50 protein-coding genes and 1 pseudogene (1 of these 51 only partly in view) are annotated in these 57,212 nt (G+C 66.1%); 27 read left to right on the top strand and 24 right to left on the bottom strand.

Annotation, left to right across the window (positions count from 1 at the left end; translation table 11 throughout):
• Window positions 1-95: 95 nt before the first annotated feature.
• A complete protein-coding gene (metG, locus tag EAW56_RS02415) occupies window positions 96-1,949 on the top strand; it encodes a methionine--tRNA ligase (RefSeq protein ID WP_244213324.1) in 1,854 nt (617 codons plus the stop codon).
• 4 nt (window positions 1,950-1,953) lie between these two features.
• Window positions 1,954-2,751, top strand: a complete 798-nt coding sequence (locus EAW56_RS02410) for a CE1 family esterase (protein WP_122084878.1) — start codon at window positions 1,954-1,956, stop codon at window positions 2,749-2,751.
• On the opposite strand, the gene EAW56_RS02405 is transcribed toward EAW56_RS02410, so the two are convergent.
• Both EAW56_RS02405 and EAW56_RS02400 read right to left on the bottom strand, forming a co-directional pair.
• Window positions 2,748-3,206, bottom strand: a complete 459-nt coding sequence (locus tag EAW56_RS02405) for a GyrI-like domain-containing protein (protein ID WP_095276978.1) — start codon at window positions 3,204-3,206, stop codon at window positions 2,748-2,750. The genes EAW56_RS02410 and EAW56_RS02405 overlap by 4 nt on opposite strands.
• A gap of 22 nt (window positions 3,207-3,228) precedes the next feature.
• Window positions 3,229-3,624 (bottom strand): DUF3806 domain-containing protein, encoded by a 396-nt coding sequence (locus EAW56_RS02400; RefSeq protein ID WP_122084876.1) that lies wholly within the window; start codon window positions 3,622-3,624, stop codon window positions 3,229-3,231.
• Between the two features lie 12 nt (window positions 3,625-3,636).
• Here EAW56_RS02400 and EAW56_RS02395 point away from each other — a divergent pair, with 12 nt between their 5' ends.
• The 7 genes from EAW56_RS02395 (at window position 3,637) to EAW56_RS02365 (ending at window position 11,555) form a co-directional block, all read left to right on the top strand.
• Window positions 3,637-4,473 carry a TatD family hydrolase gene (locus tag EAW56_RS02395; RefSeq protein ID WP_095276974.1) on the top strand — a complete coding sequence of 279 codons (837 nt, stop codon included), beginning with the start codon at window positions 3,637-3,639 and terminating at the stop codon, window positions 4,471-4,473.
• 164 nt (window positions 4,474-4,637) lie between these two features.
• The gene (locus EAW56_RS02390) at window positions 4,638-5,780 is read left to right on the top strand and encodes a resuscitation-promoting factor (RefSeq protein WP_122084875.1); all 1,143 of its coding nucleotides are present in this window, start codon (window positions 4,638-4,640) and stop codon (window positions 5,778-5,780) included.
• A gap of 39 nt (window positions 5,781-5,819) precedes the next feature.
• Window positions 5,820-6,668: a 16S rRNA (adenine(1518)-N(6)/adenine(1519)-N(6))-dimethyltransferase RsmA gene (rsmA, locus tag EAW56_RS02385; protein ID WP_095553222.1), complete on the top strand. Its 849-nt coding sequence runs from the start codon at window positions 5,820-5,822 to the stop codon at window positions 6,666-6,668.
• A complete protein-coding gene (locus EAW56_RS02380) occupies window positions 6,665-7,651 on the top strand; it encodes a 4-(cytidine 5'-diphospho)-2-C-methyl-D-erythritol kinase (protein ID WP_122084873.1) in 987 nt (328 codons plus the stop codon). Before rsmA ends, EAW56_RS02380 begins: the two co-directional genes overlap by 4 nt.
• 13 nt (window positions 7,652-7,664) lie before the next feature.
• A complete protein-coding gene (locus tag EAW56_RS02375) occupies window positions 7,665-9,467 on the top strand; it encodes an ABC-F family ATP-binding cassette domain-containing protein (protein ID WP_122084871.1) in 1,803 nt (600 codons plus the stop codon).
• A 145-nt stretch (window positions 9,468-9,612) separates the two neighbouring features.
• Window positions 9,613-10,776: an NRAMP family divalent metal transporter gene (locus EAW56_RS02370; RefSeq protein WP_198947128.1), complete on the top strand. Its 1,164-nt coding sequence runs from the start codon at window positions 9,613-9,615 to the stop codon at window positions 10,774-10,776.
• A complete protein-coding gene (locus EAW56_RS02365; protein WP_415528278.1) occupies window positions 10,767-11,555 on the top strand; it encodes a putative hydro-lyase in 789 nt (262 codons plus the stop codon). The genes EAW56_RS02370 and EAW56_RS02365 overlap by 10 nt, the downstream gene beginning before the upstream one ends.
• A gap of 6 nt (window positions 11,556-11,561) precedes the next feature.
• On the opposite strand, the gene EAW56_RS02360 is transcribed toward EAW56_RS02365, so the two are convergent.
• The 4 genes from EAW56_RS02360 to EAW56_RS02345 form a co-directional block, all read right to left on the bottom strand.
• Entirely contained in the window at window positions 11,562-13,310 is a 1,749-nt protein-coding gene (locus EAW56_RS02360; protein ID WP_095535724.1) for an acetyl/propionyl/methylcrotonyl-CoA carboxylase subunit alpha, read from the bottom strand.
• On the bottom strand, window positions 13,303-14,859 hold the full coding sequence (locus EAW56_RS02355) for a 5-oxoprolinase subunit B/C family protein (protein WP_095535723.1): 1,557 nt from the start codon (window positions 14,857-14,859) through the stop codon (window positions 13,303-13,305). Before EAW56_RS02355 ends, EAW56_RS02360 begins: the two co-directional genes overlap by 8 nt.
• Window positions 14,856-15,626, bottom strand: a complete 771-nt coding sequence (locus tag EAW56_RS02350) for a LamB/YcsF family protein (RefSeq protein ID WP_095535722.1) — start codon at window positions 15,624-15,626, stop codon at window positions 14,856-14,858. Before EAW56_RS02350 ends, EAW56_RS02355 begins: the two co-directional genes overlap by 4 nt.
• 128 nt (window positions 15,627-15,754) lie before the next feature.
• Window positions 15,755-16,396, bottom strand: a complete 642-nt coding sequence (locus tag EAW56_RS02345; RefSeq protein ID WP_095535721.1) for a GntR family transcriptional regulator — start codon at window positions 16,394-16,396, stop codon at window positions 15,755-15,757.
• Window positions 16,397-16,587: 191 nt separating this feature from the next.
• On the opposite strand from EAW56_RS02345, the gene EAW56_RS02340 reads away from it, so the two are divergent.
• Together EAW56_RS02340 and ppk2 are read left to right on the top strand one after the other, a co-directional pair.
• Window positions 16,588-16,914 carry a putative quinol monooxygenase gene (locus tag EAW56_RS02340; RefSeq protein WP_095276950.1) on the top strand — a complete coding sequence of 109 codons (327 nt, stop codon included), beginning with the start codon at window positions 16,588-16,590 and terminating at the stop codon, window positions 16,912-16,914.
• A 47-nt stretch (window positions 16,915-16,961) separates the two neighbouring features.
• Complete coding sequence (gene ppk2, locus EAW56_RS02335; protein WP_095537708.1) at window positions 16,962-17,843, top strand: polyphosphate kinase 2; 882 nt, start codon at window positions 16,962-16,964, stop codon at window positions 17,841-17,843.
• Between the two features lie 2 nt (window positions 17,844-17,845).
• Here the strand turns inward: ppk2 and EAW56_RS02330 are convergent, their stop codons facing one another.
• Together EAW56_RS02330 and EAW56_RS02325 are read right to left on the bottom strand one after the other, a co-directional pair.
• Window positions 17,846-18,409: a DNA-3-methyladenine glycosylase gene (locus tag EAW56_RS02330; RefSeq protein WP_095535719.1), complete on the bottom strand. Its 564-nt coding sequence runs from the start codon at window positions 18,407-18,409 to the stop codon at window positions 17,846-17,848.
• Entirely contained in the window at window positions 18,406-19,200 is a 795-nt protein-coding gene (locus tag EAW56_RS02325) for an HAD family hydrolase (RefSeq protein WP_095535718.1), read from the bottom strand. Before EAW56_RS02325 ends, EAW56_RS02330 begins: the two co-directional genes overlap by 4 nt.
• Before the next feature lie 62 nt (window positions 19,201-19,262).
• Here EAW56_RS02325 and EAW56_RS02320 point away from each other — a divergent pair, with 62 nt between their 5' ends.
• Window positions 19,263-20,264, top strand: coding sequence for a 3-hydroxyisobutyryl-CoA hydrolase (locus EAW56_RS02320; RefSeq protein ID WP_095535717.1), 1,002 nt, complete (start codon window positions 19,263-19,265; stop codon window positions 20,262-20,264).
• A 15-nt stretch (window positions 20,265-20,279) separates the two neighbouring features.
• Here the strand turns inward: EAW56_RS02320 and EAW56_RS02315 are convergent, their stop codons facing one another.
• On the bottom strand, window positions 20,280-20,465 hold the full coding sequence (locus tag EAW56_RS02315; protein ID WP_122084866.1) for a hypothetical protein: 186 nt from the start codon (window positions 20,463-20,465) through the stop codon (window positions 20,280-20,282).
• Window positions 20,466-20,741: 276 nt separating this feature from the next.
• Here EAW56_RS02315 and EAW56_RS02310 point away from each other — a divergent pair, with 276 nt between their 5' ends.
• Both EAW56_RS02310 and EAW56_RS02305 read left to right on the top strand, forming a co-directional pair.
• Window positions 20,742-22,193, top strand: a complete 1,452-nt coding sequence (locus EAW56_RS02310) for a glyceraldehyde-3-phosphate dehydrogenase (RefSeq protein WP_095535715.1) — start codon at window positions 20,742-20,744, stop codon at window positions 22,191-22,193.
• An 8-nt stretch (window positions 22,194-22,201) separates the two neighbouring features.
• Window positions 22,202-22,642, top strand: a complete 441-nt coding sequence (locus EAW56_RS02305) for a hypothetical protein (protein WP_122084864.1) — start codon at window positions 22,202-22,204, stop codon at window positions 22,640-22,642.
• Here EAW56_RS02305 and EAW56_RS02300 read toward each other — a convergent pair.
• Entirely contained in the window at window positions 22,620-23,738 is a 1,119-nt protein-coding gene (locus EAW56_RS02300; protein ID WP_122084863.1) for a glycosyltransferase family 4 protein, read from the bottom strand. The genes EAW56_RS02305 and EAW56_RS02300 overlap by 23 nt on opposite strands.
• 4 nt (window positions 23,739-23,742) lie before the next feature.
• A complete protein-coding gene (locus tag EAW56_RS02295) occupies window positions 23,743-24,939 on the bottom strand; it encodes an NAD-dependent epimerase/dehydratase family protein (RefSeq protein WP_122084861.1) in 1,197 nt (398 codons plus the stop codon).
• A gap of 295 nt (window positions 24,940-25,234) precedes the next feature.
• Between EAW56_RS02295 and EAW56_RS02290 the strand changes: the two genes are divergently transcribed.
• The 6 genes from EAW56_RS02290 (at window position 25,235) to EAW56_RS02265 (ending at window position 38,992) form a co-directional block, all read left to right on the top strand.
• Window positions 25,235-28,543 carry a Rib/alpha-like domain-containing protein gene (locus EAW56_RS02290; protein ID WP_167457378.1) on the top strand — a complete coding sequence of 1,103 codons (3,309 nt, stop codon included), beginning with the start codon at window positions 25,235-25,237 and terminating at the stop codon, window positions 28,541-28,543.
• Window positions 28,544-28,555: 12 nt separating this feature from the next.
• Window positions 28,556-30,874 (top strand): hypothetical protein, encoded by a 2,319-nt coding sequence (locus EAW56_RS02285; protein WP_095276923.1) that lies wholly within the window; start codon window positions 28,556-28,558, stop codon window positions 30,872-30,874.
• A gap of 516 nt (window positions 30,875-31,390) precedes the next feature.
• The gene (locus EAW56_RS02280; protein ID WP_122084858.1) at window positions 31,391-33,538 is read left to right on the top strand and encodes a hypothetical protein; all 2,148 of its coding nucleotides are present in this window, start codon (window positions 31,391-31,393) and stop codon (window positions 33,536-33,538) included.
• A gap of 36 nt (window positions 33,539-33,574) precedes the next feature.
• Window positions 33,575-35,089, top strand: coding sequence for a YPDG domain-containing protein (locus tag EAW56_RS02275; RefSeq protein WP_095553208.1), 1,515 nt, complete (start codon window positions 33,575-33,577; stop codon window positions 35,087-35,089).
• A complete protein-coding gene (locus tag EAW56_RS02270; RefSeq protein WP_147453241.1) occupies window positions 35,086-37,350 on the top strand; it encodes a zinc metalloprotease in 2,265 nt (754 codons plus the stop codon). The genes EAW56_RS02275 and EAW56_RS02270 overlap by 4 nt, the downstream gene beginning before the upstream one ends.
• Before the next feature lie 190 nt (window positions 37,351-37,540).
• Complete coding sequence (locus tag EAW56_RS02265) at window positions 37,541-38,992, top strand: SLC13 family permease (protein WP_122084855.1); 1,452 nt, start codon at window positions 37,541-37,543, stop codon at window positions 38,990-38,992.
• A 4-nt stretch (window positions 38,993-38,996) separates the two neighbouring features.
• Here EAW56_RS02265 and EAW56_RS02260 read toward each other — a convergent pair whose 3' ends face one another.
• Both EAW56_RS02260 and EAW56_RS02255 read right to left on the bottom strand, forming a co-directional pair.
• Window positions 38,997-39,401, bottom strand: a complete 405-nt coding sequence (locus EAW56_RS02260; RefSeq protein WP_095537694.1) for a hypothetical protein — start codon at window positions 39,399-39,401, stop codon at window positions 38,997-38,999.
• A 9-nt stretch (window positions 39,402-39,410) separates the two neighbouring features.
• The gene (locus EAW56_RS02255) at window positions 39,411-40,895 is read right to left on the bottom strand and encodes an HNH endonuclease signature motif containing protein (protein ID WP_147453240.1); all 1,485 of its coding nucleotides are present in this window, start codon (window positions 40,893-40,895) and stop codon (window positions 39,411-39,413) included.
• Between the two features lie 214 nt (window positions 40,896-41,109).
• Between EAW56_RS02255 and EAW56_RS02250 the strand changes: the two genes are divergently transcribed.
• Complete coding sequence (locus EAW56_RS02250) at window positions 41,110-42,246, top strand: YihY/virulence factor BrkB family protein (protein WP_122084852.1); 1,137 nt, start codon at window positions 41,110-41,112, stop codon at window positions 42,244-42,246.
• Here EAW56_RS02250 and EAW56_RS02245 read toward each other — a convergent pair.
• Window positions 42,243-42,818, bottom strand: coding sequence for a TetR family transcriptional regulator (locus EAW56_RS02245; RefSeq protein ID WP_158221598.1), 576 nt, complete (start codon window positions 42,816-42,818; stop codon window positions 42,243-42,245). The two genes, EAW56_RS02250 and EAW56_RS02245, sit on opposite strands and share 4 nt — an antisense overlap.
• Window positions 42,799-45,153 carry an MMPL family transporter gene (locus tag EAW56_RS02240; protein WP_122084927.1) on the bottom strand — a complete coding sequence of 785 codons (2,355 nt, stop codon included), beginning with the start codon at window positions 45,151-45,153 and terminating at the stop codon, window positions 42,799-42,801. The genes EAW56_RS02245 and EAW56_RS02240 overlap by 20 nt, the downstream gene beginning before the upstream one ends.
• Before the next feature lie 83 nt (window positions 45,154-45,236).
• Between EAW56_RS02240 and EAW56_RS02235 the strand changes: the two genes are divergently transcribed.
• Window positions 45,237-46,127, top strand: a complete 891-nt coding sequence (locus EAW56_RS02235) for a patatin-like phospholipase family protein (protein ID WP_095537759.1) — start codon at window positions 45,237-45,239, stop codon at window positions 46,125-46,127.
• 21 nt (window positions 46,128-46,148) lie between these two features.
• Complete coding sequence (locus EAW56_RS02230; protein WP_095535700.1) at window positions 46,149-47,033, top strand: patatin-like phospholipase family protein; 885 nt, start codon at window positions 46,149-46,151, stop codon at window positions 47,031-47,033.
• Here EAW56_RS02230 and EAW56_RS02225 read toward each other — a convergent pair.
• Window positions 47,020-48,609 (bottom strand): peptide chain release factor 3, encoded by a 1,590-nt coding sequence (locus tag EAW56_RS02225; protein ID WP_095276900.1) that lies wholly within the window; start codon window positions 48,607-48,609, stop codon window positions 47,020-47,022. The two genes, EAW56_RS02230 and EAW56_RS02225, sit on opposite strands and share 14 nt — an antisense overlap.
• Before the next feature lie 63 nt (window positions 48,610-48,672).
• Between EAW56_RS02225 and EAW56_RS02220 the strand changes: the two genes are divergently transcribed.
• The 3 genes from EAW56_RS02220 (at window position 48,673) to EAW56_RS02210 (ending at window position 51,307) form a co-directional block, all read left to right on the top strand.
• Entirely contained in the window at window positions 48,673-50,025 is a 1,353-nt protein-coding gene (locus tag EAW56_RS02220; protein ID WP_095546395.1) for a TrkH family potassium uptake protein, read from the top strand.
• Window positions 50,018-50,692 carry a potassium channel family protein gene (locus EAW56_RS02215; protein ID WP_095545946.1) on the top strand — a complete coding sequence of 225 codons (675 nt, stop codon included), beginning with the start codon at window positions 50,018-50,020 and terminating at the stop codon, window positions 50,690-50,692. The genes EAW56_RS02220 and EAW56_RS02215 overlap by 8 nt, the downstream gene beginning before the upstream one ends.
• 78 nt (window positions 50,693-50,770) lie before the next feature.
• A complete protein-coding gene (locus EAW56_RS02210) occupies window positions 50,771-51,307 on the top strand; it encodes an NADPH-dependent FMN reductase (protein ID WP_095545945.1) in 537 nt (178 codons plus the stop codon).
• Window position 51,308: 1 nt separating this feature from the next.
• Here the strand turns inward: EAW56_RS02210 and pth (EAW56_RS02205) are convergent, their stop codons facing one another.
• A complete protein-coding gene (gene pth, locus EAW56_RS02205; RefSeq protein ID WP_095546394.1) occupies window positions 51,309-51,887 on the bottom strand; it encodes an aminoacyl-tRNA hydrolase in 579 nt (192 codons plus the stop codon).
• 4 nt (window positions 51,888-51,891) lie between these two features.
• Between pth (EAW56_RS02205) and EAW56_RS02200 the strand changes: the two genes are divergently transcribed.
• The gene (locus EAW56_RS02200; protein WP_095535696.1) at window positions 51,892-52,803 is read left to right on the top strand and encodes a nitronate monooxygenase; all 912 of its coding nucleotides are present in this window, start codon (window positions 51,892-51,894) and stop codon (window positions 52,801-52,803) included.
• Here the strand turns inward: EAW56_RS02200 and EAW56_RS13215 are convergent.
• The 7 genes and pseudogenes from EAW56_RS13215 to EAW56_RS02175 all read right to left on the bottom strand — a co-directional run.
• The gene (locus EAW56_RS13215; RefSeq protein WP_415528316.1) at window positions 52,800-53,288 is read right to left on the bottom strand and encodes a DUF6891 domain-containing protein; all 489 of its coding nucleotides are present in this window, start codon (window positions 53,286-53,288) and stop codon (window positions 52,800-52,802) included. The genes EAW56_RS02200 and EAW56_RS13215 overlap by 4 nt on opposite strands.
• 96 nt (window positions 53,289-53,384) lie before the next feature.
• Window positions 53,385-54,182 (bottom strand): annotated as a pseudogene (locus tag EAW56_RS12970) (fumarylacetoacetate hydrolase family protein); the annotation flags it as partial.
• A gap of 9 nt (window positions 54,183-54,191) precedes the next feature.
• Window positions 54,192-54,755, bottom strand: coding sequence for an aminoacyl-tRNA hydrolase (pth, locus tag EAW56_RS02190; protein ID WP_095535694.1), 564 nt, complete (start codon window positions 54,753-54,755; stop codon window positions 54,192-54,194).
• Between the two features lie 20 nt (window positions 54,756-54,775).
• Window positions 54,776-55,429 (bottom strand): 50S ribosomal protein L25/general stress protein Ctc, encoded by a 654-nt coding sequence (locus EAW56_RS02185; RefSeq protein ID WP_122084850.1) that lies wholly within the window; start codon window positions 55,427-55,429, stop codon window positions 54,776-54,778.
• A 192-nt stretch (window positions 55,430-55,621) separates the two neighbouring features.
• A complete protein-coding gene (locus EAW56_RS12650) occupies window positions 55,622-55,774 on the bottom strand; it encodes a hypothetical protein (protein ID WP_167457377.1) in 153 nt (50 codons plus the stop codon).
• 98 nt (window positions 55,775-55,872) lie between these two features.
• The gene (hisC, locus tag EAW56_RS02180) at window positions 55,873-56,907 is read right to left on the bottom strand and encodes a histidinol-phosphate transaminase (RefSeq protein WP_122084848.1); all 1,035 of its coding nucleotides are present in this window, start codon (window positions 56,905-56,907) and stop codon (window positions 55,873-55,875) included.
• 6 nt (window positions 56,908-56,913) lie between these two features.
• Window positions 56,914-57,212, bottom strand: partial view of an amino acid permease gene (locus EAW56_RS02175; protein ID WP_244213322.1) — the 3' end only. It continues 1,063 nt past the right edge of the window; the window shows 299 of its 1,362 coding nt (coding positions 1,064-1,362); its start codon lies off the right edge, out of view; the stop codon is at window positions 56,914-56,916.

Genomic DNA, 57,212 nt, shown 5'->3' with positions numbered 1-57,212 from the left:
ACCGCGTCACCGTCCCCAGCACCCCACCAGCCGGGTGCTGGGGATTTTTCATGCCCTGATTCGACCGGGCACGCGCGTTGATTATGCTAAACACCATGACTTCACCTGAGACCCCTACGGCCCCTGAGAACGTTCTTGTGTGCGTGGCCTGGCCCTACGCCAATGGCCCGCGCCACATCGGCCACGTCGCCGGCTTCGGCGTGCCCTCCGACGTGTTTGCCCGCTACCAGCGAATGCGCGGCAAGAATGTGCTCATGGTCTCCGGTACTGATGAGCACGGCACCCCGCTCCTGGTCCAGGCGGACAAAGAGGGCGTGACTGTGAAGGAGCTGGCGGACCGCTACAACGAGCAGATCGTCCACGACCTTGCTGGTCTGGGCCTGTCCTACGACCTGTTCACCCGTACCACCACGCGCAACCACTACGCGGTGGTCCAGGAGCTGTTCAAAGGCCTCTACGCCAACGGCTACATGGTCAAGGAGACCACCAAGGGCGCGATCTCCCCGTCGACAGGCCGTACCTTGCCGGACCGCTACATCGAGGGCACCTGCCCGATCTGCGGCGCCGACGACGCCCGTGGCGACCAGTGCGACACCTGCGGCAACCAGCTCGACCCGGCCGACCTGATCAACCCGGTCTCCAAGATCAACGGGGAAACTCCGGAGTTCATCGAGACCGAGCACTTCATGCTGGACCTGCCGGCCATGCACGATGCGCTCGCGTCGTGGCTGGAGACGCGCCAGGACTGGCGCCCGAACGTGCTCAAGTTCTCGCTCAACCTGCTCGAGGACATGCGCCCGCGCGCGATGACGCGCGACATCGACTGGGGGATCCCGATCCCGGTGGAGGACTGGCAGGACAACCCGTCGAAGAAGCTCTACGTCTGGTTCGACGCGGTCATCGGCTACCTGTCTGCCTCCATCGAGTGGGCCGCGCGCACCGGTGACCCGGAGGCGTGGAAAACCTTCTGGCAGGACCCGGCCACCGAGGGCTACTACTTCATGGGCAAGGACAACATCACCTTCCACTCCCAGATTTGGCCCGCCGAGCTGCTCGGCTACGCCGGTAAGGGGGCGAAGGGCGGCGAGTCCCACGCGCTCGGCGAGCTCAACCTGCCCACTGAGGTCGTCTCCTCCGAGTTCCTCACCATGTCCGGCTCCAAGTTCTCGTCCTCCAAGGGCGTGGTCATCTACGTCAAGGACTTCCTCAAGGAGTTCGGCCCGGACCCGCTGCGCTACTTCATCGCGGTGGCCGGCCCCGAGAACAATGACACGGACTTCACCTGGGACGAGTTTGTCCGCCGCGTGAACAACGAGCTCGCGAACGGCTGGGGCAACCTGGTCAACCGCACCGTGTCCATGGCGCACAAGAACTTCGGTGCCGTGCCCACCCCGGGACACCTCGACGACGCGGACCGAGCCATCCTGGACCTGGCCGAGCAGACCTTCGCCACCGCCGGCGAGGACCTGTCCAAGGCGCACTTCAAGGCGGCGATTACGAAGGTCATGCACGTCGTCGGCGAGGCGAACGCCTACATCGCGGACCAGGAGCCGTGGAAGCTGGCAAAGGATGACACGCAGCGTGAGCGCCTGGCCACCGTCCTGTGGACCGCCCTGCAGGTGGTCTCGGACTGCAACGCAATGCTCACCCCGTTCCTGCCGCACACCGCGCAGAAGGTCCACGAGACCCTCGGCCGCTCCGGCGTGTGGGCCGCGGAGCCGCGCATCGAGGAGATCACCGACGACGCTGACTACGACCTCGTCGGCGTCGGTCTGCCGGAGAAGGGGCAGACGTACCTGACCATCACCGGCGATTACACCAGCCAGCAGGCGGTGTGGCAGCGCGTGGACATCGAGGCCGGCACTGAGCTTGCCAAGCCGAAGCCGCTGGTGGCCAAGCTGGATCCGGAGCTGGGGCAGACGGGCCCCGAGTGGGCGCCCGTCCAGTAGCAGGGTGACCGAGCAACGACCGCGGAAGCGCTCGCTGGAATTCGGCGGGCGCACGCGCACCTGGGTCGAGGTCCCCGGCGGGGACACCGGCACGCTGATCCTGTTTTTGCACGGCTCGCGCCAGTCGGGCAACGTCGCGCGCAACTTCACGGACCGCATTTTCGAGTCGCTCGGACACACCGTCATCTACCCGGACGGGGTGGGCCGTCACTTCAACGACCTGCGCCGCGGCTTCCGCGAGTCGGCCCGCACGCTTGGCGTCGACGACGTCGGCTTCCTCACCGCGCTCCTCGCGCGTTACCCTCACGAGCGCGTCATCGGCTGCGGATTCTCCAACGGGGGCCAGATGCTCATCCGCATGCTTATCGACGCCCCCGCCACCCTCCACGCAGCCGCCCTATTCGGGGCATCCATGCCCACCGAGGAGAACACGCTTCCCCCGCGTGACCCGTCGCGAGCATGGCACCCGACCCCGATCCTGTGCGTGCAGGGGACCGCAGACCCGCTCGTCCCGTACGAAGGAGGCATGGCCGGCATCGGCGGCAACAACCGCGGCGTGACCCGCTCGGCGGTCGATTCCGCCGCGTACTTCGCGGCACGCAACGGAGCATCGTTTCGGGGCCGGACGCAGCTGAGCGAGCACATTCACCTCGATACCTGGGACGGGGATGCCCCGGTGCACCTGGCCACCATCGAGGGCTTCGGCCACATGGTGCCGTGCGCGAAGGACCTTGACCCGCGCCTGGGGCCGGGGACGCGCGAGGTGACGGGGGCGGGGCTCGTCGACAAGCTGCTTTGCTAGCGCAGGTGCAGGTAGAGGTCCGTCACGGTATCGGACACGAGCTCCTCGAAGCTGCCCGCACCGAGCGGCTCGCCGGCGGCCTCGGCCTCGGCGGCGAACTCGCGCCACGCCCCAGAGAGTTCAGTGCGCGGGCCGGTGTGGCGGTGGACAAGCGCCGTCATCGCATCGAAGTGCGCCAGCTCGACGCGGTCATCGCCAGTATCCCCAGCGAACGGCTCCACCAGTGGCAGATCCTGCTCGTCCACCACAAAGCCGACGCCGACGTCGAAGGTGCCGTGAGGTTCGGACAAGATGTAGGCGCGCGCGGCCCCTGGCTCGGCGCCGGTGGAGATGAGGAACTCGCGCAGGTTGGGCAGAGCCTGGCCGGTCAGCGCGGCCATCTCGGTGGGGCTGACGGTGTCGCGCACAAGGATTGCGGTGTGCGCGGGGACGGTGACGCGATCAAAGGAAGCCATGGGCTTGAACCTAGCAAAGAGCTCACAGGAACTGCTGCACGAAGGCGGTGAGCTTGCCGGGCTCGGCGTCCTCGAAGCGGGCGTCCACGATCACCATGGGGGCGGCGTACTTCGGCTCGGCGGTATCGATGTCGCGGGCGACGACGAGGTCGGTGCCGTAGTCGTCGAAAAGCAATTGCCACGCAAAGCTGTGGTCGCGCACGAGCGCGGCCCCAAGCGCTGCGCCGAAGATGCGGGCGGTCTCGCCGCGCGGGTAGCCGCGGCGCACGTCCTCGGGGAGCCGGTGGTAATACCCGAGCGTGTGCTCGAAGCTCTTCACTACCGCGTCGACATCGCCGTTGATGCCACGGCCCGCGGCCTCGGCCAGGTCGCGGTCGAGCTGGGTGCGGGTCTGCGGGTCCAAATCTTGGAATGCCATAGGCTCTACTGTATGAGCAAAAAGAAGCCACGCCCCACACCAGTGCCCGCCGAGCGCGTCGCCAAGCTTATCGACGCCCACACCCACCTCGCCTCCGCCGGCGCCCGCACCCGCGACGAGGTCGATGCGATCGTGGCCCGCGCCGTGGACGCGGGCGTCGAGCGGATGTGCACCGTCGGCGACGGGCTGGACGAGGCCGAGCTCGCGCTGGCCACGGCCCACGCGAACGAGCGCGTGTTCGCCGCCTGCGCGATCCACCCGACCCGCGCGCACGAGCTCGACGCGCCCACGAGAGACCGCCTGCGCGAAATGGTCCAGGACGAGCGCTGCGTGGCGGTGGGGGAGACCGGCATCGATACGTACTGGCTCAAGCACGACGCGGACGGCACCGCCCCGCTGGACGTGCAGGAGGAGGCGCTGCGTTTCCACATCGACCTGGCGGTGGAGAGCGGGAAGGCGCTCATGATCCACAACCGCGAGGGCGACGCCGAGCTCATGCGCATCCTGGCGGACGCGCCAGCCCCGCGCGAGGTGATGCTGCACTGCTTCTCCTCGCCGGTGGAGGTGGCGCGCGAGGCAATCGAGCGCGGCTACGTGCTGAGCTTCGCGGGCAACGTGACGTTCAAGCGCAACGAGGGCATGCGGGAGGCGGCGGCGCTCGCGCCGGCCGGCCAGCTGCTCATTGAGACGGATGCTCCCTACATGACACCGGAGCCGTTCCGGGGCGCGCGCAACGAGCCGTCGCTCATCGGGCACACGGCAAAGGTGGTCGCCGAGGCGCGGGGAATGGCGGTCGAGGCGCTCGCCGAGGAGGTCTCGGCAACGTTTGATCGCGTGTTCAACGTGTGACAAAAGTGGTGCCTGAGGAGGGAGAAGCGCCGAGTGGCGGCACTTTTGCGATAGGGCTGTGGAGTGCGACACGCGCGGAGGTCACAATCTTGTAAACCCCGCGCCGTTACCGTATTGTTACCGCAGTAGTACACGGTCGTATCACAGAAGGAACCATCCCCGCTATGTCCCGCACCACCTCCCGCACCCCCGCTGCACGGCGCGTTGTGGCCAGCACTGTGGCTGGCGCCGCGATCGTCGGCAGCGCCACCGCTGCCGTCGCCGCGCAGAAGGACATCACCGTCGACGTGAACGGTGAGACCACCAACGTCTCCACCTTCTCCGGCGACGTGAACAAGGCCCTCGAGGCCGCCGGCGTGCAGGTGAACGACAAGGACGTGGTCTACCCGGCGCCGGGCGAGAAGCTGGCCAACGGCGACACCGTCACTGTGCGCACCGCCAAGCCGGTCGCCGTGGTGGTTGACGGCGTGGCGCAGGAGCTGACCTCCACCGCCGCCACCGTGGGCGATCTTATGGACGAGGCGGGCCTGGCGGCCAACGCCGCGACCGACGTGGACCGCGACCAGCCTGTGACCGAGGGGCTGAACGTGGATGTGACCACCCCGAAGATCGTGGCCATCAATGACGGCGGCAACGTCACCTACACCTCCGCCGCCGCGAAGACCGTCGGCGACCTGCTCGCCGAGCGCGGCGTGACCTTCGACTCCAACGACCGCCTCAACGTTGCCCTGGATGCGCCGGTGACCCCGAACATGCAGATCACGCTGGACCGCGTCGAGCTGCTCAAGGACCGCGAGATCATGGACGTGAAGGCACCGGCCGAGTACGTCGACGACCCGGAGCTCGAGGAGGGCACCGAGGAGGTCCGCAAGGAAGAGGTGCTGGGCGAGAAGCAGGTCGTGCGCCACACCGTCGTGGTCAACGGCGTGCCGGAGGAGACCTTCATCGCGTCCGCGCACGAGACCAAGGAAGCGCGCCCGGCCGTGATCCACCGCGGCACCAAGAAGGCCGCCAAGTCCGAGCAGGGAAACACCGGCGCCGCCGCCCCGTCCGTCGCGGGCGGCTCCGTGTGGGACACCATCGCGCAGTGCGAGTCCGGCGGAAACTGGGCCATCGACACCGGCAACGGTTTCCAAGGCGGCCTGCAGTTCACCCCGAGCACCTGGGCTGGCTTCGGCGGCACCGCCTACGCCCCGAGCGCCAACCAGGCGACCCGCGAGCAGCAGATCGCCGTGGCCGAGAAGGTCCAGGCGGCGCAGGGCTGGGGCGCATGGCCCGCCTGCACCGCCAAGCTGGGCATTGGCTAGTCGCTCCGCGCCCCACCCGGCTGGGTAAGCTGGGTCCCCATGAGCCAATCCCACCTGCTGGGCCCCGTCGAGATCCGCGAGCTCGCCGCTGAGCTGGGCGTCACCCCGACGAAGAAGCTCGGCCAGAACTTCGTGCACGACCCGAACACGGTGCGCCGCATCGTCGCCGCCGCGGAGCTGACCCCGGACGACGTTGTCGTGGAGGTCGGCCCCGGGCTCGGCTCGCTCACCCTCGGCCTGGTGGACACCGCCGCCCACGTCACCGCGTTGGAGATTGATCCGCGGTTGGCGGGCCGGCTGCAGCAGACCGTCGAGAAGCGTGCCCCCGACCACGCCGCGAAGCTGACGGTGACCAACATCGACGCGCTCGCGGTGACCCGCGCCGACCTGGACGTCGCGCCGACCGCGCTGGTGGCAAACCTGCCCTACAACGTTTCCGTGCCGGTCCTGCTGCACCTGCTGGAAGAGTTCCCCACCATCCGCCGCGTGCTGGTGATGGTGCAAAAAGAGGTGGCGGATCGCCTCGCGGCCGCGCCGGGCTCGAAGATCTACGGCGTGCCGAGCGTCAAGGCCGCGTTCTACGGCGACGTTTCGCTCGCCGGCACCATTGGTAAGCACGTCTTCTGGCCCGCGCCGAACATCTCCTCGGGCCTCGTGCGCATCGACGTCACCGCTGATGCCGCGCGCCGCGCCGTGCGCCCCAAGGTCTTCCCGCTTATCGACGCCGCGTTTTCCCAACGCCGCAAAACCCTGCGCTCGACCCTCGCCCAGGTCTACGGCGCCCCCGCGGCCGCCGAGGAGGCGCTCACGGCGGCCGGGATCGACCCCGGACTGCGCGGCGAAAAGCTGGGGGTCGAGGACTTCATCCGGCTCGGGGAGGCGCGATGAGCAACGGTGCGCAACGCTTCTCCGCATCTGCCCCCGGCAAGGTCAACCTGCATCTGGGCGTTGGCGAGGCCCGCTCGGACGGCTACCACGACCTGGTCAGCGTCTTCCAGGCGGTGGATCGCCGCGAGACGGTGACGTTGGTCGTGCAGGACGCGCCCCCGGTGTCCACCGGCAGCGTGGTCACCGGTATGACCACCACGTTCGGGGTGCGGCGCCCGGAGGAACACATCGACGCCCCCTTCAACCTGGCCTGGCGCGCCGTGGACGCGGTGGTGGACGAGTACCGCCGCAGCGGCGCAGAGGTGGTCACCGCGCTGCCGCCGGTGCACATCGAGGTGGACAAGCAGGTCTTCGTCGCCGGCGGGATGGCCGGCGGCTCCGCCGACGCGGCGGCCGCGCTCGTGGCGGCGGACGCCTACCTCGCCGAATTTGCCGGCAGCGAGCTCGGCCGAGACACGCTTCACCGGCTCGCCGCACAACTGGGCGCGGACGTCCCATTCTCGCTCATGGGCGGCACCGCGCTCGGCACCGGTCGCGGCGACGAGCTCGTGGAGATGCTCACCCGCGGCAGCACCCACTGGGTGTTCCTCAACCCCAAGGTCGGCATCCCGACCGGGCAGGCGTTCGGCCTGCTCGATGACTTGCGGCACAATGACCCCGCACTCGTCCCGCGCCTGGGCACCACCACGGTAGCGCGGGCCCTGACGCGGGGCGACGCCCACGAGCTCGGCCGCGCGATGCACAACGACCTCGAGGCGGCCGCCACGACCATGCGCCCGATCCTCGTGGAGATCCTCGCCTTTGCCGGCGCGCTGCCCGGCGTCGCGCGCTCGATGGTGTCAGGCTCCGGGCCGACGATCGCGCTGCTGTGCCGCGACGCCGCCGCGGCCGAGCAGGTGCTGGGACAGGTGCGCGAGCGCTACCCGGACTACGAGTCCTTCGGCGCCACGGGACCTTCGCCTGGGGCACAGGCGGCACAGTAAACTCAGGTTCGTTATGGCGAATCTGATCAATCTGGAAAACGTGTCCAAGACGTGGGGGCTGAAGACCCTGCTGGACGGGGTCTCGCTCGGCGTGCAGACCGGCGACCGCATCGGCATCGTCGGCGTCAACGGCGGCGGCAAGACCACGCTGCTCGAGGTGCTCACCGGCATCGAGCCGCCGGACGCGGGCCGCGTGTCGCACAATTCGGACCTGCGCATGGCGGTGGTGACGCAGCGCTTCGACCTGGACGAGCAGCTCACCGTGGGCCAGGCGGTGGTGGAGCCGCTGGGGTTGCAGACGTTCGAATGGGCGTCGAATAGCAAGGTGCGCGAGGTCCTCCAGGGCACCGGCGTCGCGGAGCTCGGCCTGGACACCCAGGTGGGCAACCTCTCGGGCGGCGAGCGTCGCCGCGTGAACATCGCCGCCGCGCTCGTGCAGGACCTGGACCTGATCGTGCTCGACGAGCCGACCAACCACCTGGACGTGGAGGGGGTGCAGTGGTTGGCCGAGCACCTGCTCTCGCGCAAGCTCGCCGTGGTGGTGGTCACCCACGACCGCTGGTTCCTCGACACCGTAGCCACCCTGACCTGGGAGGTCCACGACGGCACGGTCGACGTGTACGAGGGCGGCTACAACGACTGGACGTTCGCCCGCGCCGAGCGCGCCCGCCAAGCCGATGCGATTGAGCAACGCCGGCAAAACCTGGCGCGCAAGGAGCTCGCGTGGCTGCGCCGCGGCGCCCCGGCCCGCACCTCCAAGCCCCGCTACCGCATCGAGGCCGCCGAGGCGCTCATCGCGGACGTGCCCGCCCCGCGCGACTCGATCGAGCTCATGGCCTTTTCCAAGCAGCGCCAGGGCAAGGTGGTCATCGAGCTGGAGGACGCGCGCATCGACGCCCCCGACGGCCGGACCCTCGTGGACCACCTCACCTGGCGCCTCGCCCCGGGCGAGCGGATCGGCCTCGTCGGCGTCAACGGCTCCGGCAAGACCACGCTGCTGCGCACCCTCGCCGGCGAGCACGCGCTTCACGACGGCAAACGCGTCGAAGGCCAGACCACCCGCATCGGGTGGCTGCGCCAGGAGCTCGACGACCTGGATCCCTCCCGCACCGTCATCGACGCGGTGGAGGACGTGGCCAACTACGTCCACGTGGGCAACAAGGAGATCTCCGCCTCCCAGCTCGCCGAGCGGCTCGGGTTCTCGCCGAAGCGGCAGCGCACCCCGGTGCGCGACCTCTCGGGCGGCGAGCGGCGGCGCCTGCAGCTGACCCGCGTGCTCATGAGCGAGCCGAACGTGCTGCTCCTGGACGAGCCAACCAACGACTTGGACATCGACACCCTCCAGGAGCTGGAAAATCTGCTCGACTCCTGGCCGGGCACGCTCGTGGTGATCTCGCACGACCGCTACCTCATCGAGCGCATCGCGGACGTCACCTACGCCCTGTTCGGCGACGGGAAGCTGACCAACCTGCCGGGCGGGATCCAGCAGTACCTGGACCGGCGCGCGGCCACGTCCACGTCGTCGGGTCCCCTGGATTTGGGGGAGAAGGAGCACGGGGGCGTCGAGAAGCAACAGGCCCTGAGCTCGCAGGAGGCACGCGAGCTGCAGAAGAAGATGAAGGCGCTGGACCGCAAGATCGCGAAGGCGGACGAGCAGATCGCCGCCGTGGAGGGCGAGATTGCTGCGATGTCCGCGCAGGACGCGCCCGACTTCGAGGCGATCGGGGCGAAGACGAGGCAGGTCGGCGAGCTGAAAGACCAGCGCGACGAGCTGGAGATAGAGTGGCTGGAGCTGGGTGAGCAGCTCGAGGGGTAGGCCGCAGTGGCGCGTAAGTCACATGATCGCCTAACATTACGTGGGTCACTTTCCCGCGTATAACGAAATGGGGGTCACCGCAATGGCCACTCAAGAGCAGCAGACCAGAGAAACCGCGCAAGGCTCTGGCAAGGGGATCGGCGCGATGGTCGGCGCCGTCTTCCTCATGGCGACCTCGTCCATCGGCCCCGGGTTCCTCACCCAAACCTCGGTCTTTACCGTCCAGATGGGCGCAGCACTCGGCTTTGCCATCCTGTTGTCCATCATCGTGGACATTGCGATCCAGCTCAACGTGTGGCGCGTCCTGGGCATCTCCGGGCTGCGCGCCAACGAGCTGGGCAACATCGTGCTGCCTGGCCTGGGCTGGTTCATGGCGGCGCTGGTGTTCATCGGCGGGCTGGTCTTCAACATCGGCAACATCGCGGGCACCGGCCTGGGCGTGAACGCCATGCTGGGGCTGGACCCGAAGATCGGCGGCGGCATCTCCGCGGCGATCGCCGTCCTCGTCTTCCTGTCCAAGCGCGCCGGCGTGGCGCTGGATCGCATCGTGGTGGTGCTCGGCGCCATCATGATCCTGCTCATGCTCTACGTGGCGATCGTCTCGCAGCCGCCGGTGGGGGAGGCGCTGAAGCAGACTGTTCTGCCCGAGCGCGTCGACTTCCTCACCATCACCACCCTGATCGGCGGCACCGTCGGCGGCTACATCACCTTCGCCGGCGTCCACCGCCTCATTGACTCCGGTAACTCGGGCTTGGAAAACATCAAGCAAATCACGAGCTCTTCGGTGCTGGGCATCATCGTCATTGGCATCATGCGCGTGCTGCTCTTCCTCGCCGTGCTCGGCGTGGTGGCCACCGGCGTGGCGCTGTCCGAGGACAACACCGCGGCGGACGCCTTCTACCAGGCGGCCGGCGAGTTCGGCCTGCGCGCGTTCGGCCTCGTCCTCTTCGCGGCCGGGCTGTCCTCGGTGATCGGCTGCTCCTACACCTCGGTCTCCTTCGTCACCACGCAAGCGACCTCGGAGCGCACCCGCAACCTGCTTACCGTCTCCTTCATCGTGGTGTGCGCGGTGGCGTACCTGCTCATGGGCGCCGCGCCGCAGATGCTGCTCATCTTCGCGGGCGCGTTCAACGGCATCATCCTGCCCATCGGTTTCGCCGTGGTCATGTGGGCCGCGTGGCGCCGCCCGGACCTGCTCAAGGGGTACCGGTACCCGAAGTCGCTGCTCATCATCGGCTTCGTTGTGCTGCTCGGCTCCGTCGTCCTGGGCGTGATGTCCCTGACGAAGCTGGGCGCGCTGTGGGCATAAACCCGGCAGCCATGACTCCGGCGGAGGCGCGCGCCTACTTCCGCGAGCACAACGTCACCACGACCGCAGGCTTCGCGCCGGGCAACGTGCAGGCCAACCTGATCGCGGTGGACAAGCAGCACGCCTTCGATTTCCTGTTGTTCGCGCAGCGCAACCCGAAGCCGTGCCCCGTCATTGGCGTCCTCGAGCCCGGCCAGGTCAGCTCACACCTCATGGAGGGCGGCGACATCCGCACGGACATCCCCGCCTACCGCATCTACCGTCACGGCGAGCTCGCCGAGGAAACCACCGACGCCACCGAGTATTGGACGAAAGACATGGTCGGCTTCCTCATCGGTTGTTCATTCACGTTTGAGCGGGCGCTTCTCGACGCCCACGTCCCCGTCGCCCACATCGCCCAGGGCCGCAACGTGCCCATGTACCGCACGAACCTGCAGTGCGAGCCCGCCGGCGTACTCGCGGGCCCCATGGTGGTGTCCATGCGCCCGATCCCGGCCGGCCAGGTCGCAGACGCGGTGCGCATCACCTCGCGCTACCCGGCGGTGCACGGCGCGCCCGTGCACGTGGGCGACCCCTTACTGATCGGCATCGAGGACCTCGGGCAGCCCGACTTCGGCGACGCCATCGACATCCCGGCGGGCGCCGTCCCCGTGTTCTGGGCGTGCGGGGTGACCCCGCAGTCCATCGTCATGCACTCGAGGCCGGACCTGGCCATCTGCCACTCGCCGGGCAAGATGCTCATCACGGACGTGCACGACGCCGAGTACCAGGTGCCCTAGCGTCCCCTAGGAAATCGTGGCGATCGTCGCGTTCGCCTTCACGCGCTCGCCCGCGGCCGCCGCCAGGGAGATCTGGCCGTCGCGGGTGGCCTTCACGCTGGACTCCATCTTCATTGCCTCGATGGTGGCCACGGCGTCGCCCTTGGACACCACGTCGCCGTCGGCAACGAGCCACTCAACGATGGTGGCCTCGTACTTCACCGTGACTGCGCCAGCGGCATCAGCCGCACCAGGAGCCGGCTCGGCACTACCGCCCGCAGCTCCGCCGCCGGAGAGCAGCGCGACCGGCACGCCGACGGTGTGAAGTTTGCCGTCGATTTCGATGACCAGGGACGTGCGATCGTCGTAAATGTGCTCAATGTCCTCCACCTCGTGTTGCGCCGAGGGCGAGTAGTTGTGGTCGACCCAGTCGGTGTAGACGTCGAGCGAGTCGCCCGTGAGCTCCGGCGCGGTGATCATGTCGCGGTGGAACGGCAGGACGGTGCGCACGCCGCCGATGGAGAACTCCTTGAGCGCCTGCTCGGCGCGGCGCATCGCGGTCTCGCGGTCCGGGCCCCAGACGACGAGCTTGCCCATCAGCGAGTCGTAGTAGGCGGGGATGGTCCACCCGGTCATCACGCCGGAATCGACGCGGATGCCGGGGCCGGTGGGCAGGTCGAAGCGGGTGATCGTGCCGGGGGAGGGGGCGAAGCCGTTGGTGATGTCCTCGGCGTTGATGCGGAACTCGAAGGCGTGGCCGTTGACCTCGGGGTCCTTCCCGGCGAAGGAAAGGGGCAGGCCCGCGGCGACGCGGAACTGCTCGGCGATGATGTCCACGCCGGTGACCTGCTCGGTAATCGGGTGCTCCACCTGCACGCGGGTGTTGACCTCCAGGAAGGAGACCGTGCCGTCCTCGGAGACGATGTATTCCACCGTGCCCGCGGACTGGTAGCCGGCCTGCTGGCAGATGGCGCGCGCGCCCTCCTCGATGGCGGTGCGCTGCTCGTCGGTGAGGAACGGCGCCGGCGCCTCCTCGATGAGCTTCTGGAAGCGGCGCTGGGTGGAGCAGTCGCGGGTGCTCAAGACGGCGACGTTGCCGTGGGCGTCGGCAAGCACCTGCGCCTCGACGTGGCGCGGGTGGACGAGGAACTTCTCCACGTAGCACTCGCCGCGCCCGAACGCCTCTTTCGCCTCGCGGCCCGCGGAGGCAAAGCCCTCCTCGATGTCGGCCTCGTCGAAGACGACCTTCAGGCCGCGCCCGCCGCCGCCGAACGCCGCCTTGATGGCGATGGGCATGCCGTGCTCGGCGGCAAAGTCGCGCGCCTCTTCCCAGGTCTCCAGCGGCTCCCCGGTGCCGGGCGCGAGCGGCGCGCCGACCTTGACGGCGAGCGCGCGGGCGGACAGCTTGTCGCCCAGCAGCTCGATAGCCTCCGGCGGCGGGCCCACCCAGCGCAGGCCCGCTTCCTCGACGGTGCGGGCGAAGTCGGCGTTTTCGGACAGGAAGCCGTACCCGGGATGCAGGCAGTCCGCGCCGGCGCGGTAGGCGATGTCGATCAGCGCCGGGATGTTCATGTACGTCTCCGCCGAGGTCTTGCCCGGCAGGAGGTAGGCCTCGTCCGCCACCTGGGTGTGCAGCGCGCCGGTGTCCGGCTCGGAGTAGACGGCGATGGAGCGGATGCCTAGGTCGCGGGCGGTGCGCGCGATGCGCACGGCGATCTCTCCGCGGTTGGCAATCAGGACGGCGGTAAGCGGCTGGTGCGGGGTGGCGTTAGTCATTCTTTTCCTCAAACAGTTCGAAGCGGATGGTGCCCCCGGGCGGGAGCTGGGTGGCAATGTCGACGTCCTCGTTGATCACCGTGGCGATGACCGGGTAGCCGCCGGTGACGGCGTGGTCGCGCAGGAACACGACGGGCTGGCCCGACGGCGGGATCTGCACGGAACCGGCGACCATGCCCTCGGAGGGCAGCTCCTCGGTGCGCGCCCGCTCGAGGCCTTGCTCGGAGTCCAGCCTCAGGCCGACGCGGTTGGATTCCGCGGTGACGGTGTAGGTGGTGGAGAGGAACTGCTCGATCGCCGCGGGGCTGAACCAGTCGTCGCGCGGCCCGAGCACTACGCGGACGGTGCCCGTGGTGGTCGCGCCCTCCTTGCGCACGCGTAGCGGGTTGGACAGCAGCGCGTTCGCGGACTGGGGCCGCGTGAGCGACATGGCGATGGTGTCACCCGCGCGGATCGGATCGGGGCCGAGCCCGGAGAGCATGTCTGTCGCGGCGGAGTCCAGCTCCGTGTCGGCGATGAGCCCGCCGCGCACCGCAATGTAGGTGCGCATCCCCAGGCGGGCGGGCGCCACGACGACCTCCGCGCCGGCGGGCACGATCGTCGGCGTGGCCAGCAGGGCGGGGCGGCCGCCTACCGTCACGTCCGCGTCGGCGCCGGTGACGCAGATGACCGTCTCAGCCAGCGCCGTCAGCGTCAGCCCGCCGATGTTCTCCAGCAGGGTGGCGTTGCGCTTGTTGCCCACCGCGGCGTTGGCGGTACGCGCGCTCGCCCGGTCCGCCGACCCGGACGTGGTCACGCCGAGGTTGCCGTTGCCCTGCCGGCCCAGGTCCTGGTAGAGGGTCTGCATGCCCGGGTCGTCCACGGAAAAGATGGGGCGGCGCGGCGGAGTGGCCAGGTGGTAGTGGCTCGTCTCGGTCGCGTCCTCGAGCGCGTCAACGGCACGGTAGTGAACCCGGTCGCCGGGTGCGACGAGCGCTGGCGGGGTCGCGGCGGAGTCCCACATCGGGGTGTGCGTGGTGCCGATGAGCTGCCAGCCGCCCGGCGAGGTGCGTGGGTAGACCGCGGAGAACTCGCCCGCCACGGCCACGGCGCCGGCGGGAACCTCGGTCCGCGGGGAAGTCAGCCGCGGCACGCTCAGCGCCCGCGCCGGGTCCTCCGGCACGCAGTAGGTAAAACCGGGGGCAAACCCGCCGAAGGCCGCGACCCACGTCGTGGAGGTGTGCCACGCAATCAGCTCGTCCACGCTCATGTGCAGGGATTCGGCCAGGGAGGCGGTGTCGGCGCCGTCGTAAAGCACTGCGATCTCCACGTCGCGGGGTGCGCGCTGCTCGGCGGAGCTCGGGCTTATCGACGCCAACCTGTCCGCCGCCTCACGCGTCGCCGTCGGGGAGTCGAACGTGAGGAGCACGGTGCGGGCCGCGGCGATGACGTCGGTCTGGCGCGGCAGCGGGTTCGCCTTGAGGAAGGCGTGCCAGTTCATCACGGTGGCCAGGTCGGGCAGGTCCACCATGAGCCCGCGGGTGCCTACTGGGGTGATGCGTACGCTCATAGGAAGCTCGCGATCGTGATTCCGGACTGGCCGAGCCGCTCGACCACGCTGCGGGTGAGCTCGACGGAGCCGGGCGAGTCGCCGTGGACGCAAACGGACTCGGCCTGCACCTGCACCTCGGTGCCGTCGATGGCGGTCACGGAGCCGGTTGCGGCGACCTGCAGGACGCGCTGGGCGACCTGCTCTGGGTCATGCATCACCGCGTTCGGCTCGCGGCGCGACACCAGCGTGCCGTCCGGGTTGTAGCCGCGGTCGGCGAAGGCCTCGCGGATCACGCGCAGCCCAGCGCGCTCAGCAATGTCGCAGGCCACGCCACCCGGGAGCAACATGACGGGCAGGTCGCGGTCGAATGCCTTGATGCCGTCAATGACCGCCTTGGCCTGCGCCTCGTGGTGCACGATCGCGTTGTAGAGGGCGCCATGGGGCTTGACGTAGCGCACCTGCAGGCCTTGGGCGCGGGCGAGCGCGTCGAGGGCGCCGATTTGGTAGAGCGTTTCGCTGGCAAGCATGCCCGGCTCGTAGTCCACGAAGCGGCGGCCAAACGCGGCCGGGTCGTGGTAGGCGATGTGGGCGCCGACCGAGACGCCGTGTTCCGCGGCGGCAGCCAGCGTGGCCGCGATGGTGTGGGGGTCGCCGGCGTGGAAGCCGGTGGCGACGTTGGCGCTCGACACCATGCCGAGCATGGCTGCGTCGTCGGCGACGGGGTTGCCGGCCGTGGTTTCTCCCAGGTCGGCGTTGAGGTCAATGGTGGTGCTCACAGGCGGCATCCCTTCTCACAGCTGAAGCATTGAACGTGGGCGACGGAATGCATGGTGCGGCTCACACGAGGCGGGTGCTGGCTCGTGGGCCACAGGCAGATCCTGACACAGTTATACTCCGCCACGCATGCGGTGGGCTAAATCGGTTCGCCGTTGTTGATCTTGGCAATCAGCTCGTTGACCATCCGCCCCTGATCCTCCAGCGATTCCTGCAGGTAATCGGACGCTTCCTGCCGGCGTTCCTCGAGCAGGAGCTCGACGAGATGCTCGTTGACGTCAATGAACTGGCGGTGAAACGTGGGCTGGTGCTGCACGATCGGCAGCGTGGCCAGGCGCAAGAAGGCGTCGAGCTGGTCCATCGTGTCGCCCAACGTCTTGGACCCCATCGCGGAGAGGACGACGTGGTGGAACGCCTGATTGATCGCGGAGACGAGGTCATCATCGTTCTGTGCGATCGCCTCCCGTGCTTCCTCGTTGAGCAGGGTGAGCCGCTCGATGTCGAGGTGCTCGCCCCACAGCAACGCCGCGGGCTCGATGGCGGCGCGGGCGCGGTAGGTGTCCGTGACAAACTCGGGGGAGGGGGTGGCCAAAAATACGCCGCGGTTGGGAAGTCGCTCGCACAGCCCCTCCGATGTCAGCATGGCAAACGCCTCGCGCAGCGTGTTGCGCGAGACGCCGAAACGTTCGGCCAGCGCTACCTCGTTGAGCTTCTGGCCAGGCGAAAACTCGCCACGCGAGATGGCGCGGCGAACTTCGGCGGCAACATTTTGGGCAAGCATGGCATCCGGCTCGAGGTGGGGAAGAAGACAACATATTTACGGTACTCGCTACAGCCGGGTGGAGGAGGGGAAACTCCCCCTTTTATGCACCGGGCCGAGCGCGAGCGCGTACATTGCAGACAAGCGTAGCGCAGAGTTGTTGAACAATTGGCGCGCAACCCCATCCGCTAAGTCCGGGTACGGTGGTCCACATGATTTTGATTAACGTACGATTCAAGCCGCTTGATGAGCACGTAGAGAACTTCCGCGAGGTCGTGTCGGAGTTCACCAACGCCAGCCGCGCCGAGGACGGCTGCCTCTTCTTCAACTGGTACCGCTCCGAGGATGACCCGAAGGAGTACCTGCTCGTTGAGGCGTTCAAGGACGACGCCGCTGAGGCGCACGTCAACTCGCAGCACTTCAAGGACGCCCAGGAGCTGTTCCCGAAGGTCCTGAAGGAGACCCCGACCATCATCAACACGCTCATCGAGGGCAAGACCGAGTGGGACGAGATGGCGGAGTTCAAGGTCAACCGCTAGGTTGAGCATTTTGCTCGGCAGCTTTCATCCTGGGTACGGTGAAAGACATGAGCGAAGAACATGCGGCGAAGAAGCCGCCGAAGCTTTCCAAAAAGGCGTACGAGCAGGAGCTCGTGCGACTCCAGGCGGAGCTTGTGCAGATGCAGCAATGGGTCGTGCGCACCGGCGCGCGCCTCGTCATCGTGATGGAGGGGCGCGACGCTGCCGGAAAGGGGTCCGCGATCAAGCGAATCACCCAGTATCTCAACCCGCGCACGTGCCGTATCGAGGCGCTGCCAAAGCCGACCGAGCGCGAGCAGGGGCAGTGGTACTTCCAGCGCTACGTCGAGCGGCTCCCAGCAGCGGGCGAGATCGTGATTTTTGATCGCTCCTGGTACAACCGCGCCGGCGTCGAGCGCGTGATGGGCTTCTGCTCCTCGCAGGAGTACCGCCGCTTCCTCCACCAGGCCCCGATTTTCGAGCGTCTCCTGGTAGAAGACGGGATCATGCTGCGCAAGTACTGGTTCTCGGTGTCCGACGAGGAGCAATACAAGCGCTTCCAGTCCCGCAAGGAGGACCCGCTGCGCCAGTGGAAGCTCTCGCCAATGGACTTGGAGTCCATCACGCGCTGGGAGGATTACTCCCGCGCCAAGGACGAGATGTTTATCCACACCGACATCCCGTCCGCGCCCTGGTACACGGTGGAGAGCGAGGACAAGAAGCGCTCGCGCATCAACGTCATCTCGCACCTCCTTTCCACGGTGCCCTACGAGCACGTCGAGGTGGACCTGCCGGAGATTCCGGAGCGCCCGGAGATCACCGACTACGAGCGCCCCCCGCGCGAGGAGTTCCGCTACGTGCCGGACGCCGCCGCGAAGCTGGAGCAGCGCCGCGTTGAGTCGGAAAAGCCCGGCAAGAAGCACAAGAAGGGCAAAAAGAAGAAGAAGTAGCGTTACTGCTTCGGGTACCCGCGCGGCGTGGACACGGTCGGGTCGCGCGGGATCCAGAACCTGAGTGGGGCGTCTGCGTTTTTGCTAATGCCAATGCGCGGCCCGGCCACCCATTCCGGCTCCGTCTCTCGCGGCGTGAGCTCAACTGGCGTCCCGTTGTCCGCGAGCTCGAGCCCCAGCGCCTGCCCTAAATTCCCTGGACCGCGCGCCAGATTTGCAAAGGGAATCCGGTTGCGATCAGGCCGCTGCCGTCGCTTCCGCGCCAGCGGCTCGCCCGCGATGACTTCGCCGCCGCGCATGAGACAGCCCTGCCCGTCGCCCTCCGGCGCGCAGACAATGTTGCCGTTGAGATGGATCCCGTACGACAGGTAGACGTACAGCCGCCCGCCCGGCCCGAACATGGCGGCGTTGCGGGCGGTCTTCCCCCGGTGCGTGTGCGCGGCCGGGTCGCTCGCGCCCGTGTAGGCCTCCACCTCGGTCAGCCGCACCGTCACGCCGCGGTGCGTGATCAGGCACCCGAGCAACTGCGGGGCGACGAGGTCAGCGGGTTGTGCGAAGTCGATCATTTGGCCCATTGGGCAAGCTTATCGACGGCCGCGTGCTCCCCATTCGTCCCAATGACCTCATGCGCAATCGCCTTGAGGTCCGGGTGCGCGTTCCCCATCGCGACGGCGGTGCCGGCGGCCTGCAGCATGGAGAAGTCGTTGAGGTAATCGCCGATCGCGGCGGTGTCCTCCTGCGCGATGCCGAGGGTTGCCGCCAGCGCGGTGAGCGCCGCGCCCTTGGACGCGGCCGGCGGCATGATGTCCAGCCAGTGCTTGGAGCTCACGAGCGCCTCGAGCTCCGGCACCGTCTCCCGGACCCAGGGCAGGCCGTCCAACTCGGCGTCGCCGTCGACGAAGAGGGCGATTTTGACGATGCGGTGCGCGGGGGCGTCGGCAAGCGTGCTGACCCGCTCGTTGGCCAAGTAGTACTTGTCCACCTCGCGCTGCACCTCGGCGGGGGTGTCGGCGAGCGTGAAGGAGGCCTCGGGCGTGCACATGACGGGGTGGGCGGTGAAGGGGGCGTGCGGGAAGGCGTCGACAAAGCGGCGCACGGTGTCCTCCGGCATGGTGATGGCGGACACGATCTCGCCCAGGTGTTGGACCACGGCTCCGTTTTCCGCAATAAAGGTGTCGGGCTCGTTGCGCGTGAACATGGCGCGCAGCGTGGCCAGCTGGCGGCCGGAGGCGGGGGCGACGGTGATGCCGGCGGCGCGCGCCCGGTCGAGCGTGTGCCAAAAGTGCTCGGGGATCGCCCCGCTGGGGGCGAGCAGCGTTCCGTCCATATCCAGGGCTACTAAGCGCGGGGCATTCATTCTTCACACCATACCCGCTGTCTCTACACCCGCACTCGCTGTGATGTGCAACACTAGGGAGTATGACTGAATCCTTGAACACCGAATTGCTCAACGTCGAAGTCCGCGGCACCACGGGCATCATCACGCTCAACCGGCCGAAGGCGCTGAACTCGCTCAACGGCGAGATGATCCACGGCATCTACACGGCGCTGCGCGCGTGGGAGGCAAACGACGCGATCACGCAGGTGATCGTCCGCTCGAGTTCCAAGCACTTCTGCTCGGGCGGCGACGTGAAGTACGCGCGCGAGGGCGTCCTCGCCGGAAAGGCCGAGGAGATCAGCGCGTTCTTCGCCGAGGAATACGAGATGAACAACTACATTGCCAACTACCCCAAGCCGTATATCGCGCTGGTCTCCGGCGTGGACATGGGCGGCGGCATGGGGATCTCGGCGCTCGGCTCGCACCTGGTGGTGCACAAGGACGCGTTCGCCTCCATGCCGGAGATGAACATCGGTTACATCACGGACGTGGGCCAATCCTGGAAGCTGCAGCACCTGCCGGCCCGCCCGTCGCTCGCACTCGGGAAGTTCCTTGGGCTCACCGGCTACCGCATGACTGCGGACGACATGCTCGCGCTCGGCCTGGCCTCGCACAAGGTGGAATCTTTTGAAGGGCTTGTAGAAAAGCTTATCGACGAAGGCGTCACCGCCCTCGACGCCCTCGCCCTCCCCGCCGACGAGAGCGGGCTTGCCCGTTGGTACGAGCAGATCGAGGAGGTCTTCGCCGGATCGTGGGCCGAGATTGAGGGGCGCCTCGACGCCGCCGGCGAGTTCGGCGCCAAGGTCCGCGAACTTACCGCGCAGGCCTCGCCCTCCGCGCTCGTCGCCGCGGCCGAGCTTTTTCACGCTAACGCCACCCAAGATCTCGCCGGCTCCCTGGACAACGAGCGCGTGCTCGGCGAGCTGATGCGCGGAGAGCCGGACTTTGCGGAGGGTGTGCGCGCGGTGCTGGTGGACAAGGATCAGGCGCCGTCGTTCGCGCCCCAGCCGTCGCCGGAGAAGTACAGGGAGGTGCTGAAGTAGGGGAGGGCTGACGCGTTAAATCAGAAACGTCTCCACTGCGCGGACGATCGAGTCCCACAGGCCGATGACTGAGTAGCTCAGGTCGTTGAGGGAGGCCTGCCACGATCCGGGCAGAATCTCCGTCGTCGGGGTGAAAAGTGCGTCGCGAAGGTCCTGCGCGCCGGAGTGCATGTTGTAGTTCAGCTGCGAGCTCAAATCCATGGCAGACATGCTACGCCGAAGTAGCGGTGTTGGCACCGCAGGAACTCCCTCTCTGAGCGAAAGTACGAACCGGGGTGTGCGCGGAAACTGGCACCGAACCAATCAAAGGTGTGATGTGTGCGCCGGGGAATGTCTAGGTGACACGCGGTTTTCTTTAGGGCGAACTCTCGTCATCGCGCGCGGCCGGGCGCGCTAATATAGGGGTGCATGTGGGTCTTCGGAATGCCCCCGAACCGAACATGATTCGTACACCAACGACCGTATTTGAGGACTACAGTGACACAATCAACTACCCCCGCCGCTGACTGGAACCACAAGCTCACCCTCGCGCAGGAGATGCTCCCGCTGATCAGCCAGCTGCACCGCGAGCACAACGCGGTCACGTCTATCTACGGCCGCCTGCTCCTGGGGGCCACGGACATCGACATCATCAAGGCGCACCGCTACGCGCGCCGCATCGTCGAGCGCGAACTGCCACTTGATGACACGCTGCCCATCCTGAAGGAACTGGTCAAGATGGACCTGGGTACCGCGTCGATCGACCTGGGCCGCCTGGCAAAAAACTACTCCCGCACGGATGGCAAGGATCTGCGCGAGTTCCTGGAAGAGGAGCTCGCCGAGGTCGTCGGGACCTCCTCTGAGCTGCAGGCTCGCGACGTTGTCCTGTACGGCTTCGGGCGCATCGGTCGCCTGCTCGCCCGCATCCTCATTTCCCGCGAGGCTGCCTACGGCGGCGTGCGTCTGCGAGCCGTAGTGGTGCGCAAGAAGGGCGAGGACGACATTGTGAAGCGCGCGTCCTTGCTGCGCCGCGACTCTGTCCACGGCGCGTTCGACGGCACGATCACCGTGGATAAGGAAAAGGAAATCATCTGGGCGAACGGCACCCCGATCCAGATGATCTACGCCAACGATCCGGCTGAGGTGGACTACACCGCCTACGGCATCAACGACGCGATTGTGGTGGACAACACCGGCGCGTGGCGCAACCGCGAGGGGCTGTCCAAGCACCTCGAGTCCAAGGGCGTGGACCGCGTCCTGCTCACCGCGCCTGGCAAGGGGGACATCCCGAACATTGTCTACGGCATCAACGAGGGCATGATTGGTGATGAAAAGGTGCTGTCCGCCGCGTCGTGCACCACGAACGGCATTACGCCGGTGCTCAAGGTGATCAATGACCGCTACGGGGTCAAGCACGGCCACGTCGAGACCGTGCACGCCTACACGAACGATCAGAACCTGGCGGACAACTTCCACAAGGGCGACCGTCGTGGTCGCGCAGCTGGTCTCAACATGGTGCTGACCGAGACCGGCGCCGCCAAGGCTGTGTCCAAGGCGCTGCCGGAATTCGAGGGCAAGCTCACCGGTAACGCCATCCGCGTTCCCACCCCGGACGTATCCATGGCGGTCCTGAACCTGGATCTGGAGACCGAGGTGGAGAAGGAGGAGGTCAACAACTTCCTGCGTCGCGTGTCCACGGACTCCAACTTGCGCCAGCAGATCGACTACATCCAGTCGCCCGAGGTCGTCTCGACGGACCTGCTGGGCACGACGCACGCCTCCGTGGTGGACGGCCTGGCCACGATCGCCTCCGGCAACCACCTGGTGCTCTACGTCTGGTACGACAACGAGTACGGCTACTCCCACCAGGTGGTGCGCGTGGTGGAGGAGATCGCGGGCGTGCGCCCGAAGATCTACCCGGAGCGCAAGGCTCCGGAAGAGATCAAGTAACTAGGGTCATGCGCCGTAAGCTCGCCGCCGTTGCCAGCGTGTTCGCGCTGGCCGGCTGCGGTGCGCACGGCACCGAAATGGGGCTGCAGGACGCCGCGCTCGCCGGGGACTTCACCGTCGCGGATGTGGCGGGGCCGGGAGTGGAGCGGGCGTACGTATTCTGCCCGTACACGGACAAGACCGAAGCGCAGCGCCTCGGCTTCAACCCAGACGACGTGCCCGGCATTGACGGCGATGTCCAGGCTTGGGAGACCGCCTCCGGCATCGGCGTGATCGCAGACGGCCGCGCAAATATCGAGTGGTTCGACCCGCGCAGCGTTGATGCCTGTGGTCCGGGTGTGGACCCTTACCAGGACATTGATCCTTCGGCGAGAGTGCGGACAGCGACGGAATCCCGCGAATACGCGGGCGGGGAGACCACCGAGGTTACCGTCCTGCGTTTCGAATAACCTCGTCGTAGTAATCGACCACCTGCTCTGAGGAAGCTCGCCACGTCCAGCGTTGCGCCTCCGCCCGGGCTGCGGTGGAAAGCTGGGTGCGCAATGCGTCGTCTTGGAGCACGCGCGCAATTTCATCGGCCCACGTGGTTTCCGGCGCATCTGGATCCACAAGGATGCCAGTTTCGCCGTCGTCAATGACAAAGGGCAGGCCGCCGGCGTTGGCAGCCACGACCGGAAGGCCCGACGCGAAGGATTCAAGTGCGGCGAAGCCAAGCGTTTCGGTGGTGGAGGGGAACAACAAAACATCGCCGGAAGCGTAGGCGGCAGCGAGCTCGGCCCCCGAGAGGTAGCCGGTGAAGACGGCCCAGTCGGGGGCGCTGGAACGTACCTCGTCGTACAGCGGGCCCTCGCCTACGAACGCGATACGCGCACCAGGGACGCGCTTGCGGACTTCCTCCATGATGGGGAAGCAGCGCTCGACGGATTTTTCCGCGGAGATACGGCCGACGAACATCACGAGCGGGCCGCCGCCCAGGCGCTCGCGCATCGACACTGAACGAGCCTCTGGTGTCAAGCGTTCTGTGTCGACGGCCTTCGGCCACAGGCGAACGTTGGGGATGCGATACTCAGCAGCTTTGTCCATCATCGGACCAGATGTGACAAGGTTGATTGCTGCACGGCCGTGGAACGTGCGAAGGCCCCACTTCGCAATGGGTTTGACCCACGGAATGCCCAGCTTGACGCAGTATTCCGGCACATCGGTGTGGAAAGACGCGATGACAGGGAAGAGGCGCGAAATGACCAATGTTGACCACCCCGCGGTCCAAATTGGGTTGACCGCATGCACGATGTCGGGATTGAACTCGCGGAGGCGACGGATCGCCTTCGGCCCGAGCATGCCGTGTTTGACCTCCGGGTAAACCTTCAGTGCCCGCGAGGGGATAGGCACGACCTCGAATCCCGCATACTCCGTGGGAGGGTTGCCCGGGGCGAAGACGATGACTTCGTGCCCCATCTCTGCCAGCTGGTCGAGATGGCGGGTGATGCGTGTGACTACTCCGTCGATTTTGGGCAGGAAGACCTCGCTGATAATCGCGATGCGCATGCGGTTACTGCTCGCCGGTCGGCACACCCGCGGCCTGCTTGGCCGTCCACAGGGAGCGCGCCGGAATCTTCGAGCGGTCCGCCCGGTCGGCATACTTGCGCGCGACGTCTTCCACCTCGGTGAGCAGGCCGTCCGCCAGCTTGGTGGGCTCGAGCCCGAGCCCGATAAAGGTGTCGTTCTTCACATGCAGCTCGTTCTCGGCGGATTCCTTGCGCGGGTTCGGCACCATCTGCACCTCGGCGCCCGAAAGCTTTGCGACGAGCTGCGCCAGGTCCCGCACGCGGTGCGTCTCCGTCATCTGGTTGAAGATCTTCACGCGGTCGCCCTTGGCAGGCGGGTTCTCCAGGGCGATCTGGATGCACTTGCACATGTCCTGGATGTGGATGAAGGCGCGCGTCTGCCCGCCGGTGCCGTGGACGGTGAGCGGGTAGCCCACGGCGGCCTGCATGAGGAAACGGTTGAGCACGGTGCCGTAGTCGCCGTCGTAGTCGAAGCGGTTGATGAGGCGCTCGTCGCGCTGCGTCTGCGCGGTGTGGGTGCCCCAGATGATGCCCTGGTGGAGGTCGGTGATGCGCAGCTCGTCGTTCTTGGCGTAGAAGGCGAAGATGTTCTGATCCAGCACCTTGGTCATGTGGTAGATCGACCCCGGGTTGGTGGGGTAGAGGATCTCCTGTTCCACGGTGGTGCCGTCCTCGGTGTCCACCTTGATGTCCAGGTAGCCCTCTGGGATCTCCATCCCGGCGGTGCCGTAGCCGTAGACGCCCATGGTGCCCAGGTGGACGACGTGCACGTCCAGCCCGGATTCCACGATGGCCACGAGCAGGTTGTGCGTCGCGTTGACGTTGTTATCCACCGTGTATCGCTTCGCCCGCGGCGTCTTCATGGAGTACGGCGCGGCGCGCTGCTCGGCGTAGTGAATCACTGCGTCCGGCTGGAACTCCTGGATAAAGGCGAGCAGCCCCTCGTAGTCCTGCGCGACGTCGAGATGGCGGAAGCCGATCGTGTGCCCGGAGATTTCGTTCCACGCCTGCAGGCGCTCCTCAATGGAAGCGATCGGGGCCAGGGAGGTCACGCCCAGTTCCTCGTCGATGGCGCGGCGTGACAGATTGTCCACAATCACCACGTCGTGGCCGAGGTCGGAGAGGTGCAACGAGGCCGGCCAGCCACAGAATCCATCCCCACCAAGAACCGCAATCTTCACTTCCGAACAACCTTTCCGTCAACACATGCAAAAGCTTGTCGACGCTGAGCGCGCCGACACCTCCGGTTCACGATACCCAGCACGCGCCTCCTTTGCTGAGTAAAACGACTCCGCTCGCGCGGAATTTGGCCCGCGTTCCGCAAACGTGCAGTTTAGGCATATCTGTAGTTAAATTAATGGAGTTACCTGTGTTGCCCTCAAGGAAAGTCTGGGAATTGATATGGTGCGGGGTTTTCGGAGCCGTAATTTCGCCGTAGCCACAGTCGTTGCTTGTCTCGCGTCCGGTGTCGTCGCCGTGCCGCCCACCTTGCTCCCGGTCGCGCACGCGGCCGACGTGCTTGATGAGGCAGCCGGGTTTGCGCTCTACGCCACGACGGATGATCAAAGCATCAACGCGCGACGGAGCTGGGGTGGGTTCTTCAAACTCGAGGATGGCGACTATGAGTCGAAATCGGTCCGGTCCGTGCGCATGTACTTCCTGCCTGACCGGGAAGCGAACCCGAACTACCCAACGCCAACGGGCCGCTATTCCAACGTGGATCGGTTCTTCCCCGCAGAGGAGAAATATCAGGTTCAGCTGAAGACGAACGGAAAGGTCACCGAGGACTTCGGCGCGCTGACGGGCTACGGGTTCGAGGACGCCCGAGGCTACAAATGGCTGGACATTACGCTGCCCAAGACAGTGACCATCGGCCAAGCGGAGGCGCTGTTCATCAGCAACGCGGCCGGCGCGGACACGTTGCCATGGCGCGCATACAACTCATCCGTCGGCGCCCGCGGGTTTGCGGAGCCGCTCGACGCGCAGCCCGCCACCATCCACAGCAAGGTGGTGCGCGCCGACTCCGCCGAGCCGGCCGAGGGCGTCGAGGTCTCGCTTGTTGGCGCCGACGGCAAACCCCTCCAAACCCAAACCACCAACGCGGACGGTACCGTCACTTTCGCCGACGTGGAACCAGGCCGAACCTACACCATCAAGTCGGGCACGCTGGACGGGTACTTCGCCGAGCAGCCAGTCTCCCTCACCGTGGCGAGCGGCCAGGAATACACTCCGACCCCGATCGAGCTGACGCCCATCGGCGTGACGGGTCGCGTGATCGACGATCACCAGAATCCCGTCAAGGGCGTCCCCGTCTCCATCGGCGAGTTGGAAACCACCACGGACGCCAACGGAACGTTTACCCTCACCCACGTGCCGGAGGGGGAACAAAAAATCCGTGTCGGAGCCTCGACGCGCACGCTGCCTAAAAGCAGAGGCGTGAGGGTCGAGCCCACCGAGCACAACCGGGCGGGGGACATCCCTGTCGCTGCGAAACCAGGCACGATTACCGGCACCGTGGTCGATTCCTCCGGCACCCCCGTCGCCGGGGTAAAAGTACGCACCGGCCAGCATGAAACCGTCACGGATCGACACGGGAGGTTCCAGTTCCCTGACCTGAAACCGGGCCCGTACAACATCTCCGTGTCCGCGACAGAAACGATCGAGGGCGGCGTGCACCAGGGGGTGACCGTCGCTCCGGGCGAGACGGCGTCTGCGGACGTTCAGGTCAATCTGCTGCCCGGCGCGCTGTCCGGAGTGGTCGTCTCGGACCGCAATACCCCGATCGCCGGAGCCATGGTGAAGGTGCACCCTGAGGACGACCCGGCCCGGGCAGTTGCCGCCACCACGGACAGCGAGGGATTGTTCGTGGCCGCGGGCCTTGTCCCGGGTACGTACATCGTCGACGTGGTTGCGGATGGTTATACAGCGAGCACTACGAGCGTAGTGGTTTCGCCCAATGAGACTGAGGCGCTCGAGGTCAAGCTCACACCAACGCCAACGCCCACGCCCAAGCCAGCTCCCACGACGAAGAAGACCACACCGAAGACCACCACAAAGCCCAAGCCAGCTCCCACGACGAAGAAGCCCGCGCCAAAACCCACGCCCAAGCCAACTCCCACCACGAAGAAGCCGGCGCCAAAACCCGCACCCAAGCCGACCCCCACCACGAAGAAGCCCGCACCCAAGCCCACGCTCGCACCGGTTGAGAACTTCGGCTGGGGCGACATCGAGGTCCGCCCGGGCGAGATCGAGATCGCGAACCCCCAAAAGGCCGCCGGCAGAGGCGTCACCTTCGTCGTGGATGGGGTTACCCGCCAAGACGGGCAGCCGCTTCTCGACGCCACCTGGATCACCGTCGACCAGAACGGCACCGTCGCAGCAGCCCCGCAGGCAAATGTCGCCCCGGGGAAGTACACGGCGGAGATCCGCAACTCCACCGGAGGGCACAACGTTGTGACCATCACGGTCGGGAAGCCGCAGTCTGAGGCTGCGCTGTACGACGTGTCCTACGAACCGCGCACCGTCCGCGCGGGGGAGCGGGCCAGCAGCCCGAAGCCGGCCGCGACCCGCACGATCACCCCGGAGAAGTACGGCTGGCAGCCGTTGCCGGCGGGCACCGGGTACCGCATCATTGAAAACCCGAACGCGACCGTCACTAGCGACGGCCGCGTGGAGCTGAAGGTGCCGAAGGACGCGAAACCCGGCAGCACCATCAAGGTGAAAGTCGCCATCACCTTCCCCGATGGGTCGGAGGACGAAGCGATCGTCCCGTTTGAAATCGTCGAGTCCCCGATCGCGGACCGCCTCGCACCGAGCTACGAGGCCGGGGTCCTGGTCGGGCCCGGGCAGCACACGATGATCACCGCGCACACCTCCAAGGGCGTGCCGGACGGCACCGAGTACGCGCTCGACGAGGACGCTGGACTTGGCGGGTGGGTTGTCGGAGTCAACGAGCGCACCGGCGCGCTCGACGTCACCGCCCCGTCTGCCGACGCCAAGCCGGTCAAAGTCCCGGTGAGGGTCCGCTTCCCGGACGGGTCGGAGCGCACCATCACCGCGAGGATCGGCGTGGCTACCGCATCGGCGCCGAAGCGGGGCACCACGCTGACATACCCAGCAACCGTCGCCAAGACGGGCCGCGCCGTCACCGCGGAGCCAAAGGGCTCCGTCCCCGAGGGCACCGTCTTCGTCCTCATGGACGACGCAGGCATGCGCGTCGACGTTGACCAGCGCACCGGCAAGGTCCGCGCCGATGTTCCCGCGAACGCGCCCGCCAACGCCACGTACACCGTCCGCGTTCGCGCCCAGTACCCGGACGGCACTACCGCGCTGCTCCCGCTAAAGGTCACCACCGATTCGCAAGCACGCCGTGACAGCAAGGACAGCAAGGACAGCAAGGGCACCGCGACCGCGCCGAAGGGGACCACCTTCGGTCTCTCTGAGAAGTTCAACGAGCCGGGGTGGTACGTGAGCGTCGATAAGCGCACCGGCGAGCTCTCGGTCGACGTGGACGACACCGTCACCAAGAAGAAGTCGGTGCAAGTTCCAGTGGTGGTCTCGTACCCGGACGGTTCGCAGCGGATCAAGAATGTCGAGGCCGACGCCCCGGCCCTGCAAACCGTGACCCCCACCCCGCAGGACGCGCCGTCGGGCGCATCGTCTGGGTACAACTGGGTGCCCATCGTCCTCGGCCTCCTCGCCGCGATTGGCGGGGTGGGCTACGCCGCGTTCGTTAACCAAGACCACATTCGTCGGATGCTCTCACAGTTCGGGATCCGGATCTAAAAGGTGAATACCATGCATACTTCCCTGAAAACCGTTGCCATCGCCCTGTGCGCGTCCCTCACGCTCGGAGGCGTCGCCGTCCCGCAGGCCTCCGCCGCCACGGAGCAGCGAGAAATCTCCGTGCGCGTCCACGGCGAGACCCCCAACGCCGAGCAGGGGCGGATCGACGGCGAGGTCCGCAAGGACTCCCGCGCCCGGCTCGCCTACGTCCACCCTGCGGCCGCGGTGGGTATTCACGAGTTCACCGTGTACTCAAACATCTGGATCGATGGCAAGAACCTCGCACCCAACTGGGGCGCGTCAACCGACGTGCGCAAGGACGGCGGGGCGGACGTGATCACCTACACCTACACGGACGCCCGCTCGGACGTCGAGATCACGCGCACCTTCCGTATTTATGGGAACCGCATCGACGTCGACGTACGGGCGCGCAACGCGGGCAAGCAGCGCCGCCAGGTGGACATCGAGCTTGCCAACGAGCTGCAGAACCCCTATCAGGTGAGCGCCCGCGAGACGAAGGCGGACACCTACAAGGTGGGGCCAGAGTCCGAGGGGTACGACACCACCGTGTCCTTTACAGACCCGAACTTTTCCGGCACCCGCGAGCAGCTGACGCAGGAGCAGAGCAAGGGGATCGGCGAAGGGACGCCGAAGCTCCAGGCCGGCGAGTGGATCGAGGTGCTGGATCCTGGAGAATCGGTGGAGGCGCGGGCGTCGGTAAGCGTGGCGGCGCAAGAGTCCGCGATTGACACGGACGGCGACGGGCTGCGCGACGAGTGGGAGCTCAAAGGCCTGAAGCTGGAGGACGGGACCGAACTGCCGATTCAGAATTGGGGCGCCGATCCCGATCGCCCGGACCTGTTCCTGCAGCTCAACTGGATGCAGGCAGAGTGGGAGACCCTGAACTGCGCGCGCAAGGACGACTTCGCGCCGACGGTGAAAGAATTCGAGCAATTCGCCGGTTGCGCGACCGCCAACGTTAACTCGTACCGCCCTTCCACCTCGACCCTCCGCGACCTGGAGGACGTCTTTGCCAAGGAGGGCATTGCGCTGCACATCGACGCGGGCGAGACCTACCAGAGCGCCTCGCTCGCGGGCTACGAGGAGCCCCACGGCGGGAAGACCGAGCGCTTTGAGCAGTACTACTTCCAGGACAAGTCGCAAGCTCAGCGCCTGCTCGACGAGCGCAATCGCCTGCTTGGGCCCCGCAAGGCCGTGTTCCGCCTTGGCATCATCGGCGACAAGATGGCGGAGGGGAACCGTTCCTCCGGCGTCGCGCTCGTCCGCGATTCCGCCTTCTACATTGCGGACCACAAGGACATGACCACGCAGGAGCAGCTTCGCAACACGATCTTCCACGAGTTCGGACACACGCTGGGCCTGGGGCACTCAGGGCCCGAGGTGCCCGACAACCCGCTCTCGGGGGACGTGTACGTGCCGGAGTACAAGTCCGTGATGAACTACCTGTACCAGTTCAGCTACTTCGACTACGCCAAGGAACCGACCGACGCGAGGGTAAACGCCTGCGTCAAGGGCGGCGGGTGCGGTGAGCAGTCCGTCACCATCCCAGCTGACTGGTCCAATCTGGACCTGCCTGGCTTTAACATCGGCCAGGGCAATGTGACGACGGGCTCCGGGCAGCTTGACGACGACGACGACCAGTCCGAAAAAACTCCCCGCAAGCTGGCAGAAAACGCCGCCGTTGCCAACGTGGGCAAGGCCGGCTTCCAGATGGACACCACTGCAAGCGGCGACAACGGCATCGTGACCGCCAGCGAAGAGAACTTTGCTACGGGCACCATCAGCAACCTTGGCGCCGACGCGGAGCGGTTCACGCTGGTGGCCAACTACCCGGGCGGGCAGCGCTACACCGAGGAGATCACGCTCGCCGGGATCAAGGACAAGCGCTCGGAGCGCGAGGTGAGGATTCCGATCCGCAACGCGAACAGCATCAGTGGCCCGACCCTGCCGGTCAACGTGCAGATTTTCAACCACTCGGGCGAGAGCGTCTTCACCGACCGCTACGAGCTCTCGGTGCTGGACTACACCGCTGAGGAGGCGGAGCGCGTGCTCAACGACGTGCTCAAGTCCGACGCCTCGCCGCAGGTGAAACGGATGGCCAAATCCAAGCTGGACGGCGTGACAGATCGCGCCCCGGCAGCGGCCACGAAACTGAACACGAAGACGCCGACGGAGAAGCAGGCGGAGAAGCCGGCCCGGCAGCAGGAGGAGCCCGTTTCTGCAGTTGCGATCGTAGTCGCCGTGCTGCTTGCACTCGGCGGAATTGCCGCTGCAGGGGCCGGGTGGGCGCTGAGTCAGGGGCTCATCTAGCGCCAAGTGTGGTAAAAATCACTAAAAATAATGCGCTTGTCCCGCGTTGCACTGCGGGGCAAGCGCATTATTGACAAGCGTTGAATTGTCCATATCTGTCCCGGCTAAGGTATTCACGTGGCCTAAGAGGATGCCCAAGCCGAACCTTAATGAAGAAATGTTGACTTGTGCTAGTTAACGGCCGAACGCCGGCTCAATTCTGAGAAAAGGATACTGATTGTGTGAATTAGCCTTACAGCTTCTCATCTGATAGGACACTCCTCGGTGAATAATATGCACTCTAGGATTGTTCAACAGGCTGCGAAAGCTTCCGGACATTTTAATGTACCGGTGTCTACGAATTGGCGATTGGTCGCGGTTTTTGAGCAAAGGGAGTTGTTAATCTGCGGTTTTGGGGTAGCTTAAGCAGTTGACACCAGAACTGAACTGATAAGCATTGGCTCATGTATCGACCGTGAATAGTTTTCATGCATCGGCGCATACATAGTCAGGGTAAAAACGTTGAGGAGCAGCCGCATGAGGAAGCTGGCATCACGCTGCATCGCAGTCGCGCTCGGTGCAGCGCTCGTCGTGGGCGGGCAGCCCGCGGTCGCCGGTGCCATCGAGGCAACAGTGGACGCTTCCCGCCTGACGCAGTTCTCCCACCACGACGAGGATTCAGTTGCGGGTACCCAGTCGAACACGCTGTACACCGACATTCTTGTCAACGGTGCCCGCATCATGGCGCCGGACAACGCGCCGGTCACCACGAAGGATGAGCGGGGCGCGCGGGTGACCACTGCTCAGTACGCAGACTCCGCGAGGGGAGTGCAAATCGACCGGGTCGTGCGCACCACCGACACCGAGATGACGGTCGAGGTCACCGCCACGAATCAGGGCTCCGAGGACGCCTACTTCCAGCTGGACCTGACCAATTCCATCAACACCAACCGCACGCTCACCGGCAGTTTCGATGGCGAACGCTTCACCGTCGGCCCGGATTACGGCGGCTACGACACGTTGGTGGAGTTCGCAGACCCCGGTTTCTCCGGTGTGGCAAACAGCTTCAATGCGACCACCGCGACCGACGAGGTCGGCTACGTCGACCCCGATGGCGCACAGTTCCAGCGTGGCCGCTGGTTCCGCTCGGTCGACCCCGGCGACCAGCTCACGGCAAAGGCAACGATCACCTTTGACACGCAGGACTCCGCCGTGGACAGCGATCGGGACGGCCTGCCCGACCAGTGGGAGGAACAGGGCGTCACGCTTGACGACGGCACCCAGCTCCCCCTCAACGAATGGGGCGCAGACCCGCACCGTCCCGATGTCTTCCTGCAGCTGAACTGGATGGAATCCGAGTACGAAAAGCTCGGCTGCCTGAACACGCCGGACGCCGAGCAGTGCGACACCGCGAACACCCGGACCTACCGCCCGCCCCGCCACATCCTGGATGAGCTGGCGGACAAGTTTGATGAGCACGGCGTTTCCCTGCACATCGACGCTGGCGAGACCTACTCCAACATCCCGAACTACGACACCCGCCACGGTGGACAGACCGAGGGATACGAGCGGTACTACTTTAGTAACTCCATCCCCGGCCTGCGCATGGTGGACAACGTCAACCGCCTGCTGGGCCAGCGTGCCTCCGTCTTCCACGCCGGCGTGATCGGTGACCAGATGAACCCGAGCAACTACTCGGTTGGCACCTCCCTCGTGGGCGACAACGGTTTTTACGTGGCCAAGCACGAGCGCATGACCGAAGACAGCCAGTTGCGCAACACGATCATGCACGAGCTGGGCCACAACCTGGGCCTCAACCACAACGGCTCGTTGAAGTTCGAGGGCAAGGTGCCAAAATCTGACTACCTGCCCAACTACAAATCCGTGATGAACTACCTGTACCAGTTCTCCTATTTCGACTACTCGGACGTGGAGGCCGTGTCCGGCGGTCCGCTCCCGGAGGAGTGCAACCGCTCGGGCGTGAACTGCTACCGCGGCGACTACCGCGTCCCCGCGGACTGGGACAACTTGCTTATTAACTCCCTGCGCCTCGGCGGCCACGTCGGTACCGCGGGCGTTGACGCGCGCAAGGTCGACACCGCAGCGCTCAAGAAGCTGGACAAGGAGATGGAGCGCGCCGACGCGAGCGGTGACCGCGTCGAGGTCGAGGTCACCGACGAGGGCGACCTGACCAGTGGCAAGCGCGGCGAGGTGACGCTCAAGCTCACGAACCCGGGCCTGGATCTGCACCGCTACGAGGTCGCCGTCGGCGGCACCACCCAGCGCGTTGTGCTCGGCGGCGTTCGCTCCGGCAAGAACACGACGACCATCACCGTGCCCGTCACACCCACGGAGCCGGGGGCATTGCCTCTCGACGTCCGCGCGACCGATGAGCTTGGCGACACCACCTTCGAGGACCGCTTCGCCGTCCCGGTTGCAGAGGCCCCAAACGCCGACTCGACGCCCATGGGCGGGGCCGTGAAGTCGACCCCGGCGGTCGCGAAGGTGCACAACGAGACCACGCCGACCACCAAAGCAACACCGACCACGAAGGCAGCGCCAGCCTCCAAGGCAACGCCCAAGCCGGAAAGCGGCAGCAGCTCGGCGGCCATCGTCGTGCCGCTGCTCCTCCTGCTGGCCATTGCCGGTGGTGCAGCGGCGGCGTGGGCGAGCGGCCTCATTTAAACTCTTCAACAAAGCTCAACAGCGCAAGGCGGAATAATGAACTGGACAACGACTCCCATCGTGGCGTGCGCGGCGGTCACCACCGCCTTGGTCGCCCCGGCGGCGCTCGCGGCCGACACCGCCCGCTACACTCTGACGGTTGCAACCCCGGCCGGGCCGCTTGAACACGTCGACGTCGAGCTCACTGGCAGCGGCGGGTCGTTCCAGGCCACGACCGATTACGCGGGCAGAGTATCATTAGAAGTCCCGGTCGGCACGTACGCCTACCGTGCGACGTGGGACGGCGAGGAGTACACGCAGTCGGGAATCGAGCTCACTGCAGACCTGGAATCGAGCCTGATGATCCCGGGGCCGAGCCGCACAGTCGACTACGCGTGGAATGCACTCAACGTTTCCGCGGGGAGCCGCGCGACCGTGGTGCCGACGGTGACGGGCAACGAGAGCGGGGTCACCGTGGAGCGCATTGACGGCCCGGAGTGGGCAGAGGTGTTCACCGACGGCACGGTCGAGGCCATGCCCCCGGCGAACGAGCAACCGGGGGTGCACGACCTCATTGTGCGCACGTCGGCAGGGCAGGTCGAGACCATTCCGGTGCGCGTGACCGGACCGCAGGACCCGAAAGACGTGACGTACCCGGTGACGCAGGTACGGGTAGGGAGCAAGGTGCGGAGCGCGGCACCGACGGTGACCATCTGGCACCAGGGGCGCGAGTTTTCCAGCCAGCCGGTCCCGGGGGGAATGACGTTTCACACCGTCTCGGAGGGCGCGTGGGTGGACGTCAACACTGGCCAGGTCACGCTAGACACTGCGGCGTCGGGCGCCAAGGCGGGCGACTCGGTCACGGTGCCGCTGGAAGTCGGCCTGCCCAGTGGCGCCACCGCCGAGGCCACGGCCGTCTTCCAGGTCAGCGACCTGCCAACCGCGGAGCAGTTCCACCCCGGCTGGGAGACGCTCGCCGCGGCACCAGGGGAGCGGGTGACGGTGGAGCAGACCGGTGACGCTGGCGTTCCCGCGGACGCTCAGTTTGTGTGGCGCCGTGCGGACAACCCGGAGCTGAAGGGGTGGGCCATCTCCGTCGATCCAGCGACGGGCGCCGTCTCCGCCGCTCCGTCAGACACGGCCAAGGACGCAGACGTCAACGTGCGCGTAAGCTACTCGGACGGCTCGCAGTCGACGGCCCCGGTGCGCCTCCGGGTGGCACCGAAATCAGCGCCCCAACAGCACACGCTGCGACCGGGGCAGGAGGAGGAAATCCTTGCTGGCGGGGGAGCGGATGTGGTGATCGTCGATAGTGGCGGTGCCGACGTCGCCGTGGACAAGCACGGAGCGGTGAAGGCGTCGGTGCCGTCGGACGCGATGCGCGGTGCGGTGTACCCGGTCAAGCTGCGCGTCGACGGGAAGGAGACAACCGTCACCCTGACTGCGGACGCACCGGATCAAAGCGCAGACTTCAGCAAGGCGTGGTGGATCCCGGTGGTGATGGTCGCGATGGCTGTCGCCGGAGCCGTGGGCAACTGGGCGTGGACCACCTTCTCCGGGGGTGCCCGGTGAACTTGAGGGGAGCGGGGGCCGCCGCGATTGCCGCGGCGATGGTCGCGATGGGGACTACGAGCCCGGCGATTGCGGGCGTGGAGGACATGCCCTTTGGCGTCCACATGACGCCCAGCGCCGACGACGAGGGGTTCGCTGTAATGGACATCTCGAAGGGTCGCACTACGACGTTTACGTTCGAGCACCCGTATTCCGTGGCGGGGATTATGGCCGGCAGCTTCGACGTCGCGCTGCGTGCCGACGGCGACAGCGTCCGTTATCTGCCGAGTGCGACGAGGGTGCACACATCGGCCAAAGGCGGCGCAGATGTGGTCACGCTGACGCACGAAGATGCGTCGCAGGGCGTGAAGGTGGAACGCACGTTCACGGTGGGCAAGAAGTCCATGGCTGTCGACGTCACTCTGACCAACCTGCGCAACGAGGACCGCGAACTTAGCGTGGACATGAACTCGCGCATCACCGCCTACGGCAAGGACCGGGCGAGCTTCCGGGACGGCGCGTTTATGATCGCCCCGCAGGACGGCGGCTACGAGACGACGCTGCGCTACAAGGACCCCACGTCGTCTGGCGTCGCGGCTGACAAGGATGCGACCACAGCCGAGGGCAAGGTCGGTCGCGTGGGCGCGGATGGCGCTTCGTTCCAGCGCGGACGCTGGGAGCGGGCGGTTCCCGCAGGGGGCAAGCTGCACGCCAGCATGACCATGGACATTGCCACGCAGGGATCCGCGGTGGATTCGGACCGCGACGGTCTTCCGGACGCGTGGGAGCGCCAGGGCTTCACCACCGCGAGCGGGGAGCAGTTCCCATTGCAGGCGTGGGGCGCGGACCCGCACCGGCCAGACCTGTACCTGCAGCTCAACTGGGCGAAGTCCGAATGGGAGACGTTGGGGTGCGACCGCGAGCAGCGCTTCGGCGCGAGCGCGGAGCAATTCGGCGAGTTCGCGGCGTGCAATGCGGCGAACGCGAACGTGTACAGGCCGTCGAGAAGCTCTCTCCTGGAGCTCGTCGACCTCTTCGATCAGCAGGGGATTAACCTGCACATTGATGCCGGCAGCCTCTTCAACAACATCCCCAACTACGGGGAGAGCCACGGCGGCGCGACCGAGGACTTCGAGCCGTACTACTTCAAGGACGCCGACCATCACTCCCGCCTGGCCGCTGACCGCGACCGGCTCCTCGGTCCGCGCGAGTCCGTCTTCCGCGTCGGCATCATCGGCGACCAGCTGGCCAAGGACGATTACACCACCGGCATGGGGCTGGTGAGCGATTCGGTATTTTACGTGGCGAAGCACGAGGGGCTTACGGGCCAGGACCAGGTGCGCAACACGATTTTGCACGAGTTCGGCCACAATCTGGGCCTGACTCACACCGGGTCCGCACTGTCGGACACGCGTGTGGAGACAACTGACCTGCTGCGTCATTACGAGTCCGTGATGAACTACCTCTACCAGTTCGCCCGTTTTGACTACAGCGACACGGTGGCCAAGGGCAATGGCGACGACCCCCACTGCGGCGACTACACCTGCTACACCGGGGCCTACGAGGTAGCCCCGGACTGGGAGCACCTTGACCTGGGCGGCAAGTTCATCGGCAAGGTCAACGCCACCGTCGGCGCGGACGAATCCGTGGTCACCCACGACCACATGCTCGTGCGGGACCTGGAGATCGCGGCCGCCGAGCACAACGCGGGCCATGCGGGCTTCAGGCTTGTCGACGCCTCCACCAATTCCATCGTCACCTCCCGGAACGACAACAGCGTCACTGCCCAGCTCCGGAACCTGGGGCTGGACCTGGACGATTTCACCGTCGACGTGTCATATCCCGGCGGGAACTACTCGGACACGATCCGCGTGCCCGGCCAGCTGGCGGAGACGCCGTCGGTGGCCTTCGACATCCCGATCACCGGGGTGCAGCACCTCAAGGGCGCAACGATGCCGCTCGACGTGGCGGTGCGCAACAAGGACGGTGAGGAGGTGTTTGCCGAGCACTACGACCTGTCGCTCCTGGACTACTCCGCGGACGAGGCGAAGCAGGTGCGCGAGGAGGTGCTCGCGGACCCGGATGCCCCGAAGACCCTGCGCGAGCTCGCAGAGGCAAAGCTGGGTGCGCCGATTGGGCCGACGGAGACGCCGTCTAACACTTCGGATCCCGCACGGGGGTCCAGCACCACCGACATTGTGATCGCGGTACTCGCGGCGCTCGGCGGTGTGATCGCGCTCATCGCGGGCGGCGCCTGGTCTGCGGGAATGCTTCCGTTTTAATGCCTGGTAGTGCCCGGTCCTGACCGTTTGTATTCTTTTGTTGCGCCCAATTTCCCCGGCTAGAATTGGTAATAGCACCACTTTCGGTAGGGAGGTCTTCGTGACATCGGCTGCAACACAACCAGCAAAACCGCACCAAAACGCGGATTCGGGAACGGTGACGCAGGGAGGGGGTGGCGAAGGGGCGTCGATGAGCAAGGGGAAGCTCATTTCGTTTTTCCTTGCGTTTATCGCGCTCATCGTGGTGCTGCTGATCCCCATTGACAGTATCGAGTGGCAGGGACAGATCGCGCTCGGAATGCTCGCGTTTGCCGTGATCATGTGGGTGACCGAGGCGGTGAGCTACCCGGTCAGCTCGGTGCTGATCATCGGACTCATTGCCATGCTCGTGGGGCTGTCGCCCGATCCGGAAAATCCGGGCGAGATTTTCGGTACGGGCCCGGCGCTGAGCATTGCGCTCGGCGGCTTCTCGTCGGGCGCGGTGGCGCTGGTCGCGGCCGCGTTGGCGCTGGCCACGGCGATGCAGGCGACGGGGCTGCACCGGCGCATCGCGCTCAACGTGCTCAAAGTTGCGGGCGAGAAGACGTCGCACATTGTCGCCGGCGCGATCGTGATTTCTATCATCCTCGCGTTCTTCGTGCCGTCCGCAACCGCTCGCGCGGGCGCCGTGGTGCCGATCCTCCTGGGCATGGTGGCCGCGTTCGGCATGACGGTGGATTCGAAACTGTCGGCGCTGCTGGTAATTACTGCGGTGCAAGCGGTGTCGATCTGGAACGTCGGTATTAAGACTGCTGCGGCGCAAAACCTTGTGGCCATCGGTTTCATTGAGGACCAGATGGGTCAGACCGTGTCCTGGGGCAAGTGGTTCCTGTGGGCCGCGCCATGGGCGGTGCTGATGTCGATTGCGCTGTACTTCATCATGCTCGCAGTCATGAAACCCGAGGTGGATCGCATTGAGGGAGGGCGCGAACTGGTGCAGCAGCAGCTGGACGAGATGGGGCCGATGACTGGCGCAGAGAAGCGCCTGACTGCGATCGCCGTGGTCCTGCTTCTCTTCTGGGCGACCGAGGGGCTGCTGCACCCCATCAACTCGTCCACGATCACGCTCGTGGCGATCGGCGTGATGCTCTTGCCGGGCATCGGGGTGATGGACTTCAAGTACGCGCAGAACCACATCAACTGGGGCACGCTGATCGTGTTCGCGGTGGGCATCTCGCTCGGCTCGTTCCTCCTGAAAACGGGCGCGGCGACCTGGCTTTCGGAGCAGACGTTTGGCGCGCTGGGCATTTCCTCGATGCCGATCCTCGCCACGATCGCGATCGTGTCCCTGTTCAACATCATCATTCACCTGGGATTCGCGTCCGCGACGTCGCTCGCTTCCGCCCTGATCCCGGTGTTCATCGCGCTCGCTGCGACGCTCGGCGTGCCGAATGGCGGCATCGGCTTCGTCATCATCCAGCAGTTTGTCATCTGCTTCGGGTTCTTGCTGCCCATCTCCGCCCCGCAGAACATGCTGGCCTACGGCACGGGCGCGTTCACCACGAAGCAGTTCCTCCGGGCGGGCATCCCGCTGACCATCGTGGCGTACTTGTTGATCTTGCTCCTTTCCGCGACGTACTGGAAGTGGATGGGGCTGGTGTAGCCGCCTAGTCGCCCTCTAACACAAGGCCCAGGTGCAGCGAGTTCAGCTCGTGCGCGCCGGGGCCTTGTTGCATGGTCGCAATTTCACGACCGGTTGCCTCGGTCACTGGAATGAGCCATCCGAGGTTCGGGTCGAGCAGCGGGTCTGCTTGCTTGTCCATCGGGACGAACGTCACGGGACGTTCGTTTTTTGCGACAAGTTGCACCGGACCGTTCGCCTCCTGAAGAGCGGGGAGCGCGGCGGGCGTTGTCGTGATGATCACCATCTTTTCGTCGGTGTCGGGGGACAGGTTCGCGGTGTGAACGTGCAGGTGCGTGACCTCGAATCGCTCAAATTCCTCCGGGTACTCCACGAGTGGCAGGGTGGGGTCGCCCGCGAACAGTGCGCGGATTCGCTCAAGAAATGCCATGGTGCGAGTCTAACCGGCCTCCGGGAGCGGAATGTTGGCGTCGTCAAAGCGCAGGTTGTCCGGGTTGTCCTCCCATTCATAGTCGGGAAATGGTGCATCCACCGGTGGTGTGAGCCCCATCCACCATTCCGGTTCCGGACGGAACGGAAAGCGCATGTCAAACTGTTCTTCGAGCTGGTCCAGCGCGAATTCACACTCGATGATGTCCTGATCTTTCTCGTATTGGTCCATAATCGCGTGTCCGCGCGCATGAAACTCCGCGGCCCGTTCGCGCCTGCGCTTCACTTCGCTTATCGACGCCTTCCACCGCGGATCCTCAGCACCCAACTGAGCGGTCAGCAGCCCGGAAGGCTCCGAAACCTCAAATGTGCCGTCCTCGTACAGCCAGATGGCGTCCCCGGTCGCGGGGTCGACGACGTAGAAGGCGCGGCGGTCGGTCTTGAGGTTATGGTGCCTCTGGCAGAGGCAGTGAAGGTTATCTACGCGTGTTTCCCCTCCCTCAGCGAACGGGATGCGGTGGTCCAACTGGCACTGCTCCGCGGGGTGGTTGCAGCCGGGGTAGATGCACGTGCCGTCGCGAGCCTCCACGAGCGCCCGCATGTCTGCCGTCGGCACGTAGCTGGGTGTCCTGTTTTCGCGAACGCCGTCCATGTCGGCGACGGAGGGCGGGGTCTGCGCGCACATCTCGTCGAACGCGACCGTGGCGTCAGGCTCAGTCCAGCCGAAGCCCGGGATGAACACTGGCTGCCCCGCCTCGCGCCCCTTCGGCGCGTATACCTGGATTCGCGCCTTCGCTGCCGGCGTGATCTCGCCGGTGAGCAGTTTCACCACGGTGTCGTGCGAAGACAGCTTGTGCTCCAACCCGCATTGCTGCACGAACGCGCGCACGGCGGCCAGTGTCGCGGTGTCCGTGGTCAGGTTCATCATGCCCTTTGTTATCCCACCGAAGTCCTCGAGGAAGAACTCGGCTCCGTGGTCCCGGCGGGCCTCGCGCTCCTTCCGCTTCTTCGGGTTGTAGCCCAGAGCCGGGTCGATGCGCCGGATGTGCGCCCGCAACTTTCGCGTGACGGCCGCGGGGTCGGGGAACGGCTGGCTCTGCCGGGTGGGCGTGAACTGTTCGACCAGGAAGTCGTCGATACCGGCGAGGATCTCCGCGTCGGCGTCGGGACCGAGCTCCTCCAGCTTCCGCCGGATCGCGGTCAGGTGGCCCAGCGTGAGCAGCTTTTGCTCGTTGTGCAGCGCACGCAGCCGCGGCAGATCCGTCAGCCGGTGATACGACAGCACTGCGGAGCGGATGACGGTGCGGGAGTACCCCGTGGCCTGAGCAAGCTTATCGACGACCACGTCGAAGTCTTCGATGTCCACGCCATCGTCGCTAAAGCGCGAGTACAGTGCGTGCTCCGATTCACGGAGGCTGCGGCCAAGGTGCGCATCGCTGTCGTGGGGTCTGTCTATTCGGAAGTAGGGGCGAGGTGGGGCTTGTTGAGCGTTCATGCCTTGCACTATAAACGTGGCCCCCAACACCGGTTCGAAGATTGGCGGCGAAAATAGAACAGGCGTACGAAAGAGTGCCGATGTGGTGCACAATTGCCGTTCGAACATAAGCGCAAAGAATGTCCGTGCGAACACAAACTGCTGCTCTGGAAGCGCGCTGATTTTCGCCGTGTCAGGACAAGGTCAACGCACAGAAAACCGTTACGCTGGCACTATGGAAGATGCCGAAAAGGGCCCTGAGATTGCGTCGCGACGCGTCGACTTCGTGTTGCCCTACGGCATCGGCGAACCGGAGTTTCCTCCGTCGGAAGACACGATGCCCAATCCCCTCGGTCGCAGGAACCGGCTGGGAAAGGCCGGTTGGACGCTCGTGCTCAAGCGGCTGTTTGCAGACTTTTCCACGGACGCCATGGTGGATCGAGGCGCCACGCTGACCTACTACACGGTGCTGTCCCTCGCGCCCATGCTGGTCTCGGCGTACGCCATCGCGACCTTGCTACTCGGGCGCGACCCGGGGACGGTCGATCAGCTCCTGGACGGGCTGGTTGAGGTGTACGTGCCGGAGGCCCTGCGCGGAGAGGCGATGGATCTGATGGAGACGATTGTGGGCACTCCGTCGCAAAGCACTGTGGCGCTAATCGTCTCGCTGCTGATCTCGCTGCTGTCTGCGTCGGCGTACGTGCGGAGTTTTTCGCGCAACGCCAACCTGGTCTATGGGCGCTCGGAAGGGCGAAACGTGGTGGTCACTTGGGTGACCATGTGGCTGATCACGCTGATGCTCGTCGTCGGTGGGCTGGCGATCCTGATCGGGACGCTGCTCACGGACGGCATCGTGCACAGCGTGCTTGGGCCGGTGGCGCGGCCGCTCGGTGTGGAGAATGTGCTGACCTACCTCACGGAGAAGTTCCTGCCGGTGTGGGTGTATTTGCGGACGCCCGTGATCGTGCTGATGGCGATGATCCTGCTGTCGCTGTTGTACTACTTCACGCCAAATGTGAGGCCGGGGCGGTTCAGGTTGCTGACGGTGGGGTCGTCGTTAGCCCTGTTCGTCGGCTTCTGGTTGTGGTGGGGGTTCGGGCTCTACATGTCCACGTTCGGCGTGCGATCCGCGTACGGGGCGTTCGGGACCGTGATCGCGGTGCTGGCGCTCGTGTGGGTAATGAACATCGTGCTGCTGGAGGGCGTGAAGATCGACGCCGAAATCCTCCGCGCGAAGGAGCTCCAGGTAGGGTACGACTCTGAGCGGCACATTCAGGCACGGCCACGCTCCAGCGAGGGCGCCCGGTGGCGCCTGCAGCTGGAGCGGTGGATCGCGCGGACAGCGCGCGAGGTGAAAAACGCGCGGAACTAGCGGCTCGCGCGCACGGCGGCGAACGCCTTGTGCAGGAGGGCCTGGCTGTCGGCACTCGGCGTGCGGAGGTGCCGCTTGAACGCCACACTCGCGGCGGACCCGTAGGCGCTGAGTAGCACGAGGACTTCGAAGGGGGCCAGCTGGGGTGCGCGCTCCTGTAGCGCGCTGACCACCGGGTCCAGGATGCGCTCGCGGTCGTCGTTCGGGCAGGCGGAGCCACGAATCAGCTCAAGCCGGTCCGAGGTGAGCAGCAGGGTCGACGCCGAGTGCAGCTTGACCCCGTCGCCGGTGAGTGCGTCGACGCAGATCTGCTCGAACGCCTCGGTGAGCCCGAGCTCGGGCGGGAGGCGGCGAATATCCTCGCCGATCTCCGCAAAGGTGCGTTCCACAAAGACCAGCAGGGCGGCGTCCAGGTCCGCGAAGTAGTTGTGGAACGTGCGCGGGGACACTTCCGCGGCGGCGGCGACCCGGGCGACGGTGAGCTTCTCTGACCCCTGGTGCAGCAGGATGTGCGCCGCGGCGTCGGAAATCACCTCGCGGGTTGCCTGTTTCTTAGACTCGCGCAGGTTCATGGTGTTCCACCGTTTGCTGCAGGTGCTCGCCCTCAATGTCCAGGTTGGGCAACACCTTGTCCAGCCAGTTGGGCAGCTTCCACGCGCGATCATCCAGCAGGTACATGGTGGCCGGGATGATGGTCATGCGGACCACGAAGGCGTCGATAAGCACGCCCACAGCGAGCGCGAAGCCCATGGCCTTGATGAAGGGCTCGTCGATGAGCATGAAAGCGGCGAACACGGAAATCATGATCAGGGCGGCGGCGGTGACGACGCGCGCGCCGTGCTTGAAGCCGTTGGCGGTGGCGTTGCCGGCGGTCTTGCCGCGCGAGACGAAGCCCTCGCGCATGCGCGTGACCAGGAAGACCTGGTAGTCCATGGCCAGGCCGAAGGTGAGGCCGATGAGCATGATGGGCAGGAAGGACAGCAGCGGTTGCGGGTCGGAAATGATGCCGAACATGCCGTCCTGGAAGATCGCCACGGTGATGCCGAAGGTCGCGGCCATGGAGAGCGCGAAGCCGAGCGCGGCGATGAGCGGGACCCACAGGGAGCGGAACACCAGCATGAGCACGATGAACGCAAGCCCGATGACGATAGCGATGTAGGGGAGCAGCACGTCCTGGAGGCGCTGCGAGATGTCGTCGAAAATCGGGGTGACACCGGTGATGCCGAACTCGCCGCCGGTGCTGTCCGCAAATTCGGACTGGTAGTCGCGCAGCCGCTCGAGCGTCTCCGTGGTCGCCGGGTCGGTCGCGCCCGTGGTCGGAGTGATGAGGACCTGCGCGGCGTCCATGGTGTCGGTGGTCTGCACGATCTGCGCGTTCTCGACACCTTCGGCCTCGTTGAAGGCGGTCAGCGCATCCTGGAACGCGGCGGGGCGATCCTGCTCGGCGACGTTGGCCACGTCAACGAACGCAATCATGGGGGCGTTGCGGCCAGGGCCGAAGGCGTCCGAGGTCATCTCGTACGCCTCTCGGGCTGGGGTGCCTGGCGACGCCGTGCCGTCGGTCGGCATGGCCAACCGGAGGCCCGCGGCGGGGATGGCCAGGATGCCTAGCAGTGCGACCGACGCCAGCAGCATGACCCACGGGCGCTTGCGGATGATTCGGGCCCACTTCAGGCCCATCGTCGGCTTTTCGTCCTCCGGGTCCGGCACCCTCGGCCCCGGGACGCGACCCGCAAAGATGCGGGTGCCCAAAAGGCCCAGCATTGCCGGCAGGAAGGTGGTGGACACAAGCACGGCGAGCGCGACCGTCGCGGCCGCGGCGTACGCCATGGTGGACAGGAACGGGATGCCGATGATGGACAGCGCTGCGAGCGCGATGAGCACGGTGAAGCCCGCGAACACCACGGAGCCTCCGGCCGTGCCCAGGGCCATGCCCATCGCGTGGGCGCGCGTGCCCTTGTCCATGGTGCGCAGCGCTTGTGCCAGCTCCTTCGGCGTGAGGTCGTTGAGGCCGGCGCCGTTGATGAGCTCGTTGCGGAAGCGCGCCACGATGAACAGCGCGTAGTCGATGCCCACTGCCAGGCCGATCATGGAGGCCAGCATCGGCGTCATGTCCGAGATCGTGTCGGTAAACAGCGTGGCCAGCTGGACGCCGAGCAGGCCGACGCCCACGCCGATCACGGCGGAGAGCAGCGGCATGCCGGCGGCGACGAAGGAGCCGAACGTGATGAGCAGGACAACCGCTGCCACGGCCAGGCCGATCAGCTCGGAGGTCATGTTCATTTCCTGCGACTGGAACGCCATGCCGTTGTACTGCACGTTGAGCAGGTCAGCACCGTCGTACTTGTCCAGCACGTCGGTGATCTCGCTGCGCTGCTCCGACGAGATGTCCATGACCGCCGCGGCGTTAAAAGTGACGTCCACGGTCCCGGTCTTCTGGTCGGGGCTGACAGGGGAGAGCTGCGCGAGGTCCTTTGCAATCTGTTCCGGCGGGACGCCCTGTGCTGTCTTCGCCTCGGTCAGCTGCTGCTGCATCCCGCCTGCGGCGAGCACCGGGTTCACGATGGCGTCGGTATCGGCGAGTGCGTCGGAGGACTTCAGCTCACCGAGCATCTCGTCCACCTTTGCCATCACGTCTTGGTCGGCGAGGGTGCGGTCGCCCTCCGCCTGGATCACAACGGTGCCGGTGGGTGCGCTGGTGAGATCCGCGTCAGTGCCAAAGCGCTCGCTCATCTCCTCCTGCGTGATGGTGGAGTCCATGTCCGGCATGGAGAATGAGGGGTTGGGTGCCTTGGCAAAGTTGGAGGCGAGCACCCCGGCGCCGATGAGGACAACTATCCAAAAGGCCAGGAAGGGCCATACTTTTCGGTATGACCGGCTGCCCAGCTTGTATAGGAAATTCGACATGATGCACAGCATATGCAAATTTGCGCACGGTGTGCAAAGTAATACCTTGGGGCGACGCTACGAAAACGTTTAGGATGAAGCGCATGACTGTTGAGCCAGAAATTGACGCCCGCGACGTCGCCGTCATCTTCGAAGGCGGAGGCACCAGAAACTCGTACACGGCCCCGGTGGTGGAGAAGCTCATCGCGGAGCACGTGCAGTTCGGCTGGGTTGGCGGCATTTCCGCTGGTGCGAGCCACGCGCTCAACTTCGCCTCGCGCGACGCGTACCGGTCAGAGAAATCCTTCACCGACTTCGTTGGCAACCCCGAGTTCGGCGGCTGGCGCACCATGGTCCGCGGCAAGGGCCTGCTCAACGGCGAGTTCATCTACGAGGGCTACGCGGACCAACTGCCGTTCGACATGGAGACGTTCCTTCGCACGGAGGAAGAGGTGCACCTCGAGGCTGTCCGTGCGGATACGGGGGAGACTGTCACCTACAACCGCGAGGACATGCAGACCATCGAACAGATCAATATCGCAGCACGCACCTCGTCGACACTGCCGCTCGTGATGAAGATGCGCGAGGTCGACGGTGTGCCCTACGTCGACGGCGCGCTGGGGACCTCGGGCGGCATCCTCATCCAAGCGGCGAAGGACGCCGGCTACTCCCGCTTTCTCGTCGTGCTCACCCGCCCGCGCGACTACATCAAGCCGCCGGAGAAGCGGCAGCGCGCTTTACGACGCATCCTGCGCAAGACCCCCAACGTCGTCGACGCAATGGTCGCACGCCCCGGCATCTACAACGCGGCGCGCGCCGAGGTGAAACGCCTGGAGGCGGCGGGCGACGCGTACGTGTTCTACCCCGAGCACATGGGGGTGGAGTCGACCGAGCTGAACGTGGACAAGCTGAAAGCCAACTACGCGGCGGGCCAGGAGCAGCTGGCACGCGAGTGGCCCGCGATGCGCGAGTTCCTCACCCAGCGGGATCGCTGATCCAGCCCTAAACTCTGGCGCATGATTGATGCGCAAGACGTGGCCCTGATTGTTGAAGGCGGCGGGATGCGCAACTCGTACACCGCACCCGCCATCGTTCGTCTCATCGAGCAGGTGAAGTTCGGCTGGGTCGGCGGCGTCTCCGCGGGCGCCGTACACGCGCTGAACTACGCGTCGGCGGACGTGCGCCGCGCCCGCGCCGCGTTTACCGAGCTGGCCTCGCACCCGCACTTCGGCGGTGTGCTCAAACTGGCGCGCGGCAAAGGGTACTTCAATTCCGAGTTCCTCTACGGGCAGGCGGAACAACTCCTTCCGTTCGACTTCGCCACCTTCGCCGCGTCCTCCACTCAGGTGCACGTGGAGGCGATGCGCGCGGATACCGGTGACACCGTCAGTTGGGGGAGGGACGACTTCTTGCGCGACCCGTCGCTCGTCGCCAGGGCGGCCCGCGCGTCGTCGACAGTGCCCAAAGTCATGCCCATTACGCTTATCGACGCCGCACCCTACGTCGACGGCGCCCTCGGCACCTCCGGGGGCCTACTCATCGACGCCGCGCGCCGGGCCGGCTTCGCGCGCTTCGTCGTCTTAGCCACCCGCCCCCGCGATTACTGGAAGAAACCGCTGGTCCAGCCTGCGGCCGTGCGGGGCATGTTCCGCCGCTACCCGGAGATCGGCAACGCGCTGCACGTGCGCGCCGGGCGCTACAATGCCGCCAAGCGGGAGATTCTCGCCGCCGAGCGGGCAGGCGATGCGCTGGTCTTCTTCCCCGACAACATGCAGGCCGAGTCGATCGAGCGCCGCCCCAGCAAGCTGCAGCGCAACTACGCTGCCGGGAAGGCGCAGCTCGAGCGCGAGTGGGAACGGTGGGTCGAGTTCCTCGCCGCTCCGGCGCCTAGTCTGCGATAAGCGGCTCGATCGTCAGCTCGGGGTGCTCCTTCTCCACGAAGGCCAGCTTCCATTTGTCGCCGAACAGGGCGATAATTTCGCCGTCCGTGCGCGTGAAGATCTCCACGCCGCGCTGGCGGCCCAACTCGTCGGCGGACTCCGCGTCGGTGCGGCGCGCCACGGAGTAGGGAACCGGCTCGGTGACAGTCTCCACGTTGTACTCCACCTCCATGCGCGCCTGCATGACCTCGAACTGCATGGGGCCCACGGCCGCCATCACCGGGGCGGCGTCGCCGCGCAGGTCGTTGCGCAGAATCTGGACGACGCCCTCGGCGTCCAGCTGGTCGAGTGCCTTGCGGAACTGCTTGTACTTGCCCAGCGACTTCGCCCGGAGCGTGCGGAAGTGTTCGGGCGCGAACTGCGGCATCGGCGGGTACTGCACGTTCTTACCGGTGAAGATGGTGTCGCCCGGGGCCAGTGAGCCCGCATTCACAAGGCCGATGATGTCGCCCGGGTAGGCGGTCTCCACCGTGTCGCGGTTGCGGCCGAACACGGTCAGGGCGTATTTGGTGGAGAAGGTGCGGCCGGATTGGGCGTGCGTGACCTGCATACCGCGGTCGAACTCGCCGGAGACCACGCGCATAAACGCCAGCGTGTCTCGGTGGTTGCGGTCCATGCCCGCCTGCACCTTGAAGACGATGCCGGAGAAGTCGCCGTCGAGGTCGCGCTCCTCCTTCGGGCGCGGGGCGGGCGCGATCGCGCACAGGGTGTCCAGGATCTGGTGGACGCCGAAGTTCAGCATCGCGGAGGCGAAGATGATCGGGGAGGTAATGCACTGCTCGAACAGCTCCTGGTTGTGCAGGGCACCGTCCGCGGCGAGCAGCTCGACCTCTTCCACCGCGGTGTCCCACACCTCGCCCTCCTTGCCGGAGGCGTCGTCCGGGGCGTAGTGCTCCTCGGGCGCGATGGTGGAACCGCCGGCGGTGCGGATGAAGTGGACGTACTCGTCGGCCTCGCCGTCGTCGCTGATGTGGGCGAGGCCGCGGAAATCACCGGCTTCCCCGACCGGCCAGTAGAGGGGAGTGGGCTGCAGGTCGATTTCGTTCACGATCTCGTCGACAAGCTCGAGGGGCTCGCGGCCGATACGGTCCCACTTGTTCACCACGGTGACGATTGGCAGGCCGCGGGCCTTGCAGACGCGGAAGAGCTTCAGGGTTTGCGGCTCGAGGCCCTTGGCTGCGTCGATAAGCATGACTGCCGCATCGACGGCGGAGAGGACGCGGTAGGTGTCCTCGGAGAAGTCGGCGTGGCCCGGGGTATCCACCAGGTTGATCACGTAGGGCTCGCCCTCGTGCCCCTCCGGCGCGTACTCGAACTGGAGCGCGGAGGAGGCGACCGAAATGCCGCGGTCCTTCTCCATATCCATCCAGTCGGACACGGTGGACTTGCGGTTGCCCTTACCGTGGACGGCGCCCGCTTCCGAGATGATGTGCGCGTGCAGCGCCAGCGCCTCGGTAAGCGTGGACTTACCGGCGTCGGGGTGGGCGATGACGGCGAAGGTGCGGCGGCGCTTGGCCTCGGAAGTGAGAGAACTCATGCCGCAGAGTGTAGCCGCCAAGGGTTGGTGCGGAGGAATCGATTGGGCCTATACTTCACCTTTGTGAAGCGCTTGCTTTTCTTGCGATCGCTCGGGCCAGCACGGCTGACCGCGATCGGGTTCCTGCTGCTCATTCTGAGCGGCACGGGGTTGCTCATGCTCCCATTCGCAGAGTCGGGGGCGGAACACGCCTCGTTCCTGGCTGCGCTTTTTACTGCGACATCCGCGGTCTCCCTGACCGGCCTGGTCGTCGAGGACACCGGCACCTTCTGGAGCCCCGCCGGACAGGCCGTTATCCTGCTGCTCATCCAGCTCGGCGGGCTGGGAATCATGTCGCTTGCCTCGCTGTCCGGGCTGTTGCTCACCGGGCGGATCAGCTTGAAGGCGCGCAAGACCGGTGCCTACGAGGGGCGCCCCATCACTGCCGGAGGCATCCGCCGGACCCTCATCTTCACCTTTGGGTTCACGGCGATCGCCGAGGCCACCATCGCGGTGATCGTCGGCGCGCGGCTCATGGTGGGCTACGGGTACTCGTTCCGCCGCGCCGCCTGGGAGGGCGTCTTCCACGCCGTCTCCGCGTTTAACAACGCCGGGTTTAGCACCCACAGCGACAACCTCGTGTCCTTTGCGTCCGATGCCTGGATCCTCATGCCGCTAGCCGCCGCGCTGATCGGAGGTGGCCTCGGGTTCCCAGTGTGGGCGGAACTGGTGCGACTGGTGCGCCGGAAGTCCAACGCCGTCCACCGCATCTCCATTACCGCCCGCATGACGCTGGCTGCGACGGCGTTCCTGCTTGTCGCCGGCACCGTGTTCGTCGCGACGACGGAATGGACCGGCGTGCTTGCACCCATGCCGGTGGGGGTGAAGCTGCTCAATGCCTTCTTTGCCAGCGCGTCGCCGAGGACTGCGGGCTTTAACGCCTTTGATTATGGGCAGGCGCACCCGATCACGCTGATGGGCACCGACGTCCTCATGTTTCTCGGCGGAGGCTCGGCTGGCACAGCGGGCGGCATCAAGGTGACCACCGCGTGCGTGCTGCTGGCGGCGATGGCGGCCGAGTTCACCGGTCGCGAAAAAACGACGATCGGGCACCGGAGCCTGCCGCACTCGGTGACCAGGCAGGCGCTCGCGCTGAGCTTCGCGGGCGTCATGGTGGTCACTCTTGGCGTGGCGGCCCTGCGTGTCTTCGACCCGCAGTTCACCGGTGACCAGGTGTCCTTCGAGGTCATCTCCGCATTTGCAACGTCGGGGCTTTCCACCGGCATCACGGCGGGGTTGTCGTCGGCGTCGCAAATCGTGCTCTGCTTCATCATGTACCTGGGCCGCGTAGGCCCGACCACCCTGGTGGCGGCGCTGTCGGCGAAGATGCTCGATAGGCGCTTTAGCTACCCCGAAGAAAGGCCGTTCATTGGCTAAGTTATTTTCCCGCGCGACGATTGACATTCCGCCCGTCGTAGTCATCGGGCTCGGCAGATTCGGCACCGCCTTGGCCACCGAACTCATGGCGAACGGGGTGGAGGTGCTCGGCGTGGACTCCAGCGAGAAGATTGTCCGCGAGCGGGCGCCGTACCTCACCGAGGCGCTCGCCGCGGACACCACGGACCCGGAGGCGATGCGGCAACTGGGGATCGAGGATGTCGAGCGCGTTGTCGTCTCCATCGGCTCCCACTTGGAGGACTCCATCCTGACCACGTCCAACCTCGTCGAGCTGGGGGTGCAGGACATCTGGGCGAAGGCGGACTCGGAGGCGCACGCGCGCATCCTGCACCAGATCGGGGCCAACCACGTGATTCGCCCGGAGCGCGACACGGGCAGGCGCGTGGCCCACCTGTTGGGTGGGCACTTCCAGGACTTCGCGGAGATCTCCACCAACTACGGCGTGACAAAGATGGCGGCGCCCGCGTGCGTGACGGGGCGCCCGCTCGACTTGGGTGAGGTGTGGAGGAGCCAGCATGTCCAGCTCGTCTCGGTGAAGCGGGATGAGGGGTGGGCACCGCTTACCGACGGCACCCAGCTCACGCCGTCGGACCGCATCGTGGCGGCGGGCAGCCCGCGTGACCTGGAGCACTTCTCGCAGCACTGATTCGGCTGACAATGTTGCGGGGAGCGGTGTAGAGTAAAGGGGCGAAATTGTAGACGAATCAACAAAAGGGTTGTATCTATGAAGATCGGAATCTTCCTCGGCTCCATCCGCAAGGGACGCGCCGGCGAGGCCGTCGCCCGCTGGGTCTCGGACGCAGCTGAGAAGCGCGACGGCTTCGAGTACGAGCTGCTCGACCTGTCCGAGTTCAACGTTCCGCTGCTCGACGCGGAAATGGTGCCGGGCGCCGCAAACAAGCAGTACGAGGACGAGGCCACCACCGCGTGGTCCAAGGCGGTCGACGCTTGCGACGCCTTCATCTTTGTCACCCCGGAGTACAACCACTCCGTGCCGGGCGCGATGAAGAACGCCTTCGACGTGCTGGGCGCCGAGTGGGCCGGGAAGCCCGTCGCGTTCGTGTCCTACGGCGCTGATAACGGCCTTCGCGCGGTGGAGCACTGGCGCCAGATCGTTGCGAACTTCTCCATGTTCGGCGTCCGCAACCAGGTCGCGCTCTCCCTGTTCGAGGACTTCGCCGACGGCGCCTTCGCGCCCCGTGAGCAGAAGAACCAGTCCCTGGAGAACGTGCTCAACGACCTCGAGCAGGCGCTGTCCTAATCTAGCGCCCGTGGATCTCGTTCTGAGCCGCGGCGAGCCCGCGGGCGCAGACGAGGCGCGCGGCTTCCGCGGCCGTCTCGATCGCCTCGTTCCCGGAGAGCGGGCCGAGCACCCAGTCCGGCACGGGCGTCCCCTTCGGCGGGCGGCCAATGCCGACGCGGACGCGCACGTAGTCGCGGGTGCCCAGGTGCTCTGTGATGGACTTGAGCCCGTTGTGCCCATTCTCGTTGCCGCCCAGCTTCACGCGTACTTTCCCCGCCGGGAGGTCCAGCTCGTCGTGGATCACGACGATCCGCTCCGGCCGCACGCCGAACGCTGAGACGGACTCGCCCGACAGGTTCATGAAGGTGGTGGGCTTGGCAAACGTGACGTCGTCAATGTGCTGCACGAGTGCGCGGCACTTCGGCGCGGGGCGCAAATCTTTGGCACACTGGTCTACGGCCAGGAAACCGGCGTTGTGCTTCGTGGTCTCATATTCGGGGCCGGGGTTTCCCAGCCCCACCACGAGCCACTCGGTGTGGGGGCTGGCCGGTGGCTGGGATGTCAGTCGCTTCAGAAAATCGAACACGGGGACAAGCATAACCATGGACCTACCACGCATCGTCGCCGCACCGATGGCGGGCGGACCAACCACGCCGGCGCTGGTCAACGCGGTCAGCTTCGGCTTTCTCGCGCTCGGCACCTGCACCGTCGAGCAGGCTCGCACGTGGCTCGGCCAGTGCACACCGCCGTTTGGCGTGAACCTCTTCGTACCGCAGGTCGAGCCTTCGCTTATCGACGTCGAACTCATCGCCTCCGAACTCGGCACCGACGTCCCGAACGTGGATGTCACCGGGGGCTTTGAAGAAAAGTTCGAGCTCGTCCTGGAGGCCGCGCCACCCATTGTGAGCAGCACCTTCGGGCCGCTGGACCCGGAGCACGTGGAGCGGTTGCACTCCGTCGGTTCGGAGGCGTGGGTGACCGTGACCCGCATCGAGGATGCGTGGGAAGCGATGGGCGAGTCATGGAACGCCGACGGCGTCATCGTGCAGGGCCCAGAGGCGGGCGGGCACCGCAGCACCTGGTCGCCGCTGGAGGTTCCGGACACCCGCTACCTGGACACCATCGTCGAAGAGGTGGCGGACTTCGGTGCGCCGTTCATCGCCGCGGGCGGGGTGCGGGGGCCGGAGGATGTGGCACGGCTGCGGGATCTGGGCGCGTCGACCATTGCGTGCGGCACCGCCTTCCTCATGGCCGATGAAGCCGGTACCAGCCAGCGTAACCGCGAGCTGCTGCGCACCGACCGGAGAACCGTGGTGAGCAAGGCGTTTTCCGGCCGGTGGGCGCGCGGCCTGGAAAACGAGATGACCAAGCGCTACCGCGACATGCCGCCGATCTACCCGTACCTGCGCCCGATGACGAAGGATCAGGATTACTGCCTGGTGGGCAAGGACCGCGGGGAGCTGATGGAGGCGCCGGCGAAGGAGATCGAGCGCTACCTGCTGGGCGAACGTTAGTCGCTCAGCGCCAGCTCGAACACGAGGCCGCTGCAGGTGATCCGCGCGGCGCGGGTGCCTTCCCACTCGGGCGCGAAGCCGACGTCCCTGAGCGCGTCGACGACCTCCTGGCCGACGGCGTCGTCGGCGTCGGTGTTCGGCGCATCCAGCGAGGCAAACCCGAAATAGAGCTTGCCGGTGTGGATGAGGCCGTCCACGTCCTGCGTGGTGCAGTAGGCGTAACCGCGGCGGCCCTCGCGTGTGGCCCGATCCGCGCCCTCGTCCGCGGCTTCGGCCTTGGTCCAGCCCTCGTCGAAGGAGAAGGAGAGACCGCGGTCGGCGAGCGCGTCGCTGAAGGCCTCGAGTTTTGTGGCGTCCTCGGAGGGGGAGGGGATGCGGCGGGCGTATTCGGCGCGGATGTCGTCGAGAAGCGAAAGGGCGTCGACGTTGTCCTCGTCCTCGTAATGCGCGGTGATTTCGGCGGCGCTCCAGCCGTGGCAGAGCATCATCGCGATGTCGCTCTCGTCCGACTCTGGTTCGTAGAGGTACTCGGAGGGCGGGAACGCGCTGGTGAGCATGGCGTGCTGTCGCCGCAGGATGCGGGTGGTGTTCTCGATCGCGCCGAGGCCGTCGATCTCCACGCGGACCGTGTCACCGTCTGCGAGGTAGCGCTTGGGGTCGCGCGCGTGGCCCACGCCCGCCGGAGTGCCAGTGGCGATCACGTCACCAGGGTTGAGCGGGTAGAGGTGGGAGATGAACTCGATGAGCTTGGCGGGGGAGAAGATGAGATCGTCGGTGGGGGCCTGCTGCATCATCTCGCCGTTGACGGTGGTGGTCAGGGTGGGGCCGGGCTGCCACTCGGTGTCCAGCCACGGGCCGAACCCCGCGGTCTTTTCTAATGATTTTCCCTGGTGCCACTGCTTGGTGCGCTTCTGGATGTGGCGCTGGGTGTAGTCATTGATCACCGCGTAGCCGGCGATGTGTGCGTGCGCATCCGTTTCCCGCACGTGCCGGGCGTACTTTCCTACCACCACAGCGAGCTCGCCCTCGAAGTCGAGCGTATCCGCGTTGAAGTCGGGGATCTCCGCGTCATCGTAAGGGCCGATGAGGGCCTCGGGGAACTTGATGAAGAGGGTGGGGACGTCGGGGCGCTCGTGCCCCATCTCCTCGATGTGCTTGGCGTAGTTGAGCCCGACGCAGATGATCTTGCTTGGGCTCGGAATCACGGGCGCTAGCTGGTCGTGGGAAAACGAGACACGTTCGCCCTCCTGCCAGGAATCCGACTGGAGGAGCGCGCCGACGTCCGGGAAACCTGGGTAGGTGACCGCGGTGGTGTCGGACTCGAGGCGGGCGGCGACGGTCAGGTCATGGCCGGGGACTCTCAGGGTGACTAAGCGCATGCCACAAATTTATACGGAATGGCGCCACAAATCTGCCGCATCGGCCGCGGCGATGGAGATCTCGACCTGCTCCCGGGAAGAAAACGGCTTGAGCACGTAGTCCGCCGGGGCCATGCGGCCTGGCGGGCGACCAATGCCGAGCGCCAGCTTGTGGTAGGGCTTGCCGCCCAGGGATTTGGTGACGGACTTCAGCCCGTTGTGCCCGTGGTCCCCGCCGCCGGTGCGGAGCTTGACCTGGCCGAGCTCGAGATCCAGCTCGTCGTAGGCGACGTAAAGGTTGGACGGGGGAACGCGGAAGTAGTCCGCGAGCGCCTTGATCGGCCCGCCCGAGACGTTCATGAAGGCCCGGGTGCGCGCTAGGATGACCTGGCGGTCGGGCAGGAGGCGGCCGGCGGCAAGCTCGGCGACCTCGGTGTTCGTGCGTTTGTGCACGGCGAGTTGGGCCGGCATCGGTGTGGCGCGGGAGCAGAGCTCGTCGATAAGCGCGATGCCCGCGTTGTGGCGCGTGCCGGCGTAGGTGGGGCCGGGATTTCCCAGCCCCACAACGAGGAGGGGCGAATCAGAAGTAGACACGGCCCCTCAGCATATCGTGTTTACTCCTCGGAGTCGCCAGACTCAGCCTCGTCCTCGGTGGACTCAGCGCCAGCCTCGGCGCCGCCCTCCTCGGCCTCAGCAGCGGCTTCCTCGAGCTCCTCGTCAACCTGCTCGTAGGTGACGTTGACCAGCAGGTCCTCCGGGTCGGACAGCAGAGTAGCGCCCTCCGGCAGAGTGACGTCGCCAGCGGTGATCTGGTCGCCGATCTCCTTGCCCTCGACGGACACCTCGAGCTCGTCCGGGATGCTCAGGGCGTCGATCTCGATCTCGATGACGTCGTTCTCCACCAGGACGACGGCGTCCGGGTGAGCCTCGCCGGTGGTGATGACCGGGACCTCGACGTTGACCTTCTCGCCGCGCTTGATGCCAAGCACGTCGATGTGGTCGATGTCCATGGAGATGACGTTCTGGTCGATGTGCTTGACCATGCAGAGCAGCTTCTCGCCGTCGAGGTCGAGCTCGAGAATAGCGTTCACGCCCTCGTTACGGATGATCGCGGAGATCTCGATGCGGTCCACGGAGAAGTGAACGTTGTCGATGCCGGACTCGTAGAGGACGCCCGGGATACGACCCTCGCGACGCAGGCGGCGGGCAGCGCCCTTGCCAAACTCTTCGCGCTTTTCAACCTTGATGACGGTCGGGGTAACAGCCATGATGTGACTCCTTTATAGTTTCGGGCCACAGGAAAAACCTGCGACCACTGAACGGAACAGGTGCTCGTCGAGTGATCGCAGGCTTGCTCATCACTGCTCACTCGAGCATGAGAAAAAGTCTGGATACATATCGCGCCGATAACGGCTATACAGCCCTCGCCGAGACGTGGAAAGTGTAACCCACCAGCGACATCAATCCAAACTCTTGGAGGAGCGGATGCCCAGGCGCGAGCAGACGAGGTACGCCACCGTTTCCGCCTCGAGCTCCTTAATATCGGTGGGCAGGTACAGGCGCTCGCGCTGCTCGGGGGTCCAGCGCTGGGGCTGAGCAGCGTCGTCGTGCATCGGCCCGAGGTGGCCAGGCTGTACAGTTCTGCAAGGACGGCGTCGACGGTGCCGAGGTTGCACTCCAGGCCCGCGAGCGTACGGAGCGAGGCGAACGTCTATTCCAATATCTGGTGAAGGGCGCGCAGGCAGGCGTTTGTCTCGTCTTCGTTCGTGACCGTGATGCGCACGCCCTCTGGAAACGCGCGTACAAGGATGTGTTCTTCCGCCATGCGCTCGGCGAAATCCTGTGGGGCACCCGGAATCCAGACGAAGTTGGTCTGCGACTCCGGCGTGCCGAAGCGAGACAGCGCCTCGACCAGCCTGGTCCGCTGAGCACACGTCTCGTCCACACGAGCCTTCAGCTCCGCGCCCGCGCTCAGGCAGGCGACGGCCCCCGCCTGCGCGACGGAGCTAACAGAAAATGGCACTGCCACCTTGTTCAGGGCCTCGATGATGCTGGGGGCGCCGAAGGCGTAGCCCACGCGCACGCCGGCCAGGCCGTACGCCTTGGAGAACGTGCGCAGGCCCACCACGTTGGGGTACTTCGTGATTTCCTCGGTGGCCACCGGGGTGTCGGCGGCGCGGTTGTATTCAAAGTAGGCCTCGTCCAGCGCGACCGTCACGCGCGGCGGAACCGCGGCCATGAATGACTCCCACTCCGCGGTCGTGATGGTGGTGCCGCTCGGGTTGTTCGGGTTGCACACGAAGATGAGGCGGGTGGCGTCGGTGATCGCCCCGGCCATCGCGGCGAGGTCGACGCGGTGCTGCGCGTCCAGCGGGATCGGTCGAGGTGTTGCGCCCGCGATCTGCGCGAAGATGGGGTAGGCCTCGAACGAGCGCCAGGGGAAGATCACCTCGTCGCCGGGCTGCGCGGTGGCAGTGACCAGCTGTTGGCACAGCGCGGAGGAGCCGGTGCCCACAGCGACCTGGTCAACGTCGACGCCAAGGTGCGCGGCCAGGGCTTCGCGCAGCTCCACCGCGCCCATGTCGGGGTAGCGGTTCGTGCCGTCCAGCGCTTTCGTCATCGCCTCCACCACGGTGGGCAGCGGTCCTTCCGCGGACTCGTTGGAGGAGAGCTTGACGGTGCCGGGCGCGAGTTCGCGCGCGCCGGGGACGTATGCGGGAAGGGATGAGAGGTCGTGGCGGATCATGCCTGACTAGTTTAGGACCTCATCGTGCTTCCGGAGGGCACTTATTACGCTCAGTGCGACGATCCAGGCAATGAGCGCGAGCAGCCCCACGCGGTAATCCGGCAGGCACGCCATGAGCACGAGCACCAGCAGGTAGAACCCGGCGCAGAGCCAGTTGGCAACGGGGGAGAACGGCGCGCGGAAGGAAGACTGCCCGCCGCCCGCGCGGAAGCGGAGGTGGGCAAAGCTTATCGACGCCCACGTGATCAGCTCCGAACCCACGATGATGGCAAGCAACACCGCGAAGACCTTCCCCTCGAAGAAGT

This window comes from Corynebacterium gottingense, assembly GCF_003693265.1.
GTDB lineage: Bacteria > Actinomycetota > Actinomycetes > Mycobacteriales > Mycobacteriaceae > Corynebacterium > Corynebacterium gottingense.
Note: the sequence above shows the minus strand (reverse complement) of the source record. Positions and strands in the feature narration are given on the sequence as shown.

Bases quoted from the DNA above. Each gene is read 5' to 3' on its own strand.
- EAW56_RS02280 (WP_122084858.1), top strand. From the start codon at position 31,391: ATGAGGAAGCTGGCATCACGCTGCATCGCAGTCGCGCTCGGTGCAGCG.
- EAW56_RS02345 (WP_095535721.1), bottom strand. From the start codon at position 16,396: ATGCTTGCCCAAAATGTTGCCGCCGAAGTTCGCCGCGCCATCTCGCGT.
- EAW56_RS02355 (WP_095535723.1), bottom strand. From the start codon at position 14,859: ATGAGCGTACGCATCACCCCAGTAGGCACCCGCGGGCTCATGGTGGAC.
- ppk2 (WP_095537708.1), top strand. From the start codon at position 16,962: ATGAGCGAAGAACATGCGGCGAAGAAGCCGCCGAAGCTTTCCAAAAAG.
- EAW56_RS02245 (WP_158221598.1), bottom strand. From the start codon at position 42,818: ATGAACCTGCGCGAGTCTAAGAAACAGGCAACCCGCGAGGTGATTTCC.
- metG (WP_244213324.1), top strand. From the start codon at position 96: ATGACTTCACCTGAGACCCCTACGGCCCCTGAGAACGTTCTTGTGTGC.
- EAW56_RS12650 (WP_167457377.1), bottom strand. From the start codon at position 55,774: ATGCACGACGACGCTGCTCAGCCCCAGCGCTGGACCCCCGAGCAGCGC.
- EAW56_RS02370 (WP_198947128.1), top strand. From the start codon at position 9,613: ATGGTCGGCGCCGTCTTCCTCATGGCGACCTCGTCCATCGGCCCCGGG.
- EAW56_RS02200 (WP_095535696.1), top strand. From the start codon at position 51,892: ATGGACCTACCACGCATCGTCGCCGCACCGATGGCGGGCGGACCAACC.
- EAW56_RS02330 (WP_095535719.1), bottom strand. From the start codon at position 18,409: ATGATCGACTTCGCACAACCCGCTGACCTCGTCGCCCCGCAGTTGCTC.
- EAW56_RS02235 (WP_095537759.1), top strand. From the start codon at position 45,237: ATGACTGTTGAGCCAGAAATTGACGCCCGCGACGTCGCCGTCATCTTC.
- hisC (WP_122084848.1), bottom strand. From the start codon at position 56,907: ATGATCCGCCACGACCTCTCATCCCTTCCCGCATACGTCCCCGGCGCG.
- EAW56_RS02405 (WP_095276978.1), bottom strand. From the start codon at position 3,206: ATGGCTTCCTTTGATCGCGTCACCGTCCCCGCGCACACCGCAATCCTT.
- EAW56_RS02275 (WP_095553208.1), top strand. From the start codon at position 33,575: ATGAACTGGACAACGACTCCCATCGTGGCGTGCGCGGCGGTCACCACC.
- EAW56_RS02315 (WP_122084866.1), bottom strand. From the start codon at position 20,465: ATGGATTTGAGCTCGCAGCTGAACTACAACATGCACTCCGGCGCGCAG.
- EAW56_RS02325 (WP_095535718.1), bottom strand. From the start codon at position 19,200: ATGAATGCCCCGCGCTTAGTAGCCCTGGATATGGACGGAACGCTGCTC.
- EAW56_RS02260 (WP_095537694.1), bottom strand. From the start codon at position 39,401: ATGGCATTTCTTGAGCGAATCCGCGCACTGTTCGCGGGCGACCCCACC.
- EAW56_RS02375 (WP_122084871.1), top strand. From the start codon at position 7,665: ATGGCGAATCTGATCAATCTGGAAAACGTGTCCAAGACGTGGGGGCTG.
- EAW56_RS02240 (WP_122084927.1), bottom strand. From the start codon at position 45,153: ATGTCGAATTTCCTATACAAGCTGGGCAGCCGGTCATACCGAAAAGTA.
- pth (WP_095546394.1), bottom strand. From the start codon at position 51,887: ATGCTTGTCCCCGTGTTCGATTTTCTGAAGCGACTGACATCCCAGCCA.
- EAW56_RS02185 (WP_122084850.1), bottom strand. From the start codon at position 55,429: ATGGCTGTTACCCCGACCGTCATCAAGGTTGAAAAGCGCGAAGAGTTT.
- EAW56_RS02265 (WP_122084855.1), top strand. From the start codon at position 37,541: ATGAGCAAGGGGAAGCTCATTTCGTTTTTCCTTGCGTTTATCGCGCTC.
- EAW56_RS02320 (WP_095535717.1), top strand. From the start codon at position 19,263: ATGACTGAATCCTTGAACACCGAATTGCTCAACGTCGAAGTCCGCGGC.
- EAW56_RS02380 (WP_122084873.1), top strand. From the start codon at position 6,665: ATGAGCAACGGTGCGCAACGCTTCTCCGCATCTGCCCCCGGCAAGGTC.
- EAW56_RS02350 (WP_095535722.1), bottom strand. From the start codon at position 15,626: ATGCCGCCTGTGAGCACCACCATTGACCTCAACGCCGACCTGGGAGAA.
- EAW56_RS02255 (WP_147453240.1), bottom strand. From the start codon at position 40,895: ATGAACGCTCAACAAGCCCCACCTCGCCCCTACTTCCGAATAGACAGA.
- EAW56_RS02360 (WP_095535724.1), bottom strand. From the start codon at position 13,310: ATGACTAACGCCACCCCGCACCAGCCGCTTACCGCCGTCCTGATTGCC.
- rsmA (WP_095553222.1), top strand. From the start codon at position 5,820: ATGAGCCAATCCCACCTGCTGGGCCCCGTCGAGATCCGCGAGCTCGCC.
- EAW56_RS02400 (WP_122084876.1), bottom strand. From the start codon at position 3,624: ATGGCATTCCAAGATTTGGACCCGCAGACCCGCACCCAGCTCGACCGC.
- EAW56_RS02230 (WP_095535700.1), top strand. From the start codon at position 46,149: ATGATTGATGCGCAAGACGTGGCCCTGATTGTTGAAGGCGGCGGGATG.
- EAW56_RS02395 (WP_095276974.1), top strand. From the start codon at position 3,637: ATGAGCAAAAAGAAGCCACGCCCCACACCAGTGCCCGCCGAGCGCGTC.
- EAW56_RS02340 (WP_095276950.1), top strand. From the start codon at position 16,588: ATGATTTTGATTAACGTACGATTCAAGCCGCTTGATGAGCACGTAGAG.
- EAW56_RS02390 (WP_122084875.1), top strand. From the start codon at position 4,638: ATGTCCCGCACCACCTCCCGCACCCCCGCTGCACGGCGCGTTGTGGCC.
- EAW56_RS02210 (WP_095545945.1), top strand. From the start codon at position 50,771: ATGAAGATCGGAATCTTCCTCGGCTCCATCCGCAAGGGACGCGCCGGC.
- EAW56_RS13215 (WP_415528316.1), bottom strand. From the start codon at position 53,288: ATGCTCTGCCACGGCTGGAGCGCCGCCGAAATCACCGCGCATTACGAG.
- EAW56_RS02305 (WP_122084864.1), top strand. From the start codon at position 22,202: ATGCGCCGTAAGCTCGCCGCCGTTGCCAGCGTGTTCGCGCTGGCCGGC.
- EAW56_RS02225 (WP_095276900.1), bottom strand. From the start codon at position 48,609: ATGAGTTCTCTCACTTCCGAGGCCAAGCGCCGCCGCACCTTCGCCGTC.
- EAW56_RS02300 (WP_122084863.1), bottom strand. From the start codon at position 23,738: ATGCGCATCGCGATTATCAGCGAGGTCTTCCTGCCCAAAATCGACGGA.
- EAW56_RS02250 (WP_122084852.1), top strand. From the start codon at position 41,110: ATGGAAGATGCCGAAAAGGGCCCTGAGATTGCGTCGCGACGCGTCGAC.
- EAW56_RS02285 (WP_095276923.1), top strand. From the start codon at position 28,556: ATGCATACTTCCCTGAAAACCGTTGCCATCGCCCTGTGCGCGTCCCTC.